At 61.7% G+C, this 57,671-nt stretch carries 55 protein-coding genes, 2 tRNA genes and 2 riboswitches (1 of these 59 running past the window's edge); of the genes, 14 read left to right on the top strand and 43 right to left on the bottom strand.

Features of this window, described 5'->3' with window-relative positions:
• The 4 genes from AC27E8_RS01735 to AC27E8_RS01720 form a co-directional block, all read right to left on the bottom strand.
• Nucleotides 1–93 carry the 5' end (the start) of an NAD-dependent malic enzyme gene (locus AC27E8_RS01735; protein WP_014465007.1) on the bottom strand. It extends 1,332 nt beyond the left edge of the window, so only the first 93 of its 1,425 coding nucleotides appear in the window; the start codon lies at nt 91–93; its stop codon lies beyond the left edge, outside the window.
• A 133-nt stretch (nt 94–226) separates the two neighbouring features.
• A complete protein-coding gene (gene mqo / locus AC27E8_RS01730) occupies nt 227–1,720 on the bottom strand; it encodes a malate dehydrogenase (quinone) (protein WP_041695334.1) in 1,494 nt (497 codons plus the stop codon).
• A gap of 246 nt (nt 1,721–1,966) precedes the next feature.
• Complete coding sequence (gene odhB / locus AC27E8_RS01725; RefSeq protein WP_487099527.1) at nt 1,967–3,238, bottom strand: 2-oxoglutarate dehydrogenase complex dihydrolipoyllysine-residue succinyltransferase; 1,272 nt, start codon at nt 3,236–3,238, stop codon at nt 1,967–1,969.
• A gap of 32 nt (nt 3,239–3,270) precedes the next feature.
• Complete coding sequence (locus tag AC27E8_RS01720; protein ID WP_487099528.1) at nt 3,271–6,096, bottom strand: 2-oxoglutarate dehydrogenase E1 component; 2,826 nt, start codon at nt 6,094–6,096, stop codon at nt 3,271–3,273.
• A gap of 217 nt (nt 6,097–6,313) precedes the next feature.
• Between AC27E8_RS01720 and AC27E8_RS01715 the strand changes: the two genes are divergently transcribed.
• From AC27E8_RS01715 to AC27E8_RS01700, 4 genes are read left to right on the top strand one after another with little or no spacing between them, the layout of a single operon-like run.
• Nucleotides 6,314–7,495, top strand: coding sequence for a mannosyltransferase family protein (locus AC27E8_RS01715; RefSeq protein ID WP_487099529.1), 1,182 nt, complete (start codon nt 6,314–6,316; stop codon nt 7,493–7,495).
• Between the two features lie 43 nt (nt 7,496–7,538).
• The gene (locus AC27E8_RS01710) at nt 7,539–8,522 is read left to right on the top strand and encodes an AAA family ATPase (RefSeq protein WP_487099530.1); all 984 of its coding nucleotides are present in this window, start codon (nt 7,539–7,541) and stop codon (nt 8,520–8,522) included.
• Complete coding sequence (locus AC27E8_RS01705; RefSeq protein ID WP_487099531.1) at nt 8,519–9,595, top strand: DUF58 domain-containing protein; 1,077 nt, start codon at nt 8,519–8,521, stop codon at nt 9,593–9,595. Before AC27E8_RS01710 ends, AC27E8_RS01705 begins: the two co-directional genes overlap by 4 nt.
• On the top strand, nt 9,582–10,766 hold the full coding sequence (locus AC27E8_RS01700; RefSeq protein ID WP_487099533.1) for a hypothetical protein: 1,185 nt from the start codon (nt 9,582–9,584) through the stop codon (nt 10,764–10,766). The genes AC27E8_RS01705 and AC27E8_RS01700 overlap by 14 nt, the downstream gene beginning before the upstream one ends.
• Here the strand turns inward: AC27E8_RS01700 and AC27E8_RS01695 are convergent.
• Together AC27E8_RS01695 and AC27E8_RS01690 are read right to left on the bottom strand one after the other, a co-directional pair.
• Nucleotides 10,745–11,734, bottom strand: coding sequence for a type I phosphomannose isomerase catalytic subunit (locus tag AC27E8_RS01695; RefSeq protein ID WP_487099534.1), 990 nt, complete (start codon nt 11,732–11,734; stop codon nt 10,745–10,747). The two genes, AC27E8_RS01700 and AC27E8_RS01695, sit on opposite strands and share 22 nt — an antisense overlap.
• Nucleotides 11,722–12,723 (bottom strand): 2-hydroxyacid dehydrogenase, encoded by a 1,002-nt coding sequence (locus AC27E8_RS01690; RefSeq protein WP_487099535.1) that lies wholly within the window; start codon nt 12,721–12,723, stop codon nt 11,722–11,724. Before AC27E8_RS01690 ends, AC27E8_RS01695 begins: the two co-directional genes overlap by 13 nt.
• Nucleotides 12,724–12,863: 140 nt before the next feature.
• Here AC27E8_RS01690 and AC27E8_RS01685 point away from each other — a divergent pair, with 140 nt between their 5' ends.
• Complete coding sequence (locus AC27E8_RS01685) at nt 12,864–13,343, top strand: anti-sigma factor family protein (protein ID WP_487099536.1); 480 nt, start codon at nt 12,864–12,866, stop codon at nt 13,341–13,343.
• Between the two features lie 105 nt (nt 13,344–13,448).
• Here the strand turns inward: AC27E8_RS01685 and AC27E8_RS01680 are convergent, their stop codons facing one another.
• The 7 genes from AC27E8_RS01680 to AC27E8_RS01650 all read right to left on the bottom strand — a co-directional run bounded on the left by AC27E8_RS01680 (nt 13,449) and on the right by AC27E8_RS01650 (nt 20,298).
• Complete coding sequence (locus AC27E8_RS01680; RefSeq protein WP_487099537.1) at nt 13,449–14,432, bottom strand: DMT family transporter; 984 nt, start codon at nt 14,430–14,432, stop codon at nt 13,449–13,451.
• A 203-nt stretch (nt 14,433–14,635) separates the two neighbouring features.
• Nucleotides 14,636–14,773: riboswitch (FMN riboswitch) on the bottom strand.
• Between the two features lie 54 nt (nt 14,774–14,827).
• Nucleotides 14,828–15,991, bottom strand: coding sequence for a Gfo/Idh/MocA family protein (locus AC27E8_RS01675; RefSeq protein ID WP_487099538.1), 1,164 nt, complete (start codon nt 15,989–15,991; stop codon nt 14,828–14,830).
• 21 nt (nt 15,992–16,012) lie between these two features.
• Nucleotides 16,013–17,056 (bottom strand): Gfo/Idh/MocA family protein, encoded by a 1,044-nt coding sequence (locus AC27E8_RS01670; RefSeq protein ID WP_487099539.1) that lies wholly within the window; start codon nt 17,054–17,056, stop codon nt 16,013–16,015.
• 15 nt (nt 17,057–17,071) lie between these two features.
• The gene (locus tag AC27E8_RS01665) at nt 17,072–18,040 is read right to left on the bottom strand and encodes a sugar phosphate isomerase/epimerase family protein (RefSeq protein WP_008337672.1); all 969 of its coding nucleotides are present in this window, start codon (nt 18,038–18,040) and stop codon (nt 17,072–17,074) included.
• 24 nt (nt 18,041–18,064) lie between these two features.
• Nucleotides 18,065–18,790: a sugar phosphate isomerase/epimerase family protein gene (locus tag AC27E8_RS01660; RefSeq protein ID WP_487099540.1), complete on the bottom strand. Its 726-nt coding sequence runs from the start codon at nt 18,788–18,790 to the stop codon at nt 18,065–18,067.
• Nucleotides 18,791–19,633, bottom strand: coding sequence for a sugar phosphate isomerase/epimerase family protein (locus tag AC27E8_RS01655; RefSeq protein WP_487099541.1), 843 nt, complete (start codon nt 19,631–19,633; stop codon nt 18,791–18,793).
• A 92-nt stretch (nt 19,634–19,725) separates the two neighbouring features.
• The gene (locus AC27E8_RS01650) at nt 19,726–20,298 is read right to left on the bottom strand and encodes a CBO0543 family protein (protein WP_487099542.1); all 573 of its coding nucleotides are present in this window, start codon (nt 20,296–20,298) and stop codon (nt 19,726–19,728) included.
• A gap of 177 nt (nt 20,299–20,475) precedes the next feature.
• On the opposite strand from AC27E8_RS01650, the gene AC27E8_RS01645 reads away from it, so the two are divergent.
• Nucleotides 20,476–20,769 (top strand): eukaryotic translation initiation factor eIF-2-beta/eIF-5 family protein, encoded by a 294-nt coding sequence (locus tag AC27E8_RS01645; RefSeq protein ID WP_041695850.1) that lies wholly within the window; start codon nt 20,476–20,478, stop codon nt 20,767–20,769.
• Between the two features lie 36 nt (nt 20,770–20,805).
• Here the strand turns inward: AC27E8_RS01645 and AC27E8_RS01640 are convergent, their stop codons facing one another.
• The 14 genes from AC27E8_RS01640 to infC form a co-directional block, all read right to left on the bottom strand.
• The gene (locus AC27E8_RS01640) at nt 20,806–21,561 is read right to left on the bottom strand and encodes a TrmH family RNA methyltransferase (protein WP_487111327.1); all 756 of its coding nucleotides are present in this window, start codon (nt 21,559–21,561) and stop codon (nt 20,806–20,808) included.
• 137 nt (nt 21,562–21,698) lie between these two features.
• A complete protein-coding gene (locus AC27E8_RS01635) occupies nt 21,699–22,679 on the bottom strand; it encodes a DMT family transporter (RefSeq protein WP_487099544.1) in 981 nt (326 codons plus the stop codon).
• A gap of 71 nt (nt 22,680–22,750) precedes the next feature.
• On the bottom strand, nt 22,751–22,897 hold the full coding sequence (locus AC27E8_RS01630; RefSeq protein WP_487099545.1) for a hypothetical protein: 147 nt from the start codon (nt 22,895–22,897) through the stop codon (nt 22,751–22,753).
• A 13-nt stretch (nt 22,898–22,910) separates the two neighbouring features.
• Nucleotides 22,911–23,090, bottom strand: a complete 180-nt coding sequence (locus AC27E8_RS01625) for a hypothetical protein (RefSeq protein ID WP_487111321.1) — start codon at nt 23,088–23,090, stop codon at nt 22,911–22,913.
• 22 nt (nt 23,091–23,112) lie between these two features.
• Entirely contained in the window at nt 23,113–24,000 is an 888-nt protein-coding gene (locus AC27E8_RS01620; RefSeq protein ID WP_487099549.1) for a proline iminopeptidase-family hydrolase, read from the bottom strand.
• Between the two features lie 18 nt (nt 24,001–24,018).
• The gene (locus AC27E8_RS01615) at nt 24,019–25,386 is read right to left on the bottom strand and encodes an APC family permease (protein ID WP_487099550.1); all 1,368 of its coding nucleotides are present in this window, start codon (nt 25,384–25,386) and stop codon (nt 24,019–24,021) included.
• A 154-nt stretch (nt 25,387–25,540) separates the two neighbouring features.
• On the bottom strand, nt 25,541–26,110 hold the full coding sequence (locus tag AC27E8_RS01610; protein WP_012811435.1) for a manganese catalase family protein: 570 nt from the start codon (nt 26,108–26,110) through the stop codon (nt 25,541–25,543).
• Between the two features lie 23 nt (nt 26,111–26,133).
• Nucleotides 26,134–26,409 (bottom strand): spore coat protein CotJB, encoded by a 276-nt coding sequence (locus AC27E8_RS01605; protein WP_014465032.1) that lies wholly within the window; start codon nt 26,407–26,409, stop codon nt 26,134–26,136.
• Nucleotides 26,410–26,424: 15 nt separating this feature from the next.
• On the bottom strand, nt 26,425–26,637 hold the full coding sequence (locus AC27E8_RS01600; RefSeq protein ID WP_374952852.1) for a spore coat associated protein CotJA: 213 nt from the start codon (nt 26,635–26,637) through the stop codon (nt 26,425–26,427).
• Between the two features lie 100 nt (nt 26,638–26,737).
• Nucleotides 26,738–27,337 carry a divergent PAP2 family protein gene (locus tag AC27E8_RS01595; RefSeq protein WP_487099551.1) on the bottom strand — a complete coding sequence of 200 codons (600 nt, stop codon included), beginning with the start codon at nt 27,335–27,337 and terminating at the stop codon, nt 26,738–26,740.
• 12 nt (nt 27,338–27,349) lie between these two features.
• The gene (locus AC27E8_RS01590; RefSeq protein ID WP_487099552.1) at nt 27,350–28,135 is read right to left on the bottom strand and encodes a TrmH family RNA methyltransferase; all 786 of its coding nucleotides are present in this window, start codon (nt 28,133–28,135) and stop codon (nt 27,350–27,352) included.
• A gap of 61 nt (nt 28,136–28,196) precedes the next feature.
• The gene (gene rplT / locus AC27E8_RS01585; protein WP_014465036.1) at nt 28,197–28,562 is read right to left on the bottom strand and encodes a 50S ribosomal protein L20; all 366 of its coding nucleotides are present in this window, start codon (nt 28,560–28,562) and stop codon (nt 28,197–28,199) included.
• Between the two features lie 75 nt (nt 28,563–28,637).
• The gene (rpmI, locus tag AC27E8_RS01580) at nt 28,638–28,841 is read right to left on the bottom strand and encodes a 50S ribosomal protein L35 (RefSeq protein ID WP_014465037.1); all 204 of its coding nucleotides are present in this window, start codon (nt 28,839–28,841) and stop codon (nt 28,638–28,640) included.
• A 71-nt stretch (nt 28,842–28,912) separates the two neighbouring features.
• Nucleotides 28,913–29,434 carry a translation initiation factor IF-3 gene (gene infC, locus AC27E8_RS01575; protein WP_081442640.1) on the bottom strand — a complete coding sequence of 174 codons (522 nt, stop codon included), beginning with the start codon at nt 29,432–29,434 and terminating at the stop codon, nt 28,913–28,915.
• Between the two features lie 313 nt (nt 29,435–29,747).
• Here infC and AC27E8_RS01570 point away from each other — a divergent pair, with 313 nt between their 5' ends.
• Nucleotides 29,748–30,977: a YeeE/YedE family protein gene (locus AC27E8_RS01570; RefSeq protein ID WP_487099553.1), complete on the top strand. Its 1,230-nt coding sequence runs from the start codon at nt 29,748–29,750 to the stop codon at nt 30,975–30,977.
• Nucleotides 30,978–31,073: 96 nt separating this feature from the next.
• Nucleotides 31,074–31,901, top strand: a complete 828-nt coding sequence (locus AC27E8_RS01565; protein WP_487099554.1) for a class I SAM-dependent methyltransferase — start codon at nt 31,074–31,076, stop codon at nt 31,899–31,901.
• Nucleotides 31,902–31,922: 21 nt separating this feature from the next.
• Here AC27E8_RS01565 and thrS read toward each other — a convergent pair whose 3' ends face one another.
• The 9 genes from thrS to AC27E8_RS01520 form a co-directional block, all read right to left on the bottom strand.
• The gene (gene thrS, locus AC27E8_RS01560) at nt 31,923–33,887 is read right to left on the bottom strand and encodes a threonine--tRNA ligase (RefSeq protein ID WP_041695341.1); all 1,965 of its coding nucleotides are present in this window, start codon (nt 33,885–33,887) and stop codon (nt 31,923–31,925) included.
• 338 nt (nt 33,888–34,225) lie between these two features.
• The gene (gene ytxC / locus AC27E8_RS01555; RefSeq protein WP_487099556.1) at nt 34,226–35,185 is read right to left on the bottom strand and encodes a sporulation protein YtxC; all 960 of its coding nucleotides are present in this window, start codon (nt 35,183–35,185) and stop codon (nt 34,226–34,228) included.
• Nucleotides 35,186–35,269: 84 nt separating this feature from the next.
• Entirely contained in the window at nt 35,270–37,087 is a 1,818-nt protein-coding gene (locus tag AC27E8_RS01550; protein ID WP_487099557.1) for a M3 family metallopeptidase, read from the bottom strand.
• 18 nt (nt 37,088–37,105) lie between these two features.
• Nucleotides 37,106–38,095: an aldose epimerase family protein gene (locus AC27E8_RS01545; RefSeq protein WP_487099558.1), complete on the bottom strand. Its 990-nt coding sequence runs from the start codon at nt 38,093–38,095 to the stop codon at nt 37,106–37,108.
• 204 nt (nt 38,096–38,299) lie between these two features.
• Entirely contained in the window at nt 38,300–39,832 is a 1,533-nt protein-coding gene (gene xylB, locus AC27E8_RS01540; RefSeq protein ID WP_487099559.1) for a xylulokinase, read from the bottom strand.
• Nucleotides 39,829–41,154, bottom strand: coding sequence for a xylose isomerase (gene xylA, locus AC27E8_RS01535; RefSeq protein WP_487099560.1), 1,326 nt, complete (start codon nt 41,152–41,154; stop codon nt 39,829–39,831). The genes xylB and xylA overlap by 4 nt, the downstream gene beginning before the upstream one ends.
• A 160-nt stretch (nt 41,155–41,314) precedes the next feature.
• Nucleotides 41,315–42,727 (bottom strand): MFS transporter, encoded by a 1,413-nt coding sequence (locus tag AC27E8_RS01530; protein WP_487099561.1) that lies wholly within the window; start codon nt 42,725–42,727, stop codon nt 41,315–41,317.
• A 27-nt stretch (nt 42,728–42,754) separates the two neighbouring features.
• A complete protein-coding gene (locus AC27E8_RS01525; protein ID WP_487099562.1) occupies nt 42,755–43,528 on the bottom strand; it encodes a metallophosphoesterase in 774 nt (257 codons plus the stop codon).
• Between the two features lie 259 nt (nt 43,529–43,787).
• A tRNA-Val gene (locus tag AC27E8_RS01520) sits at nt 43,788–43,859 on the bottom strand.
• 152 nt (nt 43,860–44,011) lie between these two features.
• Here AC27E8_RS01520 and AC27E8_RS01515 point away from each other — a divergent pair.
• Complete coding sequence (locus AC27E8_RS01515) at nt 44,012–44,737, top strand: iron-containing redox enzyme family protein (RefSeq protein WP_487099563.1); 726 nt, start codon at nt 44,012–44,014, stop codon at nt 44,735–44,737.
• Between the two features lie 64 nt (nt 44,738–44,801).
• Here the strand turns inward: AC27E8_RS01515 and AC27E8_RS01510 are convergent, their stop codons facing one another.
• The gene (locus AC27E8_RS01510) at nt 44,802–45,245 is read right to left on the bottom strand and encodes an acyl-CoA thioesterase (protein ID WP_487099564.1); all 444 of its coding nucleotides are present in this window, start codon (nt 45,243–45,245) and stop codon (nt 44,802–44,804) included.
• 64 nt (nt 45,246–45,309) lie between these two features.
• Nucleotides 45,310–45,672 carry a hypothetical protein gene (locus tag AC27E8_RS01505; protein WP_487099565.1) on the bottom strand — a complete coding sequence of 121 codons (363 nt, stop codon included), beginning with the start codon at nt 45,670–45,672 and terminating at the stop codon, nt 45,310–45,312.
• Nucleotides 45,673–45,835: 163 nt separating this feature from the next.
• On the opposite strand from AC27E8_RS01505, the gene AC27E8_RS01500 reads away from it, so the two are divergent.
• The gene (locus tag AC27E8_RS01500; RefSeq protein WP_487099566.1) at nt 45,836–46,561 is read left to right on the top strand and encodes a 3-ketoacyl-ACP reductase; all 726 of its coding nucleotides are present in this window, start codon (nt 45,836–45,838) and stop codon (nt 46,559–46,561) included.
• A gap of 56 nt (nt 46,562–46,617) precedes the next feature.
• Here the strand turns inward: AC27E8_RS01500 and AC27E8_RS01495 are convergent, their stop codons facing one another.
• Entirely contained in the window at nt 46,618–46,872 is a 255-nt protein-coding gene (locus tag AC27E8_RS01495) for a hypothetical protein (RefSeq protein WP_487099567.1), read from the bottom strand.
• 104 nt (nt 46,873–46,976) lie between these two features.
• On the opposite strand from AC27E8_RS01495, the gene AC27E8_RS01490 reads away from it, so the two are divergent.
• On the top strand, nt 46,977–48,140 hold the full coding sequence (locus tag AC27E8_RS01490; RefSeq protein ID WP_487099568.1) for a uracil-xanthine permease family protein: 1,164 nt from the start codon (nt 46,977–46,979) through the stop codon (nt 48,138–48,140).
• A 669-nt stretch (nt 48,141–48,809) separates the two neighbouring features.
• Here AC27E8_RS01490 and AC27E8_RS01485 read toward each other — a convergent pair.
• From AC27E8_RS01485 to AC27E8_RS01475, 3 genes are all read right to left on the bottom strand, one after another.
• Nucleotides 48,810–48,989, bottom strand: a complete 180-nt coding sequence (locus tag AC27E8_RS01485; RefSeq protein ID WP_487099570.1) for a hypothetical protein — start codon at nt 48,987–48,989, stop codon at nt 48,810–48,812.
• A 13-nt stretch (nt 48,990–49,002) separates the two neighbouring features.
• The gene (locus AC27E8_RS01480) at nt 49,003–50,349 is read right to left on the bottom strand and encodes an NRAMP family divalent metal transporter (protein ID WP_487099571.1); all 1,347 of its coding nucleotides are present in this window, start codon (nt 50,347–50,349) and stop codon (nt 49,003–49,005) included.
• A gap of 209 nt (nt 50,350–50,558) precedes the next feature.
• Nucleotides 50,559–50,722: riboswitch (M-box (ykoK) riboswitch) on the bottom strand.
• Between the two features lie 202 nt (nt 50,723–50,924).
• A complete protein-coding gene (locus AC27E8_RS01475) occupies nt 50,925–52,187 on the bottom strand; it encodes an NRAMP family divalent metal transporter (RefSeq protein WP_487099573.1) in 1,263 nt (420 codons plus the stop codon).
• Between the two features lie 241 nt (nt 52,188–52,428).
• Between AC27E8_RS01475 and AC27E8_RS01470 the strand changes: the two genes are divergently transcribed.
• Complete coding sequence (locus AC27E8_RS01470; protein WP_487099574.1) at nt 52,429–53,085, top strand: helix-turn-helix domain-containing protein; 657 nt, start codon at nt 52,429–52,431, stop codon at nt 53,083–53,085.
• Nucleotides 53,086–53,186: 101 nt separating this feature from the next.
• Here AC27E8_RS01470 and AC27E8_RS01465 read toward each other — a convergent pair.
• Nucleotides 53,187–53,270 (bottom strand) — tRNA-Leu (locus tag AC27E8_RS01465).
• A gap of 135 nt (nt 53,271–53,405) precedes the next feature.
• Here AC27E8_RS01465 and AC27E8_RS01460 point away from each other — a divergent pair.
• Nucleotides 53,406–54,317: a tyrosine-type recombinase/integrase gene (locus tag AC27E8_RS01460; RefSeq protein WP_487099575.1), complete on the top strand. Its 912-nt coding sequence runs from the start codon at nt 53,406–53,408 to the stop codon at nt 54,315–54,317.
• A gap of 366 nt (nt 54,318–54,683) precedes the next feature.
• Nucleotides 54,684–57,635 carry a DEAD/DEAH box helicase family protein gene (locus AC27E8_RS01455; protein WP_487099576.1) on the top strand — a complete coding sequence of 984 codons (2,952 nt, stop codon included), beginning with the start codon at nt 54,684–54,686 and terminating at the stop codon, nt 57,633–57,635.
• Nucleotides 57,636–57,671 lie beyond the last annotated feature (36 nt).

The raw sequence follows: 57,671 nt of genomic DNA, 5'->3' as shown, positions 1-57,671 counted from the left end.
CCCGACCAAGCTCGCCACCTTCGCAAACGTGTTGCCTTTGTTGGCGATTTCCAGTCGGTAAATCAGACTAATGCCACTCCGCTGAAACTCCATGCGCGACCTCCTCTTCGCCGTCTCGGCTGGATACGCCTAGTGTAACAGACGCTTGATTTTCAAGACAACACGCCTTCCCGCCCGATCACAAAGGACGCGCCAGACATGCTGGCGCGCCCTCCTTGAGCATGGATCACGCGTCCGTCCGAGCCTCCATCTGATGGAGCCCCAGGACCTCGGCCGTTTCGGCCTGGATGGAGCGCATCAAATCGGGCCTGTCGCGCAGCGTGACGCCGTACGACGGGATCATTTCGCGGATTTTGTTCTCCCACTCCGGCAGCCGGTCCGGGAAACACTTGCGAATGACCTCCAACATAATCGACACGACGACGGAAGCGCCCGGCGACGCGCCGAGCAGCGCTGCGATGGACCCGTCCTTCGCGCTCACGACCTCGGTGCCGAACTGAAGCTCGCCGCGCGGATGGCGCTTGATGACCTGAACGCGCTGCCCCGCGACGACGAGGCGCCAATCCTCATCGCGCGCCGTGGGCACGAACTCGCGCAGCTCGTCCATGCGCTGCTTTTTCGTCAGCATAAGCTGTCGGATGAGATACAGCGTCAGCGAAGCGTTCTTCGCGCCCGCGGCGAGCAGCGTCGACAAATTGTGAAGCTTGACCGACTTGAACAGGTCGAGCATGGAGCCCGTCTTCAAGAAGCGCGGCGAAAACCCGGCAAACGGTCCAAACAACACGTACTCCCGACCGCCGATGACGCGAGAGTCCAGATGTGGCACGGACATGGGGGGCGCGCCCACAGGAGCCTTGCCATACACCTTGGCGCGATGCTGGCGGACAATCTCGGGATTCTCGCAGACCATGAAAAGGCCGCTCACTGGGAAACCACCGATGCCCTTCCCCTCTTCAATTCCGGATTTCTGCAGAAGCAGTAGACTCCATCCCCCGGCCCCGACGAAGACGAACTTCGACACGTGCTCATAGGTGGTGCCGGTCTTGACATCGCGCACGCGGAGCTGCCACATGCCATCGCGCGTGCGCTTCAGGTCCTGGACCTCTTTCCCGCACTGCACGTCTACGCCTTCGCGCTCCAGGTAGTGGAACAGCATTCGGGTGAGCGCGCCGAAGTTCACGTCCGTTCCGGACGCAATCCACGTAGCGGCAATCGGGCGGTCCAGCTTCCGATCCTTCATCATCAGCGGAATCCATTCCCGGAGCCGCTCGGGATCCTCGGAGTATTCCATCCCCTGGAAAAGCGGGTGCTGAGACAACAACTGATGCCGTTTCTTCAAAAACGCCACGTTGGTCTCGCCCTGCACGAAGCTCATGTGCGGCACAGGCACGATAAAATCTCTCGGATGTTCGATGATGCCCTGTCGCACGAGGAACGACCAAAATTGGCGAGAAACGAGGAACTGCTCGTTCACCTGAATGGCCTTGGAGATGTCGATGCTTCCATCTGGCTTTTCGACGGTGTAGTTCAGCTCGCAGAGCGCAGAGTGGCCTGTACCCGCGTTGTTCCACTCGTTGGAACTTTCCACAGCCACCTCGTCCAGGCGTTCGAACACGGTGATGGTCCATTCAGGCGCAAGCTGTCGAAACAAGGTACCCAGCGTGGCACTCATGATGCCGCCACCAATCAGAGCGACATCCGATCTCGTCTTTCCGTCCATGTCGATCCCATCCTTATGCTGATGCGAGCGCGCCATGACGCGCCGCGCAAACCAAACTGTCCGACCTTCGGCGCTGCGACACCTCCGCGCCGAAATCAAGCGGTTTCCGCGCCATTCAACGGATTTCGACAATCCGTATAGAGTATAAATCATCGGCGCGCGATTCGCGAATGCGCGGCATCCTTGGAGGCGCCATAGAAACGGCGGGGTGCGGCCTGAGCCGCCCCCGCCGTCCAGGTTGGCATGTCAGCCTTCGAGCAACAGGGACTCGGGATCCTCGATCAGCCGCTTCACGGTCACCAAGAAGCTCACAGCCTCGGCCCCGTCGACAATGCGGTGATCGTACGAAAGCGCGATATACATCATCGGGCGGATCTCCACCTGCCCATTCACCGCCACCGGGCGCTCTACGATGTTGTGCATCCCAAGGATGCCGACCTGGGGCGCGTTCAGAATCGGCGTCGAGAACAGCGAGCCAAACGTGCCGCCGTTCGTGATGGTGAAGGTCCCACCCTGCAACTCCTCGAGCGTCAGCTTGTTCGCGCGAGCGCGCGCGGCGAGATCGGCAATCTGCTGCTCGATCTCGGCAAACGTCAGGCGATCCGCGTTCCGAACCACCGGCACGACGAGGCCGCCCTCCGTCGCCACCGCGATGCCAATGTCGTAGTGGTGTTTCACAATCATGTCCTCGCCCTGAATCTCCGCGTTCAGGAGCGGGAACTGCTTCAGCGCGCCCACGACCGCCTTCGTGAAGAACGACATGTAGCCAAGCCCCACGCCGTACTTCTCCCGGAACGCGTCCTTGCGCCGCTTGCGGATTTCGATGACCCGGCTCATGTCCACTTCGTTGAACGTCGTCAGCATGGCCGCGGTGTGCTGCGCCTCCACCAGGCGCTTCGCGATAGTCGCGCGGCGACGCGACATCCTGATCCGTTCCTCATCCGGGCGCAGCGCCGACGGTGTCGCGGGCTGAGCGCTCGGAGCGGAAGGCACCTGAGGCGCCGCAGGGGCCGATGGTTGGGCGCCCAGGCCCAAAGCGCCGGCCTGCACCTGGCGGAGATCAATCCCCTGCGCGGCCGCAGCCCGCCGCAGCGACGGCGTCGGGCGCACCAGAAGTTCGCCCGGCACGGAGACCTGAGGCTGCGCCGAGACCTGCGGCGAGGATGGCGCAGATGACGCGGACGGCGCCTGTGGTTGCACCTGCGGAGCGCTCGGCGCCGACGGCTTGACCTCCTGCGCCTGCGCTGCCGGAGCCGACTCCGAGGCAGGCGCAGACGGCGCCTGGCCCTCCGCAATCACAGCAATGACATCCCCTATCGCCACGGTATCCCCGACCTGCTTGAGGATCTGCGCCAGGACACCCGACTCCTCCGCAATGACCTCCACGTTGACCTTGTCCGTCTCCAGTTCCGCGATAGCCTCGCCCGACTCAACCGCATCCCCTTCGCGCTTGAGCCACTGTCCAATCGTCGCTTCCACAATCGACTCGCCTAGCGATGGAACCTTGACCTCTGCCACAATGGCTTCCTCCCCGTATTCGGCATGCGCCCTTAGTGGATATCGTTTGCCAACGCCTGCGCCAAAATTTCAGCTTGTACGCGGTTGTGCACGTCCGGCGATCCTTCCGCCACGAAGCCCTGCTCGGGACGGCCGATATAACGGAGTTTCACCGACGCCGGAAGAAGTTCCTGCAACCTCGGCCGCATGAAGTTCCACGGCCCCTGGTTCTCGGGCTCCTCCTGGAGCCACACCACCTCTTGCAGGTTGGGATACGACGCGATCACGTCCTTCACGCGATCCGCCGGGAACGGGTACAACTGCTCAACGCGCGCGGTAGCCACGTGCGCGCACGCCTCCTCGCCCCGCTTGGACATCTCCGCGGCGAGATCGACGCCCACCTTGCCACTCGAGAGAATCAGGCGGCGAACCGCCTGCGCGCCCTCCCCGGTCTTGGCGAAGTGCAGAACCGGCTGGAACCGGCCATTGGTCAGATCTTCCGGCTTCGAGGCCGCAAGCGGGTTCCTGAGCAAGCTCTTCGGCGTCATGATGACGAGCGGACGCGGGTTTTTGAGCCGTGCCGCCTGGCGCCGCAGCAGATGGAAGTACTGCGCGGAGGTCGTCACGTTCGCCACGACGATGTTGTTGCGAGCGGCGAGCTGCAGGAAGCGCTCCACGCGGCCACTCGAATGCTCGTGCGCTTGCCCCTCGAACCCGTGCGGCAAAAGCAGCACCAGCCCAGAGGTCTCCCCCCACTTCGACCGCGCGGCCACGATGAAGTTGTCAAAGAGGGGCTGACCGACGTTGGCGAAGTCGCCGTACTGCGCTTCCCACAACACGAGCGCGTCCTTGGCTTCCACCGAATAGCCGTATTCGAATCCGATCACGGCCGTCTCCGAGAGCGGACTGTTGTACACGACGAAGCTCGCCTTGGCTCCCGGCAGATGCTGGAGCGGAGCGTAGCGAGCATTGGTGTTCGCGTCGTGGAGCACGAGGTGGCGCTGACCAAACGTTCCGCGCTCCGAATCCTGGCCGGACATGCGGATGGGCGTGCCGGATCGCAGGATGGTTCCAAACGCCAAGGCTTCGGCGTGCGCCCAGTCGATGTCGCCTCCGTCGAGCGCGTCTCGGCGCCGCTCCAGGATGCGCTTCAGCTTCGGGTACACGGTAAAGTCGGGCGGCGTCTCCAGGAGAGCCCGGTTGATCTCCTTCAGTTCCTCCAGAGGTACGGGACTTGCGTCCTCCGTGGGCTCCGAGAAGTCCGTGATGGCCGCAGGCGTGTGGATCTCCGGGTATTTCTTGTAGGCCTGCAGCAATTCCTCGTCGATGGCCTGGTCGATTTTCTGTAGATCCGCTGCCGTGAACGCGCCCCGCGAGACGAGATCGTTTGCGTAGATTTCCATCACAGTCGGATGGGACGCGATTTTCGCGTACATCACCGGCTGCGTCATCGCGGGATCGTCCGACTCGTTGTGGCCCCAACGGCGATACCCGACGAGGTCAATGACGATGTCCTTCTGGAACGTCTCGCGATACAGGAAGGCGAGGCGTACCGCACGCAGGCAGGCTTCCGGATTGTCCGCGGAGACGTGAACCACCGGCAGATCGTAGCCTTTGGCGATGTCGCTCGCGTAACGCGTCGACCGGCCCTGCTCCGGGTCCGCGGTGAAACCGAGGTGGTTATTGGCGATGATGTGAACCGTTCCGCCGGTGTAATAGCCGGGGATCTTCGAGAAGTTGAGCGTCTCAGCCACGACACCCTCGCCAGTGAACGCGGCGTCCCCGTGAACCAGGATGGGAAACGCCTTGTGCACGTCCTGGATGGGCTGCCCGGGACGCGTGCGGTCGTCCTGCGCCGCGCGCGTCATGCCTTCGACGACGGGATCGACGAATTCCAGGTGGCTTGGATTGTTCGACAACACATACCGCGCCTTTCGGCCGTTCGCAGTCTCGAAAGTGCGCGTCCAGCCCATGTGGTACTTCACATCGCCGCCCCAGCCGAGCATGTACTCCGCGAGTTCCTCGTCCGAAGCCATGCCATTGCCGGCATGGAACTCGGAGAAGATGCGCTCGTAGGGCTTCTTCAGCACGTGAGCGAGGACGTTCAATCGGCCGCGGTGTGCCATGCCGATGAAGACGTGATCGAAACCGGCGTCTACTGCCATCTTCGCAAGCGCATCCACCATGGGAACGAGCGCGTCGACACCTTCGACCGAGAACCGCTTCTGGCCTACGAAGCGCTTGTGCATGAACCGCTCGAAGAGCTGCGTGCGCGCCAGCAACTCGTAAAGCGCCTTCGCTTCGTCCAGCGTGAGCGGCTGATGGAAACGCCGATTTTCAATCTGATCCTCGAACCACGCCCGTTCTTCGCGGCTCGAAAGATGGGCAAACTCGTAGCCGAGGTCACTGCAATACGCCTTCCGCAACGCCTCGATGGCCGCGAGTGCGTTAGGCGCGGTTTGCGCGATGGGGCCTCCCACCACTGAAGCGGGTAGAGAGGCGAGATCGGCTTCCACAAGGCCGTACGTCGACGGCTCCAGTTCGGGAGAACCTTCGGGAGCAAACAGCGGATCCGTATCCGCCGCAAGATGGCCGTTCGCGCGGATGGCTTGCGCCAGCTGGTAGGCCTTTGCCGCGGCCTCCAGCGTGCGAGGCGACAAAGCGGAAACCTGAGGTCCGAACACCGGTTGTGTCTCTATCGGTGAAGCAGATACCGCCTGAGCCGGATCCCCGTATTGCGCGAATAAGCTGCGCACGTCCTCCGGCACGGCGTTGGGATCCGCGAGATACTGCTCATACTGCTCAAGCAGGTAGGCCAAGTTCGGCCCTGAGAACTGATGCCAGAACGTCTGCAATGATCCAGGTTGTTCGTTCGCCATTGTGAACCCCTCTTCCACGCGCACTGGGCATGACGGAGCACCCGCTTGGGGCGCCTTGGGACACCCGGGGATCCCAAGCAGGAATTCCGGCCTGGTGTCAGAGAATGAATAGACGGGTAGGACAAACCCTATCCTTTTCCGATTTCTATGTATACCACAGTCGGAATTCCCGCGCAAAACTTCGCGCGCAAAGCACACAGACGGGAGCGAAGTTTCATTGAACGTTCAAGAGCGGCTCTCTCGCGTCCCCCTCGTCCGGCAGGTCCTCACCGCTTGGGCGACGCACTGGATTATTGTGCTCATTGGGCTCCTCGGCCCGATTGGCGACGCGCCGGCCAGGCTCGCCGTCACTGGCACGTGGCTCGACAACTTCGTCCAGTGGGACAGCCAGTGGTTCGTGGACATCGGCCGCTACGGGTACGTGTTTCCCTTGACCGTGCAGAAGACGTTCATCCCGACGGGGAACTCCGTGCCCTTCGTCCCCTACGACAAAGCGGCCGCCTTCCTGCCCGGGCTGCCCATCCTCGTTCACGCGCTCGGCATCGAAGGCGCGTGGGTGCTCACCAATCTGCTGTTTCTTCTGGATCTCGTGCTCGCCTACACCATCGCGGAGCAAGAATGGAAGGGCGCGGGGTTTCCAGCGGCCATGCTGCTCGCCGCCAACCCGTGCGCCATCATCTTCAGTTCGCTTTATACCGAGACGTACACGTTGACGGCATTTCTTGTCATCCTCTGGGGCCTTCAGCGCCCACGGGACAGGCGGCGCCTGGCCGCGGCCTGCCTCGGCGCCTTCCTCGCCCCATCCTTTCACGATCTCGGCGCATTCGCCATTCTGTTTGTCCTGAGACTGGTCAGATTCCGCCGCTTCCTCGCGGCCATGGGCTTCACGGCCTCCTTCTGCATCACGCCCGCAGCCTATGCGCTCTATATGTGGCACCGATTTGGCACGCCATTCGCAATCTTCGCAGCCGAATCGAGCTGGCACCGCCATTGGACTTGGCCATTTGTCAACGTGCGGGACGCCCTGGCCGAGCGCGCGTTCACCTCGGTGGGCCTCGTCACCGTATTCGTCGTAGGACTCCTCTGCGTGCAAGGCGGACTGGCCATCTGGCGAGATCGCTTTCTTTTGGCGCCCCAAGATGGCAGAATCATCGATAGTCTGGAAAGCGGTCTGTGGATGTGGGGCTTGGCAGTCATCGATCTTTGCGCCAACATGCCGCACAATCCGCTCGAGAGCACGCTCCGCTTCGCTGCCGTCGCGTATCCCGCGACCGCCGGCATCGCCCGCAGCTTCGTCCAGCGCCCCACTGCGCCGCTCTATTGGATGGTGTTTTCGGCGTTCGCCACGGTGGGGACGCTCGGCGCAGGGTTGTTCAGTCACGGATGGTTCTTCCAGTGAGCGTGGCAGGCGCCATCGAAGGATACAGAAAGGAAGGAATGACATGCCCGAGACGTTGACGTCGGAATCGGTCGCGCAGGCAAAGCCGGACCTCGACGCCGTCATCCGCGCAGTGTGCCATTGCGTCGTGGGCCAAGATCAGGCCGTGAAGTTGCTCGTCGCCGCGTGCCTTGCCGGAGGCCACGCGCTCCTTGAAGACGTACCCGGAACAGGCAAGACAAAACTCGCCTCCTCCCTCGCTGCTGCGCTCGGGCTGTCGTTCGCCCGGGTGCAGGGTACGCCGGATCTCCTCCCCGCGGACGTCATCGGAACCACGGTGTACCATCCGCGCGAGGAGGCGTTCCGGTTCCACCCGGGTCCCATCTTCACGCAAGTCCTGTTGTTTGACGAGATCAACCGGGCCACTCCCCGTACGCAGTCGGCGCTTCTTCAGGCGATGGCCGAACGCGCGGTGACCGTCGACGGCGAAGTGAGACCCCTGCCGCGGCCGTTCTTTGTCCTCGCGACCGCGAATCCCGTCGAGTCGCAGGGCGTCTTCCCCCTGCCCGAGGCGGAACTCGACCGGTTCCTCGTGCAGGTATCCCTCGGGTATCTGCCGGAATCCCTCGAGATTGAGATGGTCAAGCGCGTCATGGCCGAAGGAGCGGACGGCCCTGCCCCGGCCCCCGTCCTTGGCGCCGACCGGCTTGTCAAGCTGCAACACATGGCCCAGAGGGTCTTCGTGCACGACGACGTGGTGCGCTACGCCGTATCGCTCGCCAGGCGCACGCGCGATCACGACCAAATCTCCCTCGGTGCAAGCCCTCGGTCGGCCGTGTGGCTCGTGCGGCTCTCGCAGGCGCTCGCCCTCCTCGCGGGGCGGCACTTCGTCACGCCCGACGACGTTCAAGAGGCGTTTGTTCCTGTGATGCGCCACCGACTCGTGTATGACATCGCGTGGGCGGATCGCGGGGAGCGAGATCGACTCCTCGAATCCATCCTCGGCGACACGCCGGTGCCGCACGAACGCGAAGTGAGCTCGCCGTGACCTGGCTGTGGCTTCCCTTGCTCATCGTGATGGCCCTTTGGCTTTGGCCGCGCGCATTTGCTCGCGCAGTCTCGGGGCGCGTCGAGGGCTTCCTGACCGCCAGCCGCGCGGAGATGAACCCCGGTGATGAAGTGAGTCTCTGCGTGACGCTCGTCAATCGGTCCTTTATGCCCATCCCCTTGGCCGAGGTCGAGATCGAGCTGCCGCCACAACTGTCCTTTCATCGCGAACAAGCGTCACGCCTTGGGCGTGTGGCGCTCTCCGTCCTCCCACGTCGCCAAGCAGACATCGAGTTTCGCGCGTACGCTTGGCGTCGGGGCCCCGCCCACCCCGTTCAGGCGCGCGCGGCACTCAGCGAGGGATTAGGCCTCCTCGACACCCACATCGCCCTGGACAATCGGGTGTCCCTCGCGGTGCGGCCCCGCCAACTACGCGTGGGACCACGCTTCCCATTCGCCCCTTCCGGGTGGATGACCCGCGAATCCCGCGCGTTTCCCGACGAGACCGCGCTGCGCAGCGTGCGACCCTACGTCATGGGCGATCCGGTCCGGCACATCCACTGGCGCGCATCGGCGCGGCTCGGTCAACTGATGGTCAAGGAATTTTTCACCACCGAGGCGCCGGACTGGGCCATCGTCCTGAGCGCCCAGGCGACCGATCCTTATTGGGCAGGCGCGCTCCATCCCGACACGTTTGACGCCATGTGCGAGCAGGCGCTCGCCATCGCGCAGTGGCTCACACGCGGCGGCGGGCGCGTGGATTTCGCCACCAACGCCGCCTGTGGGAATCGGCAGCGGGCGACCATCGCGTGGCTCTCTGCAGAGGGCGTCGCATCCCTGCTCGCGCACGCCCAGCCCATCGCGACGTGCGATCTCGACGCGCTGGCGACCGCATTGTCGCGATCCCCTTCGTCGCCGCGGCACTGGATTGTCCTGAGCCCACGCGCAGAGGGCGCCGCAAAAAGCTGGACGTCCCGTTTTGGGGTTCAGGTCACATGGATTTCGGCCCGTCCATCCGCGGAAGAAGATCGTCAAGACGCAACCGTGGAGGCTTCACACGATGCGAACAGGTAATCGCGGCACCGTTCAATCAGGGAGGCGGTCGTACATCGGCCTCGCGGACGCGCCTCTCACCTTTCGCGCGTTGATGAGTGGATCTCAAGGGATGATGGCCGCGTGGGCCATCGCGAGCTTGTTCTGGAGTCGCTCGGGTGACTTCGGGGACCTCATCTGGCTCACCGTTTCGGCATGGGCGTCGAGCGCCTGTGCGGCCGCCGCGGCGCGGCGCCCCGCTCCACAGGCCGCTGCCCTTGGCGCCGCCGCAGGAGCGGTGTGCAGCGCAGCGGGCTTTGTTCCCCTGCACCGGCCGAGCTGGCTCGCCGCAGGCATCGCTGCGTCCATCCTCGCCGCAGCACTGTGGCTCCCCTTCGCGACCTACGGCGACATCGCCCTCGCGAGTCGCGGCTTAGTTCGCGCCGCGACCGGGATCGTCGTGACGGGCTGGGTGACCTACCTCGTCTTCGTACGACCGCTGGCCGCGCCGACCCCTGCAGGGCAAGCCGTGGCCACAGCCTATCCGTGCCTCACCATGCTCGCAGCCGTGGCGACGGCGCGGGCCGCGCATCGGCTGACTTACGGCTCGCGCTTGGAAGGCGCATGGTTTGCGCCCATCGCGCTCGCCGTGGCCTTCCGCGACGTGCCTGTCCGGTTGCTCAAGGCGGTCGTCCGCCTGTCCATCACAACGGCCGGCCTGGTCGCAGCGGGTGCGGTGCTCGTGGCCATTTTGCCCCGAATCGCTCGACCACGCGCCGTGACAGGCAGGCCGACCGCGGCGAACCACCCGCCGCTCGGGCTCCGGCAGCCCGCGGCCGCGGCGCACACGGCCGTCCCCTTGCCGCTCGTGTTGACCGCAGCCGCCGTCGCCGTGGCCCTGCTCGTGGCGCTAGGGTGGATGGCGCGCGGGCTCGTTCGAAACCGCGAGCTTTCGCGCGCCCCAGAGGCTGTTCCTTCGCGCATCACCCAGAGGCGAATTGAAGATGGGTTTCGGCTAGTGCCCACATCCGAGCCCGTGCGCGTCCGCATGCAGCAGCGCTTGCGCGCCTGGCACCGCACAGGGCACACCCTCGCACGAGCCGAGACCATCCGCTCGTTGGTCGGCCGCCTGCCCGACGAACTTCGGGATCCGGGCGATCCGGCCCTACTCCGCGCGTATGAGCAGATCCGTTACGGCCCGGACGAGCCGTAGAACGCGCGGATGACCGTGAGCGCCTCGTCCGCCTCCCACGCGTACCGAGGCACGTCCGCCGGGATGACGAGCGCATCCCCCGCCTTCACGGGCAGGCGCATCTCCTCGCCCTCCGCGACACAGCGAAGGTACCCCGATCCTTCCACCACCATCGCGCAGTCCGGATTCCCCCGCACGCCCTGTTCCATCTCGGCGGCTCGTTGCGCCACGCGGACGCGATCGATCGTGAAATACGGGCACGACACCAGTCGCACCATTTCAAACCCGGGTTCGTCCACCACCGCCATCGGCTTCGGCTCGGGCGGCTCTGTGCCATAGGCGATCACGTCCGCCGCCTTTTCGATGTGCAGCTCGCGCGGTTTGCCGTTGGCATCGACCCGATCCCAGTCGTACACGCGGTACGTCACGTCGGAGGTCTGCTGAACCTCGAGCACCTTGGTGCCCCGGAGCAACGCGTGCAGCGTGCGGGACGGCACAAAGACGAGATCGCCCTTCCGAATGGGGCGATAGGTCAAGTAATCGCGCACCCGGCCCTCCCGCACGGCGCGAAGGTAGGTCTCCCGGTCGGGGAACGAGTGGCCGAGAATCACCCGCCCGTCCGGCGGAGCGTCGAGCACGTACCAGGCCTCCGTCTTGCCGGCGTCGCCCTCGTGGGCTTCGGCGTAGGCGTCGTCCGGATGGACCTGAACCGACAGATCATCGTGGGCTTCGATGAACTTGACGAGCAGCGGAAACCGCTTCTGGGGCGAGTGCTGGCCGAGATAGGCTTCCGGATAGATCTCGACCAACTCCTGCAGCGTCTTGCCATCGAGCGGACCGCCATCCACCACGCTCATGCCGTTCGGATGTGCGGAGATCACCCAGTATTCGCCGATGGGGCGATCCGTCGTTACCCCAAACATCGGCTTCAACTCATCGCCGCCCCAGATCCGCTCCATGGCGACCGGCTTACATTTTACGGGCCACATGTCGATCCCTCCTCTTCCAGGTCTTTCAGTTCCGGCACGATATACGCATCCTTCGGCCGGCCCTCTAGCACGGCAATCAAGTTGTCGATGGCGAGATCGAGCATGGCGGTTCTCGTCGCTTGCGTCGCCGAGCCGATGTGAGGCACGCAGACCACGTTGGGCAAGGACAGAAGGGGGTGGTGAGGCGGAATGGGCTCCTGGCGATACACGTCGAGCCCAGCGCCGCGGATCCAACCTTCGCGCAAGGCTTGAACCAATGCGTCCTCATCCACCGTCTTTCCACGAGAAAGGTTGATGAAGATGGCGCTTGGTTTCATCAACCTGAATCTATCCTGGTTCATGAGGTTCTCGGTCTCCGGTGTGAGTGGCGTCAGCAAGACCACGAAGTCTGAAGCCTGAAGGAGATCCGGCAGGTCCGCGTAGCGCGCGCCGAACGCCTGCTCCACGTCGTCGTGGCGGGATCGCGCGTGGTATAGGATGTTCATGGAGAATCCGAACTTCGCGCGTTTGGCGAGCGCGCGGCCGATGCGGCCCATGCCCACGATGCCGAGCGTCCGGTGATGAACGTCGACGCCGTAGAGGACCTCTTCGTCGCCCTTCTTCCAGTCGCCTCTGCGGACGTAGGCGTCCAACTCGACAATGCGGCGGGCCACTGCGAGCATGAGCGCCATGCCGAGATCGGCGACGGTGTCGTCGAGCACATGCGGCGTATGTGCGCCGAGGATGCGCCGCCTCCGCATGGCGGCGAGGTCGAAATGATCATAGCCCACGGAGGCCGTGGATGCCACCTTGAGATGCGGCGCCTGTTCGAGGAGCGTCTCGTCGACGCGCGTGCCGAATGTGATGAGCCCCACGGCGTCGTGAAGCGCAGAGAACAGTTCGGCCTGCGAGAACCGCTGACCTTCCTGCGGGCAAGCCACGTCGCCGAAGCGGGACAGCTTCTCGCGTTGCGCCGCGCTGAGCGGCTTGGTGGAAACAATGCTTGCCATATGCGCCCTCCCTTTGAATGCCGTTGCCAGTTTCACTGTACCTTGAACGGCGACTCGAAGAAAGGGCTTCTCAATCGCGCTGGATCGTGGTTTACTGAAAAACGATGGGGTATGGATTCCGTCAAGAGGGTGAGAACCATTTGGACAACCCGTCCATCTGTTCCTATTGCGTCGATTACGCGCTGAACGAACTGAAAGACGAGCTGGTGAAGAAGCGATTCGAACGCCACCTCGCCACGTGCCCAGCGTGTCGCCGCGATGTCGCGGAGTTTCGCGAGCTCATCACCATGTTTCAACCTAAGGACGCGACTGATGACAGCCCAGCCTCGACACATCCGCCTGTGAGGAGCGCGCAGATTATTGCCTTTCCCGCGCAGCCCAAGGAGGACTTGCAGCCTATCTCGGCCAAGCGGTATGTGCGGCGCAAACGGCTCACCGCCCTCAGCCTGAGTTTCGCGCTCCTCCTCATGAGCTTCGTGAGCCTCGCGGGCGATCACGGCCGATACTCGAAGGCGCTTGGCACCGCGGCGTGGCACAGAATTTCGCACGTGTCTCGGGCCATCGTGCATCGAGGCGAGGAAATCACGGACAAGTGGCATTGGAAGAAGGGCCTGTTGTAGTCAGCGGCGGCGGATCTCCTCAAGGGAGAACCGCCGCCTTTTCTCTCGATACTCGCCCTTCCTCGATGGAACGTGCATGGACCGGCGGACGATGACATCTTCCGCTCAGGCCGCCGTGCCCGCCGACGCCTCCCGAACGCTCCGCTCACCGAGATCCGAGCTATCCGCCATGCGCGAGAGCGCGTACACCGCCATCCACACGAGCGCAAAGCCCACCCACTGGGCCGCATGCACCGTCTGATGCAAGAATAGCGCGTTCACCGCGAGTCCCGTGGCCGGAAACGCGAGCTCCGCCAACGTGGCGTACGAAGCCTTGACGCCTCCAAGCCCCCGATAGTACACCAACAGGCTGAGCAGGCTCGGCACCACCGTCTGGTAGATCAGGTTGCCCATCACAGCCCAGTGCCCCAAGCCGTCTGCCACCCGGGACCAGTTCGGGTGACCGAAGAGGGTGAGCGCCACGAGAAGCGGCAGCGCGGATCCGAAGCGAAGGGCCGTCATCGTGGGAAACGAAACCTTGCGCATCACGCGCTTGCCCATGACGGTGGATCCGCCCCACAGAAACGCCGCCCCGAGCGCACACAAGCCGGCCCGCGCGCTCGCATGGGTCAAGGAGGGCCATGTCAAGCCGAAGGTCAGGATGTACGCGCCTATGAGAGCCACCGCGAACCACGGCCAATACGCGCGCCGGACCCGCTCGCCCAGCACGATGGCGGCCAACAACAGCGCGAACACCGGCTGAAGCTTCTGCAAAAGCAGGACCTCATTCACGGCGTCGGATCGGATGCCCACGGCGAGCCCGACGTTGAACAGGATGGAGGCCACGGCCGAGCCGCCCCATGCGACAAACAGGACGGCGAGCCAATCCGCGGCGCCGAGCTCCAGCCATTCCCGCCGCCTGCGGACGAGCACCGGAATCGCGTAAAGCGCGAGCAACACGTGCTCGAAGCAGACGATTTCAATCGACGTGAACCAGTGCTGAAGCGCGAGAATGAAAAGCGCGTCGAGCCCCCACAGCGCGGCTCCGCACGCGATGAGCCAGAGCGAACCGTGGTTGCTCGCACGAGACGAAGTGGATAAGTCCTTCACAGGGCGTCCCTCCGCGTTCTATCGTTTCTCCGGAGGAACCCTGGGAGCACATGGAGAACTGGGTGCCGCAAACGCGCGAAGCCCCGAGGAACCTTCGTCCCCCGGGGCTGTTGGACCGCAACAAGACACGGCGCACGCCACGAGCGCACACCGCAAGGCTGTCTCTCACAGCCATGACGGCGCACCTGCGCGCTGCGACCACCGCGAACCTTCTCCCATCCGGACTTTTACCGTCGGCTTTGGAATCTCACCAAATCCGTCGCCACAACGTGGCGAGTCGCGGGCTTAGGCCAAAGGCCATCACCGCCGGTCGGGAATTTCACCCTGCCCCGAAGGTTCCTGTTCACTTGTCGCCATTGTACTGCAAATTCGTAAGTCCGTGCAAGGCCGTCCGCTCAGCGGTACTCCACGTTTTCCCACGACCTCGACGCCGCGGCCTTCTCGACTGCCTCCAACACACATTGATTGCGAACGCCGTCCTCGAAGTCGGGCTTCACAGGCTGGTCTTCGACCAAGCCCTTGAAAAACGCGCCAAACAGGTTCAAAAACGTGTGCTCGTAGCCGATGATGTGCCCCGCGGGCCAGTACCGCTCCGCGTACGGGTGCAAGGGTTCCGTGCAGTTGATGCGGCGGAACCCTTGCAATCCCGGCTCGTCGCTGTGGAAGTAGACCTCGAGCCAGTTCATGTCCTCGAGGTTCCAGCGAAGAGATCCCTTCTCGCCGTTAATCTCGAACTGATTGCCGTTTCGATGCCCGCCCGCAAACCGCGTGGCCTCGAACACGCCCATCGCCCCGTTGTCGAAGCGGGCGAGGAAGGCCACGGCGTCGTCCACGTCGACGCGCCCCGTGCCGCCAGACGCTCTCGCCTCAAGCCCGCCGGCCATCTCGCCCAGGGGCCGCTCCTTGATAAACGTCTCCATGCAAGCCGCGACTTCGCGGATTTCGCCGACCAAAAACCGGGCGAGATCCAGAATGTGCGCCGCGATGTCGCCGAGCGCTCCCGATCCCGTCACGTCCTTGCGCAGGCGCCACACGAGCGGAAAGTCGGGGTCCATGATCCAGTCCTGCAGATACTGCGCCCGCACGTGGTAGATCCGCCCCAGGCGCCCGTCGTCGATCAGCCGCTTCGCGAACTGTACAGCCGGCGCGTACCGGTAATTGTGGCACACGAGGTGACGGACACCTGCCGCCTGCACCGCGTTGCGCATGCGGACCGCCTCGTCCACCGTCATGGCGAGCGGTTTCTCGCAGATCACGTGCTTGCCGTGCTCCGCCGCGGCGATGGCGATCTCGGCATGCGCGTTGTTCGGCGTCACGATGTCGATCACGTCGATGTCGTCGCGCTCCACCAACCGCCGCCAGTCCGTCTCGTACGACGCGAAGCCGTACGCCTCGGCCGCCCGCCGAAGCGGCTCCTCACTCCGCCCGGCGATGGCCTGCAGCACCGGCGTGACGGGGAGCTCGTCGAAAAAGAAGTCCAGGTCTCGATACGCGTGGCTGTGGGCTTTGCCCATGAATTGATAGCCCACCATGCCGATTCGAATCGAACGCTTCGGCATCCCGATTCCTCCTATCCCGGCCTACAGCTTCACGGGTTCGCCCCGCTCCGCGGATTCGTAGAGGCCGTTCAAGATGCGCTGCAGCTTGACCCCCTGCTCGGCCGTGGACAGCGGCGGCTCGCCCGTCAGGCACGCGTCAACCCAGCGGCGGATCTCGCGCTCATAGGGCGAGATTTCCGGCAAGTACGCAGGCGTGACGTCGATGAGCGCGCCGTGCTTCTCCTGGTAGATTTCGAGCGGGAAGACGTTGGCGCCGCCGAGATCGCCCATCAGCTTCACATTCATGACGTCGCGCTCTTTCACGTTCGCCGCGAACGCCGACTCGATGACGAGCGTCGCCCCATTCGCGAATTGAATCATGCCGCGCGCCATGTCTTCCACGGTGAAGTGTTCCCAATCCCAGTCGCCGAGAAGCCCGACGCCCTTGCGCGTGCCGAGCTTTTGATACGTTGCCCCCCACACCATCGTCGGCTCGGGGTAGCCCATGAGGTACAGCGCCGTGTCGAGCATGTGGCAGCCGATGTCGATGAGCGGCCCGCCGCCCTGCAGCTCCTTGTTCGTGAACACGCCCCAGCCCGGGATGCCGCGGCGCCGCACGGCGATGGCCGTGCCGGCGTAGATCTCGCCGAGCTCCCCCGCGTCGATGAACCGCTTCAGGCAGTCCACCTCGCTCGTGTGCCGATAGTGGAACCCGTACGACAGGTGTCTCCCGCTCTTCTTCGCCGCTTCCGCCATCGCCTGCGCCTCTTCCACCGTCATGGCCGGCGGCTTCTCGCACAGCACGTGACAGCCCGCCTCGAGCGCCTTTACTGTCGCATCCTTGTGGAATTTGTTGGGCGTGCAGACGCTCACCACGTCGAGCTCTGCCTTTTCCAGCATCTCATCCACGGTCTTGAAAAAGTGCGGAATGCCCCACCGCTTGGCCGCCTCTTCCGCGCGATCGACCGCCACATCGCAGACGGCCACGATTTCCACCTGTTCGCCGCACTTCTTGTAGTTGGGGATATGCACCTGCTGGGCAATGCCGCCCGCCCCCACGATACCGACGCGAATCTTGTCTGCCACTTCGATGTCCTCCTCTTAGGCCCACCACATCTGCTGAAGTTTTTCGCGGATCACGAGCGGCCGCAAAAACGCGACGGCCTTCTGGAATCCCTCTTCGATGGACATGAGGCTGTCCTCGTGCTCGATGGAGATGACGCCGTCGTACCCGTTCATCTGCAGGGCGCTCAAGAGATCCGCCCAGGTCTGCTGATCGTGTCCGTAGCCTACCGTGCGGAAGATCCAGGCCCGCTTCAGCTCCTCGCGGTACGGCTTCGTGTCGAGCACGCCGTCGCGCGCCACGTTGTGCTTGTTGAATCCTGTGTCCTTCGCGTGCACGTGGAAGATGCACCGGTGCGGCGCGAGGGCATGCACAGCCTCGACGGGATCAATCCCCTGCCAGAACATGTGGCTCGGATCGAAGTTGATGCCGATTTGCTCGCCGCACGCGTCGCGCAGGCGCAGGAGCGTCTCTCCGTTATACACCACGAACCCGGGGTGCGCCTCGATGGCGATGCGCACGCCGTGATCGGCCGCGAACCGGTTCATCTCCGTCCAGTACGGGATGACTTTCTCCTTCCACTGCCACTCGAGCACGCGCGAATACTCCTCCGGCCACGGGCAGGTGACCCAGACGGGATTCTCCGAGCGCTCCGATTCGCCCGGGCAGCCGGAGAACGTGACGACCGTCTTCACGCCGAGTTCCGCGGCCAACCGGATGGTCTCGCGCAGCTCCTGATCCGCCTTCTGGCGCACCTCCGCGTTCGGATGGAGCGGATTGTTGTGGCACGAGAGCGCCGAGATCTCGAGCCCGCGCGAGGTGATGGCGTTGAGGAATGCGGACCGCTTCTCCGCAGAGGCGAGGAGCGCTTCCCGATCGCAGTGCGCGTTTCCGGGGTAACCGCCTGTGCCGATCTCGACCGCGTCCACGCCTGCCGCGGCGACGTGATCGAGCATCTCTTCGAACGGCATTTGGCTGAAGAGCACGGTGAAAATGCCGAGTTTCATGCAACAGCCTCCCTTCGTGTTGCGTCACAGACGCGACTGCAAAAATTGGAGCGAGGTGGCGATGGCCTCGAACGGATCGCCCGGACAGACGTCCTGTTCGACGATCACGTACCGCACCCCTGCTTCCGCGGACGCCTGGAAGATGGCATCCCAGGGGAGCACGCCCGTCCCTACCGCCGCGAAGTGCCCATCCGGCGTGGCGTCTTTCGCGTGCAGGAGATCCAGGCGGCCGCGATAGCGCCGGATGATCTCGACGGGATCGAACCCTGCGTGATGCGCCCAGTACACGTCGAGCTCGAGGCCCGCGCCGGGCACGCGCCCAAGCAGCCAGTCGAGCGCCGTCTGCCCCTCGTACGGCACGAATTCGAAATCGTGGTTGTGATACGAGAAGCCAAGCCCTGCCGCGCGCAGGCGCTCCGACGCGCGGGCGAGCACGTCGGCCAAGGCCGCGTAATCTTCGCGGCGCTCGGCGGGAAGCCACGGACACACGACGTACTCGAGGCCAAGCGCCCGCGCTTCTTCGAGCACGCCATCCATCTCGGACTCCAGGCGAGCCAACGGGACATGGGCGGAAATCGCGCGAAGCCCCAACTCGTCGAGGCGGCGACGCAAATCCCCCGCGGTATAAGGCCCGTAGTGGTGAAGCTCAATCAGGCGGAAACCGATTTCGGCCACGCGGCGGAGCGTCCCGTCGAAATCGTCCTCCAGCGGTTTGCGCAGCGTGTACATCTGCAGCGCGATGTCGGGCATTCAGTTCTCTCCCTTCGCCAACGCGATGAACTGTTCCAGGCGCTCTCGGACGAGGCGCGCCCGCGACTCCCCTGTGCCGTCAAGCGGCGCCTCGTGCAACACCTCGGCCGCCACCGGCCCGCGGTAGCCGGCGCGATACAGCCCGCGCAAAAAAGGCACGAGCGGAATTCGGCCATCGCCCGGCAGGAGGCGCCTGCCGTCGTGCGCGTCCTCCGGCGCGTCCTGGGTGTCGTTGATATGCACGTAGACCACCTTTTCCGGCGGGAGCTCGGCGAGATCGTCCTCGTGCTCTCCCGCGGTGTACCAGTGGTAGCTGTCGACGAGCGCGCCGACGTTGGGCGCGCCGATGGCTTCCCAAAACGTTTTCAGGTCCGCGAGCGACTGCACGAACGGATACCTCCGGTGGCGCAAGTGGTGCGGGCCGACGTACTCCAGGCCCACGCGCATGCCGAGCGGCAAGAGCTCCACGGCCACCTGGCGGATGCGGCGCGCGAGCTGAGAAATGTAGCGCACCGGCTCCTCGTCCATCGAAGGCCACAGAAACGCCGTCACGCTGCGCGCGCCAAGCCTCAGGCACAGACGGGCCCGATCCGGCAGAAGCGAGAGATCGCGCAGGAACGCCGGTTCTGCGTCGTACAGATTGAGCGGGAGGCCGAGGTTGGCGAGCACGAGGTCGCGCTTTTGAAACATGGCTTCCACCGCCGCGTCGCCGCGCCGCTCCGCCTCGGCTTCCAACCAGTGAAACGGGACGTCGACGTAACGGTAACCGGTTTCACGCGCGAGGTCAAGATACGGGACGAGCGAGGTCTCGTCGACGAGGGTCGGATGCAGACAGGGTTCCATGTGGGAATGGGCTCACCTCTTTGTCTGGGGGTCAAAGTCCAATCCCATTGAACCACAACGTGGCCTCGAGGGCCATCACCAATGTGGTCACGTTATTTCGGATCTGGCTGCGACCTTCGCAGCCGATGGCGCTGCTCCGATGCCGTCAAGGCGTCCAACATGAACTTCGCGGCTGACGCGAGCGCTAGATAGATGGGGATGGAATAGAGGAGATTCCAGCGATATGAGACGTAGATGTCGAAGCAGTGAAAAACGGGTTCCATCAGGGCGTCCAGGATGCTGAAAACGAGCGCGACCGGCGCGAACGTCCACCAGCGCCTGCACGCCTGGTAGATGAGCGCGAACGTGACCGGAATGATGGTCATGTCCGTACAGAGCAGCGTCGGATACACAAACCAGAGAAGGCGGACCTTGTAGCCCCAGAGCATCAGATCGGAGCCGATGAGGTCGAGCACGGAACTCACCAGGCCTACCACCAGCGCGTAGAGGAGCACCTCGGTCAGCCGGGCGCGATCGACAAATCGGACAAACACCAACCATGGTACGATGGCGAGGCTGACAAAGAGCCACCACTGCCAGGTACCCAAATTGTGCTCCAGCCAGTACACGCGCGTCATGTCCGTCAATTCGCGCCTCAGGCTCTCCATCAGGTCGAAACTCGTCACGAAGGGCCCTCTTCCTCTCCCGCGGGATTCGCGCGTCTCGTTTGGGATCACCCGGGTTCTTCGCACGCGACGCACCCTGCTTCGATCAACTTGCGCAGTTTGGGAGGAATTATGTCTTGGCGCCGCGAAGATCGGGGTGAGCGCCCCATGTCGATGGGCGCCGGAGGGGAGAAGATCATGGGGTTTTTTGATATGTTGCGCCGCGCAGCTGAAGGCCTCGGCCAGGACGGCCAGTATCACCACGACCATCTCTGCGTTCGCTGCCAGGTGCCCATGCAGTACCACGGGGCGCACGCGCTTCGCACGGGCGGCCTGAGTCGCGGTGCAGGTCTCTTGACCGACCTGTTCCTCGGCGAGCGCGACGAGGAGTTGCTCAACACCGCTTTGGAGCGAAACGTCGCCGTGCACGTCTTTGTGTGTCCCGAATGCGGATCCATCGACTTCATCAATGATCCGCGCCACGGCTTCTGACCAATCGAAACGGCCCGGGCCTCTCGCGGCCCGGGCCTAGACACGCGCCCCATCCGGTTCGCTTTCGCTGAAGTCCCTGGTATCCTCGTCGAATAGGTCCTCGTCGAGCGCAAATCCGCTCGCCGCCAGCCTGCGGCGCGCCTCTTCACGGGTGGCGCCATGAAGAGAACGAAGGCACCACATCACATACAGCTTGTGGCGCTCATCTGCGCCGAGCGCGTACCGGTCGCCGGCCGCCTCCCGAGCCCTTCGCGTCAGCTCGTACAGGGCGATGGCCGCAGCCACCGACACGTTGAAGCTCTGAACGAACCCTGCCATCGGGATATAAAATCGCCCGTCGGCCCGCTCGCGCGCCTCCGCCGACACGCCGTCCTTCTCGTTGCCGAACAGGATGGCCGTCGGGCGGGCGAGATCGACCGCGTCAAGAGGCTGTGCGCCCTCGCCGAGATCCGTGGCGTACACCTGGAATCCGCGCGCGTGCAGCAAGTCAATGGCGCGGCCAATGTCCGGCATGCGGTGAAGGGTCAGCCACTTGTGCGCGCCCTGCGTCACGCCCTTCGACGGCTGAAATGGCTGCTTTCCCTCGATCACGGCTACATGTTGCACGCCAAACGCCTCTGCGCTCCGCAGGATAGCGGCTTGATTGTGCCCGTCGTCCACCGCTTCCAATGCGATGGCAAGATATCCCGTTCGCCGCAAGAGCACGTCGCGCAGCCGAAGCAGCCGCTCCGGGCGAAGCCAATCGGCGAGCCAGAGCTCACGTTCGGAAAGCAAGCCCTCGGCCAGGAGCATCTGTTGGATGTCGGAATGCACGTGTTGATGCACCTCCCGCTCCTCGTCTTCGGTCGCGGGCTTGGACCCGTCTCCCCATCATAGCCGATTGTCCCGTAAAATGCAGCGTTCTGGGGACGAGTGCGGGGTAGGTGCTCTCACTCCCCGCCGTCGGATGAAACATGCCGCGCCGCCATGGCCAGCCCGTGAATCACCAAGCCGAGGACGACAGTCGCCACGCCCAGGGCGCCAAGCAGTCCGACGCGATCGCCCGGGAGCACAGCGAGTTCGAGGATCAGCGCGAACACCACTTCGCCAGCCTGCGTCGCCTCGACCGCGGCCAACGCTCGCGGGGACTCGCGCGCCATGTCCGTCGCCCGAAAGAAGAGCGCTGTGGCGATCACGCCCGAACACACGGCGACCAGGAGCGCACCGGCGATCTGCCGCGGTGTGGGCCACCCGACCGCTGCGGCGCTCACCGAAGACCACAGAATCCAAAACGGCAGGCTTCCGAGGGTCATGCCGAGCATCCGCTCCAGCGCGTCGAACTCCCCCGCGTAGGCGCGCATGGCCATCCGGTTGCCGGCAGGATATGCCGTGGCCGCTATCAAAATATTGGCCGCACAAAGCGCCGCCCGCCCCCACGACATCTGGGAAGCGTCCGCCATCTCCATGAGCATGGCACCAGCCACGATGCCGAGCGAAGTCACGAGCTCCCGGACGGGAATAGGGGCGTGGCGCCCGTCGGGCCTGCGCGCGCTCAGCCAAGGCGTGAGCAATACGCCGCACACGATGGTGATTTGCCAGACGCCCGCCACGAGCCACGCAGGCCCGTACGCGTTCGCGAGGCAAAGCGGGGCGTAAAACAAGCCGAATCCGAGTGTTCCGAAGGCCACCCAGCGCCAGAAATCGCGCCGAAGGGACTTGAAGAGCGCGCCCAAGCGCCCCTTCCAGACGACGTAGGTGAACAGAATCGGCAGTGTAAGAAAGTATCGCAGCGGCGCATTCCAGGCCCACGATCCGCCCGTGCGGCTCACCACCTCGTTCGCCACAAACGTCACCGCGAAAAACAAAGAGGCCATAAGCCCCAGGAACCATGGTCGCCATCGTGCAGTTCTAAAGGTGGCCAGCCAAGTCATCCGGAGTTCCCCCTCGATCTACCGCCCGGCCCTAGCGGCGCACATCTGTCGATCTCGCCACGCAGTGCGCCTCACTTCGCCCGCTCGCAAAGCTCCTCGACGTCCGACCAACGGTACACGACTTCCGGCAGGGCCACGCCATCGACTTCGAACGTCTTTTCCCCGACGATCCTCCAAGCGATTCGGGCCACCGCTTGCAAATCCGACGACGTCCTCACCCGCAAGCGCCACCTAGAAAGCCTGCTTCGGATCTGACAGGCGCTTTCGAAATCGTTCGGCACTCATAGTTGGATCCATGCGAGCGAGAAACGAGGATGGCACGACACCGCGATACGCCTGACGCCACGTCTCCACGTGCACACGCCCCACGCCTTCGAGGTCCGCCGGGCGGGCGGCTCGAAAGGTGATCACGTCCATCTCCCAAGAGGACACCTCAGATCCGCCCCTCCTCTACGTCGCGAACGAAGTCCACGATGGCGCCGAAATACGCGTCGCTGTCGTCCCACATCGACATGTGGCTTCCGTTGGGACAGATGGCTGAACGCGCACGCGGGATCCGACGAGCCATCTCCTCGATGTCGGCAGGGTCCATCGTGTCGTAGCGAGCGCCAATGACGAGGGTCGGCACGCTGACCTGGCCGAGATGGGCCCAGCGGTCCCAGTCCTTGAAGTTGCCGGTCACCACAAATTCATTGGGTCCCTGCATGGTGTGGTATACCTGCTGGTTCATGTGCGCGAACGTCCGCACCACGGCGTCCGGCCACGGATCCAGGCGGCACAGGTGCTTTTTGTACAGGTGTTCAATCAGAAGCTCTTGGTAAGCCTCGGATTCGTAGTCTCCGCGCTGTTCGTGCTTCAGCAGCTGTTCTTGAATCTCCTTCGGAAGCTGTTGGCGCAACCACTGGATATATCGCACATACGAAGGAATGCTCGCCGTCATGTTCGAAATGATGAGCCCCTTCAACCCGTGCGGATGGGCGAGCGCGTATTCGAGTGCCAGCATGCCACCCCAGGACTGTCCCAACAGGTAGAAGTCCCCCAAACCGAGCGCACGTCGCACTTCTTCCACTTCACGGCGGAAGCGGTCGAGCGTCCATAGGGACGGATCGTCAGGCTGATCTGAAAAATACGAGCCTAGTTGGTCGTAGAAGTATAGCTCGATCCCGGCCTTCGTGAGATATGGCTCGAAGATCTCGAAGTACTCGTGGCTCGCACCGGGCCCGCCGTGTAACAGAAGCATTCGAATGGGGCTCGTCCCCACTCTGCGCGTCCACACGTGGTGTCCCGTGGACAGCGTGATGATTCGCGTCTGCGCCTCCATGTTTTCTCCTCCGCTTCGTCACATGTCCTTCAAAACGGGCGGAACCTCCCGATAGCCTTTCGATTTGACGGCCCCAATCAGGATCCCGAGCGCCATCCAGCTCAAGCCGAAGATGAACGTGGTCCGATCAAATCCGAGCCACACATAACCGATGACCACAAAACCGCAGAGAGGAAACAACAAATACCTGAACACGTGCCGAAAACCCCGCTGCCGAATGGAAAAGTACACGAACACGGTTGCGTTCAACATGAGAAAAGCAGTCAGTGCGCCAAAGTTGACCAGCGTCGTGATGGTCTCTTGAGGCACGAGGCTTGCCACCAACAGCGAAATCACCGCGACCAACAGCGTCGCATTGACCGGCGTTTGGAATCTCGGACTTACACGGGAGAAGAACTTCGAAAAGGGCAGCAGATTGTCGCGGCCCATGGAATACAGAATTCGTGAGATGGCCGACTGCGCGGCCAGTGCATTCGCAATGCCTGACGCCACCGCGTTGACTAACAGGAGGACGACGTAGAGGAACGTGCCTCCCGCTTCTTTCGCAATTTGGAAGAACGCCATGTTCGGATTCAGGTCCGCGTAGTTCGGATGGACGAGCGCCGCCATGTACGTCTGTACAACAAACAGGAGGCCGATGATGACAAGCGACGCGATGGTGGCATTCCCCACCGTCTTCTCCGGTCGTTCCGTTTCCTCTGCCAAGGTGCTAATGGCGTCGAAGCCGAGGAAGCTTAACACCGCGATAGAAGCGGCGTTTTCGATGAACTTCAAGTTGAAGTGACCGGGTTGGTCAAACGGCTGAAACGAAAGATGCCCCGCTCCGTGACCCAGAACAAACACAAACCGCACGGAAGCGACGAGAAAGATGAGGAGACAGACGAGCTCAATCGCCAGAAGAATGAAGTTGGTTTTCGCCTGCAGCGTGATGCCCAGGACGTTGACTACGGTGTTGAAAAGGACGAAGAAAAGAAGCCATACGAAGGTAGGAACGCTCGGCACGAGCCCGTGAAGCCAACCCGCCGAGAACGCGTACAACAGGGACGGTGCGAGGAGGTAGTCCGCGAGGATCATCCATCCGGCGACGAAGCCGACGTGCGGATTCAGGCCTCGTTGCACGTAAGAATACACGGATCCTGCGATGGGAAATTGGGTACTCATCTGCTTGTAACTGAGCGCGGTGAAGACCATGGCGACAATCCCGATGATGTACACGAGGGGAACCATGCCAAAGCTCTGTTGCGCCACATAGCCATAAATCGCCATAGGCGCAATGGGAACCATGAAAATCATGCCGTAGACAATGAGATCCCGCAAGTGAAGGGATCGCTTCAATTCCTGCCGATAGCCGAACGTTGAGGGGTCCCGATGTCCTGAAGCTTCCATGCGCCACGCTCCTCTCCTGGATGTCAACGAGGCTATTATCCTGAAACTCCTCGAGCAACGTCAATGAAATAAGAAATCGCCCTCAGCCAGCGGCCGAGGGCCAAGGAGAAGGGGACAATCGCCTGAGCGTCGTGGCATCGGGTCAAGCTGCGCTTCAGAACACCTTCTTGCTGCCCTGATACTCTTTGAGAATCTCAACCGCCTCGCGAAACCGAAGCGAGTGAATCACCTCCCGCTCGCGCAGGAACCGAAGGCTGTCCTTGATGTCCGGATCGTCCGTGTTGTCGATAATCCACTGGTAGGTAGCTCGCGCCTTTTCCTCCGCTGCGATGTCCTCATACAGGTCGGCAATAGGATCGCCTTTCGAGGCGATGTACGCCGCCGTCCAAGGATTCCCCGCCGCGTCGTGGTAAAACAGCGAGTAGCCGTGATTGACGTAGTGATCGCCGAGCCCCGCCTCCCGGAGCTGCTCGGGCGTCGCATCCTTCGTCAACTTGTAGACCATCGTCGCAATCATCTCGAGATGTGCGAATTCCTCGGTGCCGATATCGGTCAACAGGCCAATGACCTTGTCTGGGATCGAGTACCGCTGGTTCAAGTACCTGAGTGCGGCGGACAGCTCCCCGTCGGCTCCGCCGTACTGCTCGATGAGCATCTTGGCGAGCCTGGGATCGCACTTGCTCACGCGAACCGGATACTGGAGCTTTTTCTCATAGATCCAGATGGCCGCCTACCTCCCACTCCGAGCTAGACCTGCCACGGCCACGGCGTCTCGGACCAAGCCCAAGACGCCCCCGTGGCGGGGCTCAAGCCGTACTGATGCAGAGGACCGAACGCGGACTCGAACTGGGTCATGAGGTTGTGCTTCCGTTTCTGAAACTGCTTGAATTGGGCGAGCGCCTGCTCGTCGTCCGGGTGCGTGTCCAGATACAGCGTCAAATCGACCAGCACGAAGTCGATTGCCTGAAGCTCCTGAAGATACTGATAGTAAGCCTTGGGAAGAGGCTCTGCCGTCTCGCTCACGCCATCACGTCCTCCTCACGCCGGCGGATATGGGCTGTCGTATTCCGGCCACAAGGTGCCCTTCCGAAGCGCTTCCTGTGGTGCGAACTGCTTGCGCGCGCTCTTCTGCACCGGATGCATCACTTCAGGCGGGACGTCGAACCATTTCACCCGCGGGGAGCACGGGTCAAATGGGCTGCGATAGTTCACATACGAGCGCCACTCGGGCGAAGTTCCATCCACCGTCACCCCATCCCTCCTTCAGCACGATTCGAGAACATCTATATGCGCCGCTGCACCGTTTCAGACGTTTGGACAATCGGGAAATTCCGGGGAACTCGCCGCCGCTTCAATGGTTCAACGCAAGCGCCACGAGGATGCCGACCATCGCGCCGCCCGCAATCTCGCTTGGCTTGTGGCCCACTTGTTCGTTCAGCACAGGCCAATCGACGAGCCACCATGGCCCCTTGGCGACGCGAAGCGGCTCCACAGCGCGCGATGGACCTTCGGGCGGGATGGCCGAACGGGAGGCCGCACGCAGCGAAGCCTGCGCTTCTTCCGCTGCACCTTCGGACGACCCTTCGGAGGACGCCGCCTCTTCCTGGGGTTGCATCAGCAAGTGTTGACCGCGCAGGTCGTGCAGCAGGCGATTGAGGACCGCGGCCTGCCGTCCGGTCTGCCAGCGGACGCCAGCTGCGTCGTACATCACGACGGCCGCGAGGAACAGGCCAATGGCGACGACCGGATCCGAGCCACCCAGATGCAGCCACAGCTGCACGGCGAGCGCGACCACCGCCGCCGTGTGCGAGCTCGGCATGCCACCCGAGTTTTTGACCTGGCTCCAGTCCCACGATCGCATCTGAATCATGACGAAGATGGGCTTCAGCCCTTGGGCGACCACCATGGCGAGGAGCGGTGCCGCCCACAAACTCGACACGATGTGAAGCAACGCGCCCCCTCCTCAGATCGCGCCGTTCGAAGCCTGTCGATAGGCTTCGTACAGAAGGATGGTTCCGGCCATCGCCGCGTTCAAGCTCTCGGCCTTGCCCGCCATGGGGATGGCCACGCACCGCTGTGCCCATTGGCGCACAGCGTCGCTCACGCCGCGGGCCTCGTTGCCAATGACCACCGCGACTTCGCCCGCCATTGGCGCCTCGTCGCACCGCTCCCGCGCATCCGCAGCCGTCGCCACGACGACCCCATCGGGATGGCGATCACGCCACGCCCTGAGATAAGCCTTCGCATCGCCCGCAACGGCATTGACGCGAAACAGCCCTCCCATGGAGGCTCGGACGACCTTCGGTGCGTACGGATCGACCGTTCCCGTGCCAAATACGATTTCCCCAAAGCCGAACGCTTCAGCGCTGCGCACCAGGGTGCCCACGTTCCCCGGATCCTGGATGGCATCGAGGACGAGGACGCGAGGACCGTATCGTGGCGCAGCTTGCGGAATCGCCGCCACTGCCATCACGCCCTGGGGCGTCTCGGTGTCGGCCACGGCCGCAAAAGCCTGAGGCGACAACTCGTACCGACGGCCGTCCGCCTTCGGATGGCGCCACAGGGGCCCTGGAGGCTCGTCCGATGCGACGTTCCACAGGAGCGCCTCAAGGCGAAGAGGACTGTGCAGCAGTTCCGCCACGAGGCGCTCGCCCTCCACGAGGAACAGGCCCATCCGTTCGCGACCTCGACGCGTCTTGAGCCGCGCCCATGCCCGAACACGGTCGTTGTGGGCAGATTCGATGTACACGATGACAACCTCCGAGGACGAGATCGACAAAAAAGCCCGGTCATACGACCGGGTGTGTCTGTCACGCGTGGGCGTTCAGGCGCTCGCGAGCAACGGAGACCAACTGCGAGAACGCCTCCTTGTCCGTCACGGCGAGATCCGCGAGCATCTTGCGGTTCACTTCGACGCCCGCCAGCTTCAAGCCGTGCATGAAGCGGCTATACGACAGCCCGTGGGGCCGAACCGCTGCGTTGATGCGCTGGATCCACAGCCGGCGAAAGTCGCGCTTGCGCTGCTTGCGGTCCCGATACGCATACATCAGCGACTTCATGACCTGCTGCTTCGCCGTGCGGTACAGCGTGTGCTTCGAACCGAAATAACCCCTTGCCAGCTTCAAAATCTTTTTATGACGACGGCGTGTTACCACGCCACCCTTGACGCGAGCCATGTCCAACAGCCTCCTCGAATGGTGTTCCCGTCACGGTGCCGCACCGCGCATCACCGGGTGCGAAAGACCAGTTCGTCACTTATAGGCGACGAGCTGCTTAATCCGCTTCAAATCGCTGCGCGACACAAGCGTCATGCCGCGCAGGCGGCGCTTGCGCGCGGGCGACTTGTGCTCTGCCTTGTGGTAGGCAAACGCCTGGGTACGCTTGAGAAGCCCAGTTCCCGTGCGCTTGACGCGCTTCTTCAGACCGCTGTGTGTCTTCATTTTCGTCTTGGCCATCTCTTGTGTCCTCCTGTCTCCAATCGCCGTTCCCGCAGTCGACGACAGCCAACCGCACCAGGTCACGAGGTTCACGCACTCGGCTGTTTCGGCGCTAAGATCATCACCATGTGACGACCTTCGAGCTTCGGCGCCCGTTCGACAATCGCGTGCTCCTCCGCAGACTTCGCCAGCCGTTCAAGCAATTCCTGACCGATGTTCTGGTGGGTGATCTCTCGTCCGCGAAAGCGCACAGACACTTTCACCTTAGAACCTTCGCTCAGGAATTTCAGGACGTTCTTGAGCTTGACGTTGAGATCATGTTCATCGATATTGGGCGTCATCCGAACTTCCTTGAGCAGAACGACCTTCTGGTGCTTGCGCGATTCCCGCTCGCGCTTGCTCTGCTCATACTTGAACTTGCCGTAATCCATGATGCGGCACACTGGCGGCTTCGCGTTGGGCGCAACGTTAACCAAATCGAGATTGCGCTCCTCGGCCAATCGCAGCGCTTCGCGCAAGGGCATGATGCCCAACTGCTGGTTGTCCGCGTCCACGACGCGCACTTCTCTGGCGCGAATGCCCTCGTTGACCTGATACCCTTCTTTGCTTATGGGGTGTCACCTCCACCGATCTGCCCCACCACACCAATACGCAAAAAAGCGCAGGCAACGCCTGCGCTCAATTCGCCTTCGCCCAGCCTTGGTTTGACCGTCCGGCAACCACACGCTGGATTCGGGACCCGTCAGCTTTCGCCGACCAGGTGAGAAGCGGCAGGCTTCTGCTTGGTGTGCAACGGAACGTTTTCATGGTAGCGACACAGCGTGGAAATGTCAAGGGATGAGGACGATGCACAAAAACGTTGTATTCCGATATGTTTTATACTAAAATCATTTTTCGATCGCGACATTCTCTGGAGGTGATTCCATGGCCAGTTCCGAGGTTCGCATCCTCGATCTCGAAGCGCGCACGCGCGCACGCCAACCCGAGCAGGCGCAACGAGCGTGGACGGCGGCCGCACTCATCGTGTTCGTTCTCGGCTTCGTCTATCTATGGAATTCCGTTTCGCCGACCCACGCCGTCCTGTTCCTCGTGACGGGCGTGCTCGGCGTCGCGCTCTATCACGCCCACTTCGGATTCACGACCTCGTTTCGCCACGTCATCGTGAGCGGAAGAACGGTGGGATTGCGAGCACAGATGATCATGTTTGCGCTCGCGAACGTCTTGTTCCTGCCCCTTCTGGTCCGAGGCCACGCCTTCGATCACGCCATCAAGGCGAGCGTCTACCCGGTGGGCCTGTCGGTCCTCGTGGGCTCGTTCCTTTTCGGCGTCGGCATGCAGCTTGGCGACGGGTGCGCCTCAGGCACCTTGTACCATACCGGCGGCGGCGATGCCCGCGGCATCCTGACCCTCGTCGGGTTTATTGTTGGGTCGTTCATCGGGTCCATTCACTATGCGTGGTGGATGAACACGCCGAGCCTCGGCAAAATTTCGCTCATTCAGTCCTTCGGTCCGGTCGGAGGCCTCGCTGTGAACTTCGCCATCATGGCGTTCATTTTCGCCGTCGCACTTTGGCTGGAGAGACGGCGCAACGGCGACGTGGAGCCTCTCTTCAGCCGTCAGCCGTGGAATCTGAGCCGGGTGGTCAAGGGCCCTTGGTCGTGGGTGGCAGGCGGCGTCGTCCTCGCCGTGGGCAACTTCGCCGTGCTGGCGCTCTCCGGCAAACCTTGGGGCATCACCTCGGCGTTCGCGCTGTGGGCCGCGAAGCTGAGCGCCCTCGTGGGTTATCCTGTGCAGTCGCTGCCGTACTGGCAGACGCCGCAGAACGCAGCCGCCCTGCATCACAGCGTGCTGCAAAACCTCGAGACCACGGATGACATCGCCATTATGCTCGGGGCACTCCTCGCCGCAAGCCTCGCGGGTGCGCTGCCCAGGCGGTACCTGCGCCCCATGCCGTGGCAGATGATCATCGGCGTGCTGGCCGGAGGCATCCTGATGGGCTACGGCGCGCGCATCGCCTTTGGCTGCAACATCGGCGCCTACTTCTCCGGTGTCGCTTCGTTCAGCCTGCACGGTTGGGAATGGTTCCTCGGCGCGCTGCTCGGCAGCCTTCTCGGAGTGCGTCTGCGACCCGTGTGCCGCCTGCAGAATCGTTGACACGCACCTCTCGCAAGTCCGGCGCCTCTGGACCTTGAGGTCCCCGGGGCGCCTTTGTTGTAGAATGAAAGCAATGCCATCGCGAGGGGGATGCCTGTGGACGACGTGGTGCGCAACAACATCGAGCGGTTTTCGGGTTTCGCCAGCCTCTATGATACCTACCGGCCCGAAGCGCCGGAAACGGTGCGCGCGCTGCTCATCGCCTATCTCGGGCACGAGCCCGACACTGTAATCGATCTCGGCAGCGGCACAGGTCTCTCGACCTTCCCTTGGCGGCACGAAGCCCGGCGCGTGATCGGCGTCGAGCCGAACGACGACATGCGCGCTCGGGCCGAGCGCCGCGCGAAGGACCTTGGCGCCGACAACGTCACTTTCCTCCAGGGCATATCCACCGCCATTCCCTGTACCGACGCATCCGCCGATCTCGTCACGTGCTCCCAGTCCTTTCACTGGATGGAGCCCCAGTCCACGCTCTGCGAAGTGACACGCGTACTTCGGCCAGGCGGCGTATTCGCCGCGTACGATTGCGACTGGCCGCCCTCCTGCTGTCTGGAGACCGACGTGGCCTACGACGCACTTTTGCGGTGCGCGGAGGCGTCCATCGAGCGGCACGTACCGAAGCAAGATCAGGCGCGCAAGTGGCCGAAGGAGCAACACCTCGACCAAATCCGCGCCTCAGGGGTCTTTTCATTCGCCAAAGAAGTGGTCTTCCACGTGGAAACGCGCCTTGGGGCCGACGCGTTCATCGGCATCGCGCTCAGCCAGGGGCAGGTGCAAACGGCGCTGCGGCGCCGCCTCCCGGACATCGAGCAGGAGCTGTTGGCATTTGAAACGCGCGTCCGCGCCGCCTTCAGAGATGGTGAGAAGCCCGTCTGGTTCTCCTACCGCCTTCGCCTCGGGGTGAAGGCCGCCGCCTCGACGTGACGGCGGCCGAGCTTGATCCACTCACGCCTCCACAAGTTTCGCCTTCCGCGCGATCTCGTCCTGGATCTGCCGCACGAACTGATCGAGGGGCATCGCGCCGAGATCGCCCGCGTGATACTTGCGGACGGAGACCGAGCCCTCTTCGCGCTCGCGCGCGCCGACGACGAGGGTGTACGGGATTTTGTGCGTCTGCGCCTGGCGAATTTTGTACCCGATCTTGTTGTCGCTCACGTCCGCTTCGGCGCGGATCCCTAGCTCGCGCAGTTTGGCTGCGACTTCTTCCGCGTATCCCGCGAATTCATCGGCGACGGAGGCCACCACCACCTGCGTCGGCGCGAGCCACGTCGGGAACGCGCCCTTGTACTGCTCGATAAGAAACGCCACGAACCGCTCCATCGTGCCCACGACGCCCCGGTGAATGACGACTGGCCGATGCCGTTCGCCGTCCTCCCCCACGTACTCGAGGTGAAACCGGTTCGGGAGATGAAAGTCGAGCTGAATTGTGGACAAGGTCTCGTCCTTCCCGAGCGCCGTGCGCACCTGCACGTCGAGCTTCGGCCCGTAAAACGCCGCTTCGCCCTCCGCTTCGACGAACTCGAGGCCGAGATCGAGCATGACCTTGCGCAACGTGCTCTGCGCGAGCTCCCACATCTCGTCGTTCTGGACGTATTTCTCCGTGTTCTTCGGGTCGCGGTAGCTCAGGCGATGATAGTAGTCGTCGATCCCGAAGTCCTTGTACACGCGCTGGATCAGGCGGACGACGCCGGTGAACTCTTGCTCGATCTGATCCGGGCGGCAGAAGATGTGCGCGTCGTTCAGGGTCATGGCGCGCACGCGCTGCAGGCCGGCGAGCGCTCCGGACATCTCGTACCGATGCATGGTGCCGAGTTCCGCAATGCGAATGGGCAGTTCGCGATAGCTGTGCAGGCGATGCTTGTACACCATCATATGGTGGGGGCAGTTCATCGGCCGCAGGACCAGTTCCTCGTTGTCAATTTTCATCGGCGGATACATATCGTCCTTGTAGTGCTCCCAATGCCCGGAGATCTTGTACAGCTCGACATTCGCCAGATGCGGCGTGTACACGTGCTGATAGCCGAGCGACTCCTCAAGATCGACGATGTAGCGCTCGATGATACGGCGGATCTTGGCCCCGTTCGGCAACCAGAGCGGCAGGCCCTGGCCCACCTCGGGCGACAGCGTGAAGATCTCGAGCTCCTTGCCCAGCCGCCGATGATCCCGCTCGCGAGCTTCCTGCTGGAGGCGGTTGTACTCGTCGAGATCGGACTTCTTCGCGAAGGCGACGCCGTACACGCGCGTGAGCATTTCGCGCTTCGAATCGCCGCGCCAGTACGCGCCCGCGAAGTTCTGCAACTGGAACACCTTGATGCGGCCGGTCGACGGCAGATGTGGTCCGCGGCACAGATCGACGAACTCGCCCTGTCGGTACAGCGTGAGCGTCACGTCCTCCGGGAGATCTTCAATGATTTCAACCTTGAACCGGTCGCCGCGATCGCGGAAAAACCGAAGTGCCTCCTCGCGCGAGATGACCTCCCGTTGAATGGGCAGGTCCTCGGCGACAATCCGCCTCATCTCTTCCTCGATGCGCGGGAGATCCTCGGGATGGAAGTCGTGATCGGCAAAATCGTAATAGAACCCGTTTTCGATGACGGGCCCGATGGCGCATTTGGTGCCTGGGAACAGGCGTTGCACGGCCTGCGCCATGACGTGCGCACACGTGTGGCGCATGACGTATAGCCCCTCGGGATCCTGCAAGGTGAGCAGCTCGACCTGCGCGCCGTCCTCCACTTCGCGGCTGAGATCGACGAGAACCCCGTTCACGCGGGCGACGACGGCTTCCTTGCCGAGCCGAGGACTGATGGACTGCGCGAGTTCCGCATAGGTCGATCCGGCCGGCACCTGCCGCTCGGATCCATCTTTCAACCGCACGGTGATCGCTTGTGACACGGAACATCCCCTCCACATCGTGGTTCTTGGGCATACAAAAAACGCCACCGCCCCAATGGGACGACGGCGCTCGCCTCGTGGTTCCACCCATCTTCCCCGCGCTCCATCAACGACAAAGCGCGGGCTCAACGCCTTAACGCGGCGGACACGGTTCGCGTTGTGACCCGCGAACGGCTTGGGAAGTGGTGTCTTTTGCGCCATCGCGGAGGTGCTTTCAGCCACGGCATCCTCTCTCTGGGCGCGACGTGACCGCAAAAGCGCGTCTTCCCGCATCGCCTGAGCTTTGTTCCATGTGACGGGCCCGCCGACGCCGGCGCGCCTTCCCTTATGAAACTACACAACGATTCGGGACGATGTCAAGCGAGCGAACCACCCTGACCTTCCCCCAGTTCGCTGTCCACCGGGGCGTCCGAAGTCCGCTCCGCTTCGGGCGTCAGGCGTCGCCGCACGGCGCGCGGCGACCCATGGTCGGACGCAAATCCTTCGCGACACGCGGTAGGTGACCGATTCGGACGACAGGTGGGGCAACCGGGGCACGGGACGGCGCGATGGCCGAAGACGCGGGTCACCGTCTCGGAGAAACGGGGCCATGGCGCATCCGGATATGCGTCGTGCACGACAATCCGCCACGGCGACCTGGTGATGAGAAGGGTCATCGCGAGATCTTCACTCGTCACATCGTCATCCTGCAGCGCCACCAGTTCAATCTGTTCATCCGTGACGATCCCGCCCTCCGCATCGGTAATCCAAACGCCGTCCGGCGTGACGTACACATGCATCTCGGCTTCGCAGAGCGGATGTTCGTCCAGCATGTACCGCAGCATGGAGAGCGACTCCTCATACTCGTCCTCGAGCGCAGAGGCCACCATGCGATCCCGCACGCGATGCGCCAAATCCACTACCACCCGATGCAGGCGGAAGCGGACAAACGGTTCCAATGCAACGCAGACGGATCGCCGGAAATGGCTCACGAGCGCACGAGCGAGACTCGCCTGCCACTCGTCAAGCGTATGACCCGCCACCGGGCGGCTCTTCAGGCGCGACTCGCAGATCTCAACGAGCGCATGAAACTGGACTTCTTCCGCGGGCCAAAGCGGCTCCATGCGGCACACGCGCTCGACCACGCGCGCCTGAAGCCACTCTCGGGTCAGGACACCCGCGACGAGCTGCGCCACGCGCGAATGAAGCGCGGGCCCGCACTCGCAGACGACGCTCGGGCCAGGGCTCGACACCACGTAGCTTGCCGCACCGCATTCGGTCAAGCGCCCCGCGAGACCCAGACTGTCCATATCGGCTGTCAATTCGAAGATGAGCAACGCTCCCGCCCCCGGACAACGGATTCCCATTTACATCCATTGTTCCTTCGGGTCGGGAGCTCTATACGCCGGGTACGTCTCCGCTCAGGAGAACGCCCGCTCCAACTCGTCGACGATTTCGCCCACTTTGCGAATGGCTTCGCGGTACGGCTCGGGTTGTCCCATATCGAGGCCGACGTGCGCGAACAGCTCAAGCGGCGTCTTGCCGCCTCCCACGCGCAACACCTCGATCCAGCGCGCCAGGACCTCGTCGTCCCCCGCGAGGATTCGATCGGCGAGCAGGGTGGACGCCGCGAGCCCCACCGCGTACGTATACGGATATAAACCCATGTAGTAGTGCGGCTGGCGCATCCAGTAGAGATCCGCCCCTTCGTCGAGATCGACCGCGTCCTGCCAGAAGTCGGTCAGCACCTCGCGCGAGACGCGGCGAAAGACGTCGGTCGACAGCGGCTCCCCTCGATCCGCGATGGTGTAGAGCCGCCGCAGAATCTCGGCCTCCGTCTGGTGCGTGACGAAGTCGTGGTGGAACGTGAACATCTGCATCATGCGCACCTTGGCGCGGGCGGCGTCGTCCTCCGCACGCCGGATAAGCGCGTTGGCCACCATGTGCTCCATGAGCGTGGACGGCGTCTCGATGAACAGGTTCGAGAACGACAGGTTGGAGGGGCGCGCGTTCTGACACGCGAGGTGGAGGTGAACGGCGTGGCCGAGCTCGTGCGCCATCACGAAGACGCCATACATGCCGCCTTCAAACGGCGAAAACACGTACGGATGGACGCTCGACTCCCCGCAAAACGCGCCGTTCCAGTTGCCGCGGTTGCGCGCCCAGTAAATCCACCGTTCCTCAAACGCACGCCGCAGAATGTCGCCGTATGTGTCCCCAAGCGGGCGGGATGCCTCCAAGATCAACGACCGCGCATCGTCAAACGTGAGTTCTGCGTCCGTCAGGCGCACGAACGGAGCCTTCGTGTCGCACAACTTCACCTTCTCGAGGCCCATCACCCTTTTGCGAAGGTGCGCCAGGCGGCGCATGTGAGGAGCGAGTTCCTTCATCATGACGTCCTGGACCATGAAGTAGTGCTCCGGAGGCACCTGATTGGCCGCCATCGTGCCGCCGAGCCTCGTGCTCTGCAACATCTCGAACACGCTCGAGAAGCCGCGCAATCGCGCCGCCACCACGTCGTTTTGGATCTTCGCCCCAAGCGACCGCGCGAGCGTATGCTGATACGGCCGGAGCCCATTCACCACGCTGTCGTACGCTCGATGGCGGAGCACCGTATCGTGAGACGTCTCGATGTGCATGAGAAGCGCGGATGGCGTCACGCCCACTTCCCGCCCGTCGCTGTCCAGGACCGGCTCAAACCGCATATCCGCGCCCGTCGCCGCTTCGTAAATGCCGGAAGGCAGCGAAAAGGCCGACGAATTGGCGGCAAGCACCTTCTCTGCTTCATCGGCGAGCCGATGTCTGCGCTCGCGGTCGATCTCGCCAAAATACGGGGCATACGGCCGCAAGGCTTCGTCCTCCCGCCAAGCGGCGAGGCGGTCCTCAGGAACTCGGCATAGCGCTGCCACCAGCGATTCCGCCGCTTCTCCTGCGCGATCCAGCGCGAGCTGGGCCATCGACATCAGCCGCTGCGCCCCTTGGTCGGTGGCGTCCTCCGCGAACTTGCTCATGGCGTACCGCTCCACGTCGGTGCCGATGCGCAGTATGTCGTCGTGCAGCGCCAACGCGCGAGCCACGTCCGCCGGGCCACCGAATGACTTCGAGGCCAATTCGACAAGATCATCCGCCAACTGGCGCACGCGCCGGACCGCCGCTTCCCACGCCTCAAGGCTAGCGAAAAGGGGCGTCAAATCCCACGTCTCATAATCCGGAACTTCACTTCGCGACCTCAGCGCCATATTCGCTTTCCGCTCCCTTCAGTGGCTGACCTCTTCCACGTACATGCGGCTTCGCGCCGAGAACGATTCCCCCGGCGCAAGAACAATAAGGCCGGTCACATCCTGTGGCAGATCCATGTTCGGCGCGTTCACCATGTTCGTCTGCGGCTCCGGGCAGAAAAACGTGCCGCAGCAGTTGTTGTTCCACACCATCCAGTGCCGGTACTTCAGATCCACGTCGTACACGAACGCGAGCCCGAGACGCGCGTCCGTCAGGACCATGCGGTTGTGCCCGTCTCGCGGGCGCGCGGTGTAATGGTTGTCCATCGGCTCATAGAACGGATCTGCGCCGCCTGTCGGCATCTTTTGTTCGTTCTCGTTCAGTGGCTGAAACCGCCCCGTCGGCAGCTTGCGCTCGTCGAGTTCCCAGCGCTCGCCGATGGTCAGCTGAATGGAGCAGGCGTCGGCCGACGACGCTGCGGAGAACGGCACATTCACCGCGGTGTGGAAGCCAAGCATCACCGGCATCGGCTCGCCGCCGCGGTTGTCAATGTGGACGCGCTGCACGAGGCCCGCGCCCGACAGCTCGTAGCGGATGGCGAACCGGAACGTGTGCGGCCAGTGCGCATACACTGGATGGCCTTCTCCCACCTCGTGGGCCATCTCGACGTACGCGCCCCCTTCGTCTTCGCCCATGTCGACGACAGGCCATTCAATCCGCATGAAGAAGCCGTGCAGGTGATTGTGCGTGGCCTCCTCATTCACCGGGAGGTGATACGCCCTGCCTGCGATGGTGAATTCGCCGTCCCGATATCGGTTTGGCGGGTACAGCACAGGAATGCCATATCGGCCAGGCGCCTTGCGAAACTCGTCCATCTCCGCCTCCGGCTCGCGCAAAAAGCGAAAGCCGCGCGCGGTGTCGCGCAGCGCCACGAGATTGCCCCACCCCGGCAACAGGTAGGCCTCATATGGGCCGTGCGTCAGGCGGATTGCGCGCTCACCGCCATACGTCGTCTCGACTGCGGGCATGTTCGCCACCCTTTCTCATGATGTTCCCTTCGTAGCTATACGCTTTCAAGTCGCGAGATCCTTCTTCTCCGCGTGCCATCTTGCCCGCTCATGCGCGCCCGCTAGAACAAAGACGACGCCCACGCGAACCCCGGAGGGCCGGGGCGCCATGGGCGTGATCGCCAAACCCTATTCTGCTCCGAATCCATCAATCGACGTCATCGTTCAGGCCCGGTACAGGGACCGTACAGCCGGATACAACGCCCGGTACAGCCGATATGCGCGCTGGTAGGCGGCCTCGTCCTCGACGACCGGGGGCGTGGTGGACTCGACGCGCACCCACGCGTCCACCGCGGTCACCACGTCGTCGAAAAAGCCCGAGGCGACGCTCGCCAGGATGGCCGCGCCAAAGGCGGGCCCCTCGTTCGCCTCGATCACGGCGACAGGACGGCCGAACACGCCCGCCTGAATCTCGCGCCAAACCTCGCTCTTGGCGCCCCCGCCGGAGACCCGGATTTCTTCCACCGGGAGCCGAAGAGCCTGCATGAGCGAGAGCCCGTCAAGCAGGCTGAAGGCCACCCCCTCCATGATGGCGCGGACGAAGTGCGCGCGCGTGTGGCGCGGCGTGATGCCAAAAAAGACGCCTTTCGCCTGAGGGTCGAGGTGCGGCGTGCGCTCGCCCATCAGGTACGGGAGAAACACGAGCCCCTCGCTACCGGCTGGAACTCGCCAAGCCTCCTCGCTCATGAGGTCATACACATCTCTCCCGGTTTGTGCCGCCACCGCGCGTTCCGCGTCCGCAAACTGGTTGCGGAACCACTGGAGCGAGCCCCCGGCAGACTGCGTCACGGCCATCACGTGCCACTTGCCGGGCACGGCGTGGCAAAACGTGTGCAACCGCCCCTTCTCGTCGCGGACGATCTCGTCGGCATGTGCGAACACCACGCCCGACGTGCCGATGGTACTCGACACAACGCCTTTGCGCACAATGCCGTTGCCGACCGCACCCGCGGCTTGATCGCCGCCGCCTGCCGCGACAGGTGTACCTGGGCGGAGTCCCGTCCGCGCCGCGGCCCCCTCGCTCACCCGCCCCGAAACCTCGGGCGACTCATACACCTCGGGCAGCCAGGACCGCGGCACTTCGAGCGCCGCCAACATCTCGTCGGACCATCCGCGCCGCTTGACGTCAAACCACAGCGTTCCAGACGCGTCCGACACATCCGACGCAAATTCGCCCGTGAGCCGGTATCGGATGTAGTCCTTCGGGAGAAGCACGTGGCGAATGCGCGCGTAGTGCTCTGGCTCGCGCTTTCGAACCCACAGGAGCTTCGTCGCCGTGAAATTCGTGAGTGCCGGATTCGCCACCCACTCGATGGTCTGCTCGAATCCGACGGTCTGATGAATCTCCTCGCACTCCTCCTCCGTGCGCTGGTCCGACCAGAGAATCGCCGGCCGGATGACCTGCCCCGCCTCGTCGAGCAGGACCAGGCTGTGCATCTGGCCCGTCAGGCCGACGCCCGCGATGTCCTCGCCGCGCCGGTCGCTTCGCGCGAGCGCGAGCTGGATGGCCGCACACGTCGCCTCCCACCAATCCTCCGGGTTCTGCTCCGCCCAGAGCGGCTGCGGCTGTGACAACTCGTAGCCCACGGTGGCCTGGCCGAGCGTACGGCCCTCGCGGTCAATCACGACCACCTTCACGCCGGACGTCCCGACATCGATGCCAAGGAGCGCCTTGCGGTCTGTCGCCATCGCCATCATTCCGTTTCCAGCAGATACTGATTCAATTTCGCCAAAAGGACCTCCTGGCGGCCGGATCGCGTCGCCGTCACGCGCTTATCCAGCACGTAAGACTCAAGGGTTTGCAGGGTCGCGCGCCCTTCCACAATGTCTTTCCCGATGCCGGTCCGATAGCTCTCGTATCGCTCCTCAATTTCCCGCTCGAACACGCGGTCCTCAAGCAGTTTAGCCGCCACCTTGAGCCCGCGCGCGAAGCTGTCCATTCCGGCGATGTGGCCATAGAACAGATCGATGGGCGTCATCGACGCGCGGCGAACCTTGGCGTCGAAGTTGAGGCCGCCCGGCGCCAGTCCGCCGTTCAGGAGAATCTCGTACATCGCGAGCGTCGTCTCGTACAGGTTGGTCGGAAACTCGTCCGTGTCCCAGCCGAGCAGCGGATCGCCCTGGTTCGCGTCGACAGACCCAAGAAGGCCGTGGATCCGGGCGAAGCGAAGTTCGTGTTGGAACGTGTGGCCCGCGAGCGTGGCGTGATTCGCCTCGATGTTGAACTTGAAGCGGTCCTTGAGCCCGTAATGATAGAGGAACGCGAGCCCCGACTGAACGTCGAAGTCATACTGGTGCTTCGTGGGCTCCTTCGGCTTCGGCTCAATCAGGAATTGCCCGGTGAAGCCGATCTCGTCGGCGTAGTCCACCGCCATCTGCAGGAGGCGCGCATAGTTGTCGAGCTCAAGCTTGAGATCCGTGTTGAGGATCGTCTCGTAGCCCTCGCGGCCGCCCCAGAACACGTAGTTTTCCGCCCCGAGCTCCTTCGCAATTTCCAGGCTCTTCTTCACCTGCGCGGCAGCGTACGCGAATACGTCCGCGTCCGGAGCCGTTGCGGCGCCATGCGCAAACCTTGGATTCGAGAACAGGTTCTGCGTATTCCACAGGAGCTTGATGCCCGTCGACTGCATGTATTCCTTGATGAGCGCCACGATCTCGTCCAGATTGCGATTGGTCTCGCGCAAGGTGTCACCCTCGGGTGCAATGTCGCGATCGTGGAAACAGAAGTACTCGACGCCGAGCTTGGTCATGAACTCGAACGCCGCCTCCACGCGGCGCTTGGCCAGATCCATCCCCGTCGCCCCGTCCCACGGCCGGATCATGTTCGGCAATCCGAACGGATCCGCGCCGGACAGCGTGAACGTGTGCCAGTAGGCCACCGAGAAGCGGAGATGTTCCTTCATCGGCTTTCCCAACACCGTCTCTTCGGGGTTGTAGTACTTGAAGGAGAGCGGATTGTCGGATCCCTTGCCTTCGTATGCGATGCGCGTCACTTCGGGAAAATACGTCGCCACGTCCATCACCTTCGCTCCAAATTCGTTTGACCAACAAACATATTCTGATCCTAGCAGAGCCCTGTTGGCTTTGCAAGGGGTTTCAAGACACCCTCGCATGGCGAGCACAAAGCCCGAGAATGAAGAAAAGGCGCGGAACGACCGCGCCTGGCACGGACTAGCTTACTCAGTGACGCGACAGCCTGGGCCGAACCCGTTTGAGCGGCAGGACGCTCGAGGCGTATTCCAACTGCAATTGGGCGGTCTCCCGCCCAAACGCCACAAACGGAGCCGTAAACGCGACCAGCACAACCGCAATCCCCAGAAACACGACGCGATCGCCCCCCACGGAGAGCACGAACGGGATGAAATAGGTGGTGACGATGCCGCTCATCCCGCGCGCGATCATCTCGGCCAGATACACGCCTCGTCCACGCACCTCGGTCGGATACTGTTCCGCGACGGACAGCTTGGACACGGGGAAAATCCCAAGCCCAAAGAAGGCGGTGAGGAATCCAGCCACGAGCGTCGCCTCTCGCGTCTGCACCCATGCGAAGAGTAGGCAACCGAGCGTGGCGAGCGCAGCGTAGGCGGCGAGCACCCGCTTGCGCCCAAATCGATCCGACAGATACCCCTGGCACACCGAGCCGAACCCCGCGAGGAGCATCATGAGGCCGGTGTCCAGGATGGAGTTGGAGAGGCCGAGACCCCGCTTCGCCAAGAGTGCAGGCCCGAAGACCTGTAAGATGTAGAACAGGATCAGCGCGGCCGTGAGATGAAGCATCACCATGGCGCTGCGCCCCAACAGTGGCGGCCGAAAAATCGCTCGAAGCGTCCTCAACATGTCGTGCGGCGTCTCGTCCAGCGTCTCGGCAATCACTTCGTCATACAGCGATTCATCGTGCGGCAACGCCGCCTCTTGCTCCAGGGTCTCCACGAGGCGAGCCACCGGGCCTTGACGCCCCTTGTCGAGCAGATATCGCGGTGACTCCGGGAGCCAAAGGGCAATCGGAACGAGCATGAGGAGGGGCACCCCGCCGAGCAGGAACGGGACGCGCCACGCCACGTCCTGTGCATAGTGGTGAAGGGCCCAGACGGACACGAGACTGGGGACGACGTACGCGGCCGTCAGGATCCCGTTGGCGTACCCCACGCTGACGGCGCGCCGACGGTGATTGGTGAATTCGGACAGGATGAGATACGGCATCGGCAACACGGCGCCTTCACCGATGCCCGCCACCAGCCGCACGAGAAACAGATCCGCCACGTTCCGCGTGAGCGCACCGAGCATCGTGACCACCGAAAACCACGCGATGCCCATCAGGATGACGCGCCGTCTCCCAAAGCGGTCCGCCATCATGCCGGCGGGGATCATCCCAATCACAATTCCGATGGTCGAGGCGATGGCCAAAAGCCCCGTCTGCCACGTGGCAAGGTGCCACGCCTTTTCGAGCGTCGTCAGCACAGGCCCCACAATGCCGATATCAAACGCCTCCGCAAGCCACACGAGCGAGAGGAGCGCGATGATCCCCACCACGCGCGGCGTGATCGGCAAGCGATCCAGCCTGGTCAGGAGATTCACGTCACGAAAATTCGCCATGCTTGTCCCTCCTTGGCAGCGCCGTCATCAGAACCGGTGGACCGTCACTTCGCTCCGCACGAAAAAGCGCAGATTGATGCCTGACTGACCTACACCTTTCGAGATATAATAAGGCCCGGCCTCCGCACGATGCATCCCGGCGTAAATGCCGCGTTTGGCCAGCGGTCCCATCGGTTTCAGATAGTAAAAAAACGGAAGTTGAAACTGTTTGCCGTGCAGATGCCCAGCCATCAGGGCGTCGAACCGCCGCTTGGCCGTCAAGACAAAGGTCGGATCGTGCGTCATCACGATGACGGGCAGTTCCTTCTTCACACGCCGGTACGCCGCCCGTTCATCGCTGTTTCGCGTCTGATAGTCGTCGATGCCAACCAGGTTAAACCCGTCGAGCACCACCGATTCATTGCGCAACACCACTACGCCGTGTGCCTGAAGACAGTCGATCAGGGCACCAATCCGGTTGCGGAGCTTGTAATCGTGGTTGCCAAGCACAGCGTACATGGGCACCCCCGCCGTCTGCAGAGCACAGAGATACGGCAAGAGACGCGCGATAGCCCGCTCCGAATCGACGTAGTCTCCGGTCAGGCAGATATAGTCCGGTCGCTCGGAACGGCAAAGGGCAGCCAATCGCTGCGGCGAGACGCGGTTCCGTTCCACGTGAAGGTCACTCACCTGGAGAATGGTGCGCTGCAGCCCGAGTTGCCAGTTCACCCGCTCCACCTTGAGCCACTGCGTCGGAAGCACGGTGCTCGCATAACCCAAGCCGCCAAGTCCCGCAAGACCTGCGGCCGCCCACGTCCACATCGGAAGCGTCCCTCCAGCACGAGGAAAAGTCTGTCTTTGCCCAGTGTATACGCCTCCGATGCCAAGCGCTACTCGCGCCCCAGCGGATGGCGCCGCTGTGTTCCGCTTCACGCCTCCACCGAATTCGACGCGCGCTGCCGCTCTCCCTCTATTGATCTCAAAGAAAGTTCAAAAGCCGCTTGAATTCTGCCCACAAGGGTCGTGGAGATGCGCAGATAGCAAAAGCCGCCAGACCCAACGCCCGGCGGCTTTCAATTAATGCGGCTGACAGGAATCGAACCTGTGACCCCTACCGTGTCAAGGTAGTGCTCTCCCTCTGAGCTACAGCCGCGCACAGCGCTCCCATTGTAACAATCGGAAGATCGGGTGTCAATTCAAAAAGACGTTGATCGCCTTTGCGGGATTCTCGTATGCTATCGACGCGACTCGGATGCTGCCATGGGGCTGGCACATCGGACCGCGACAGCGAAAAGGAGGATCCTTGTGACGACACGCCACAGCTTTTCTTGTTACGCCGACGTGGAGCAGGCGATGCTCGAACTCGTTCAGCGTCATTTCTTTGAGGGGCGCTTTCTCCAGACCCTTTGCAGCGGCGGATACAGGGAACCGCAAATTCGATATTTCGCGCTCCAATACGGGTACTACAGCCGCCATTTTCCGCGCGTACTGGGCGCTGCCATCGCAGCGATGCCGCCCATTGACACGTGGTGGGTTCCCATCGCCGACAACTTGTGGGACGAGGCCGGCCGAGGTCAGCCGGGCCGAGCACACGAGAAGCTTTACCTCACTTTTCTTCGCACCGTCGCCCCGGACGCACGACTGGATGAGCACGGCATTCCCGACGTTCCTATGTCGAGAGCCGTGGAAACCGCGATTGATACATTCATTCAATTTTTCCGGCAAGCCACGCCGCTCCAGGCCATGGCCGCAGTCGGTCTCGGATCCGAGCTGTTCGCCGGTCAGGTGATGGCGCGAATCGGCGAAGGTTTTCGCCATCCCCAGTATCAGCGGTGCGGCCCGGTCAACACCTTGTTCTGGGACGTCCATGCGGACGAGCACGAGCCACGCCATTATCAACTTTGCAAGCAGATCTTGGAGACCTTCACTTCGCCGCGCGATCTCGACGACATGTACGAGACCGGTCGATACATCGCGCTCTCCGAAGCCCGAATGTATGAAGAACTGCACGAGGAAATGATGTCCCTGTAAGAAAACCTTCGCAAAGAAGGGGCGCGCGAATCCGCTCACGGATGCCGCGCCCCTTGTCTTGGGATCACGCCGTCGAATCCCCCGACGTGACCGGCAGGTCCGCTAAGCGACCCCAGAGTTCCGGCGCAAACTTCGCGAGATTCACCGGACGCAAGGTGTCTCGATCGACAAACGCGTGCCGAGTCTCTCCCCACGCGCACAAATCGCCCGCCCCATCTGTGACCTCGTAGCGGAAAGCGAGCCGCGCTCGGCTCATCTCCACAAGCCTCGCGGTCACGTGCGCTGTGTCCTCAGCGCGCAACGCCTTTTGATAGTGGCACGCGACATCCGTCACGACGACCGTGACCCCGCGATCGTGAAAGTCGTTCATGTAGTGGATGCCGTTTTTCTTTAAAAAGTGCATGCGAGCGATGGAGAACCAGTCAATGTACGACGGGTGATACACGATCCCAGCCGGATCGCACTCTCCCCAGCGGACTTCGAGGGTGGTGACGACGCGCTCTGGCATTACGCATTCCTCCAGGCCTATCGATGCCCTTCGATTCTACCAGACGCGCGTCGCAGGCTCTACGTCACGCCTCCGGAGGACGCGCGAACCCATCGGACGCCTGTTGCGGCGACTGGACAGGACTGGAGCCCTCCGTCCCGGCTCCCGCCACCAAACCGGCCGACGAAGCTCCGGATCCACCCCCGGCTGCGCTGCCGCTCGACGGCGAGGCAGGCGGCCCAGACGTCGCTTTATTGTGCGTCATGAAGATCGCGATCACGGTGACGACCGATGCCACCGCGTTGGCGATGGCGTTGATCTCAGGATCCGTGATGAAAGGAAGGCCGAGTGCGTCCGTGATGAGCTTGGCCGACGCCAATAAGCCGATGATGAGCGTGCTCAGCCGTTTGGTCTGAGCCAGTTGGACCAACGTGTTCCAAACTCTCATCGCGCTTCACCCCCTTTGCCATGTTCTCGTGTATGTCACATGCGCTTTCGGGGTGCAGGCGTTGACACGAGGCGCCGGCACATCTTGCGCTCTCTTTTTGAAAGTGGCTTACGCATCTTCTATAATGAGGTCGCACCGAGATATACAGGGGAGGGAATCAGACATGGCACAATCGCTCAAGGGATGGAGCGCCATCGTCACGGGCGCTGGCAAAGGCATTGGCAAGGCCATCGCGGAGCACCTCGCGAAAGAGGGCGTGCACCTCGGGCTTATCGCCCGAACAGAAAGCGACTTGAACCGCGTGGCGGATGCCATTCGCAGCGCCTATGGGGTTTCCGTCTACACGCAAGCCGCCGACATCGCTGACCGCGTATCCATCGAATTGGCCATCGGCCGCCTCAAAGAACAATTGGGATCGGTCGACGTCCTGGTCAACAACGCGGGTACAGCGAGCTTTGGCACTGTCGTGGACATGCCTGTGGAGGAATGGGAGCGCATCATTCGCGTCAACCTGCTGGGGACGTATTACGCGACGCGCGCCGTGTTGCCGCACATGATGGAGCGCAATCGCGGCCACATCGTCAACATCAGCTCGACGGCAGGCGAAAAGGGCTCTGCCACGACGTCGGCGTACTCGGCATCCAAATTTGGCCTGCTTGGTTTCACGGAATCGCTGATGTATGAGGTGCGAAAGCACAACATTCGCGTCATCGCCCTGTTGCCGAGCACCGTGAACACGGATTTGGCCCGCAATGTGGGCCTCAAACTGGGGGACGAAGATCATCAGATGCAACCGGAGGATGTCGCCGAACTCGTGGTCGACGCGCTCCGCTTGCCGAACCGCGTGCTGCTGAAATCGGCGACGCTCATCATGACCAACCCACAGTAAAGCGAACCCCCGCCTCAAACCTGAGCGTTTGAGCGGGGGCTCTGCGTCTTTTTAGCCTAACCGCGCGACGTGCCGCTATCGCTTGTAGGTTGATGCTGACTTCCTCCCAGCGCGTTGCCTGTCTCTGCACTGTTGCTTCCCAATGCCCGATTGCCGAGATCGGTCCGATTGGTGCCGGAAGCGGCCTCGGAACCGTTCACGGATTGGTTGGTGCTCTCGCCAATGAAGTTCCCGCCGTGCTCGCTGACGGTGTCACACCCGGCGAGGGCGACGGCCACAAACAGCGATAGCCCCGCAACTGCCCAGCGCACGCCATCACACTCCTTTGAGTTTTGGCGAGATCGTGGTTATACTTGCCACGGATTGCTCCGCACATGCGGATTCCGCGCCATTCATCACACAGGAGGTCATCCCATTGAGCGCTGTCCTGCGAAAGCTTCCGTTGTCTCTGCAGCACGTCTTCGCCATGTTTGGCGCAACGGTGCTCGTGCCGATTTTGACGGGATTGAGCCCTGGTGCAACTCTCGTGGCGAGCGGCCTGGGGACGCTCGTGTTCCACGCCATCACACGCGGCAAGGTGCCTGCGTACCTGGGATCTTCCTTCGCCTTCATTGCGCCTCTCACGCTCTACGTCACGCGGCACCACGCACCTGGGCAGGCGGTCACGGGACTTGTGAGCGTGTCCGTCGTGTACTTCCTCTTTGCCCTCATCGTTCGCCTGGTGGGTTTCGATCGCGTCCGCCGCGCCATCCCGTCCGTCGTCGTGGGCCCTGTCGTGTCGATTATCGGCCTGTCGCTGGCGACGACAGCCGTCACAGTGGATGCGTCGACCCACTGGGACGTCGCCATCGTGACGCTGGCCGCGGCCGTGGCGTGCGCCATTGCGGGGCCGCGCGCCTTGCGCATCATTCCCATTCTCGTCGGCATCGTCATCGGATACCTGTACGCCCTGGCCCGCGGATTGGTTCACCTCGGACAAGCCGCCGCGCAAACGAAGTGGATTGAGTTCCCCACCTTCCACGTCCCAGAGTGGAGCCTGGCCGCGATTGCCAGCATGGCGCCCATCGCGCTTGTGACCATGGTGGAGGATCTCGGCCACATGTTCGTCCTGAACGAGATCATTGAGCGAGACGTCACGCGCGATCCGGGGTTCGGCTCCATCTTGTTTGGCAACGGACTCGCGACCCTGATTTCCGCGCTTCTCAGCGGACCTGCCGAGACGACATACGCGGAGAATCTGGGCGTCCTGGCCATGACAAGGAACTTCTCAAGCCGCATCATTCAGGGCGCAGCCGTGATCGCCATCCTTCTCGGCCTTGTCGGCAAGGTAAGCGCGGTGATTCAGTCCATCCCGCCAGCGGTTGTCGGAGGTGTCGGCATCCTGCTGTACGGCATGATCGCGGCGATGGGCATCCGGCACATGATTGAGGCCAAGGTAGACTTGACGAAGACCAAGAACCTCATCGTGGTGGCGGTCATCTTCATCATCGGGATTGGCGCGCCTCAAAACGGAATTGCGATGGCAACGGTCGCCGGCCTGTTGATCTACTGGCTGCTGCCCGACCGCACAGCATTCTGAGAAAAGAAAAACCGCCGTATTGCCACGGCGGCCACAATGAAACCCAGGGGGAATGGAAGGGTTCAATATGTAGCATACGCATTTTCGCTTGAAAGTCCATTGAAATTTTGCGACGTCGCACGACAGGGCAGGACAAGTACGCACGAATGCGCCAGGCATATCGGGAAAAAAGTTGCCACCGCGCGTGCGGTGGCCAAGGATCTTCAGGGGGTTTCAGGGGGGTTCCGCACTTTGACGATATCACCTTCAGCTTGAAGAACGCTCGAAATCCGATTGGGTATCCCGAGATGGTTGCAGCCAACGCCAATCGCCACGCAGACACCCTTCACCTTTTGCACGCATACCCTACAACAGAGTTTTGCCTTGAGGAAACGAAGTGTCCTCCAGGAAACTCATGGACATCACGGGCATCTCAGCGAGGGGGTCCTAGCGATGAAATGGATCTTAGGCGCAGCTGCCGTCGGTGCCGTACTCGCAGCCCGCTCCGCAATCCTGCATGCCACAGGGCCTAGAGTCCGCGTCAGCGGCCGTCGTCGAGAATCCATGCGCCACAAAGGCCTGTGAAATACAAGAGGCCTGCTTCCCACTCCCACGCGAGTTGGAGAAGCAGGCCTATGAACTGTGAGGCTGCATTCGTGGCTTCACTCCCTCGATGAATCCAGCGACGCCTCAGAAGCTTCCTTTCGCCAGACCGATGACGACCAGGACAAGCATGATGGCGATGTACACCCGGAGTCCCCAGAAGACCGCCTTGACCCACCCTTTCACCTGAGCGCGCGGCAGTGGCTCTGTGGGCGAGATCGGCGCTCGAGAGGTGAAATCCATCATCACGTTTTCCTTCCGGTTCATGATTCACACCCCCTCAGAACAAGTGCGGAAAGATCACCGTCAGGCCATACAGACCGTTCAACACGACCAGAAGGCCAATGATGATGAAGCCAGAGACGTTCTGCCACGTGCGGTTGACGTGTTGGCCCATCACCTCGCGGTCATTCAGCAGAAGCATCAGGAACATGAGCGCCGCCGGCATGAAGATGGACGCGATGACCTGCACAATCATGTTCAAGAAGCCAAGGGGCGCGTGTGGAATGAGGATAATCGCGGCCGCAATCACAGCGCTCGCGATGCCGGGCACATAAAATTTCCAGGCCAGGCGCGCCGGCATATTGATGCTCTTCGGCCAGTGGAAGGCCTCTCCCATTGCCCAAGACGTGCTTGCCGTCAATGCGATGGCGGCGATGAGCCCCGCTTCGACCAGCCCGAGCGCAAACAGGCGTTCTCCGACTGGACCAATCTTGGCGCCAAGCAGATTCAAAATGCCGGCGATGTCCAAGTTCATGCCGTGCGAGCCGTGCATGACCGTGCCAGTGAGGACCATGATGGCGCAGGCCACCACAATCATCGCCAGTGTGCCGAGCGCCGTGTCCAGCTGACCGTGCCGAATGTCCCGCTCGGTGAGCCCTTTGTCGACCACGGACGACTGCTGGAAGAACAGCATCCACGGCGCAATGGTAGTGCCGAAGTTAGCCAACACAATGAACAAAAACGAAGCCGTGAATCCACCGGGTATGTTCCAGTTGACAAAAGCATCAGCCACAGCCGACCAGTGCGGCTTTGCCATAAACATGAGCGGGATGAAGATGAGGTTCCCCGCGGCAATCCACAGCGCGATACGCTCCCACGTGTAGTACCGCAAGACGAGCAGCGCGAACACATCGATGGCAAGCGCAATGGATTCGCTGAGCCAGCCCGGTACGCCAAACACGCCCATCCCGATTTTGATCCCGATGAACTCGGTCACGAGCGTGAGCACGTTCGCCACGACGAGATCGATCAGGGAAAACCAGCCCCAGAAGGCCCCGTACCGCCCCCAGATCATCTCCGCATGGCCGCGGCGCGTCACGGCGCCCAACCGGACCGTCATCTCCTGAACGACGTAGGCGATAAACCCTGCGATGATCAGCGACGGGATGAAGAAGCCAATGCCATACGTGGCCCCCGTCTGCGCGTAGGTAATGACGCCGCCAGCGTCGTTGTCGGCGATCATCGTCAACACGCCCGGGCCTATCAGCACCAACAAAAGACGAAGTCGCGCCCAAAAGCCGCGCTTGCTGTAGAGGCGGGCGACTCGGGCCATATCCTTTGCCCGGAGCTCGCGCTCCAGTTCATGCAAATCCTGAGTTGCGTACACATTTGCGTTGCGAGCCATGACAATCCCCCCTGGACGGGCGATGGGCAGGAAGTCCCCACGCCCAAATATGATGCAATCCATAGAAACCCACACTACCGCCTGTTTCCGGCACTGCGAACATGGGGCGACTACTCGACGGACTGTCCATACCCATCACCTCCTCCAAGGTTTTGATCATGGCCCAATGAAAAACCCCCTGGCGAACCAGGGGGCACACGCAGCCGTATGCACATCCCCCTGGTTGAGCTTTGGCACTATACGACGTAGGGATCACCCAGCCACGTTAGGTAAAGCCTTAAGCCGGCCATACCTGTTCTACCCATTGGCGTGTCTCCACGTTTCCGGGCAGTGGCTTGTGTTCGTATAGTAGCCTCGCCTAACGAGGAACGCATCTTCACGATTTAGCGTATGTTTCACGCGGTGCGCTGCCTGGACGAACGTCCATCACCGACAACCGCAATTCCTCTGCCTTTGTATCATTCGCCGTCCCATCTGTCAAGATTTCAGCGTGTCAAGAAAGCGTTCTCCCGAAAAAATTCTTTAGGAAACGCTTCGGTAGCACGAACCGAGTCCGTGAAGACAAGACGACGCCATCACGCCTGAAGAGCCGTCTGAACGAGCGTGGCCAGCGTGAGTGCGACGAGCAACCCTACCATCGCCCATCCCCAGATGCGCCCCCACCATTTCGTGCGATACGGCCCCATCAGATCCCTATCACTGGTCATCAGGACCAGAAAGATGAGGAGCGGCGTCATCAGCACACCACCCATGACCTGCGTGACGATGGAAATCAGATTGAGGGGCAGGTGCGGAAACAAAATGGCAAGTGCGGCGATCACCAAACTTCCTGCGTAGATGGCATAGAATCTGGGCGCTTGCCGTACTTTGTCATTGAGGCTCTTGGACCAGCCAAACAGTTCCGCGATGCTCCAGGACGACGAGAGCGACACCGTGATCGAAGCTAAAAATCCCGCGTCAAACAACCCAATTCCAAAGAGCGTTGCACCCACACGCCCCACCGTATGCGTCAGACCGCCGATAATGTCCGAAGGTCCAAGGCTCGTGACATGCTGCAGATGGCCGTACAGAGACGCACCACAGACAATGATGGCAGCGGCAATCACGGCCTGCATGATACAACCGAACGCCGTGTCGATCCGGCCCAACCTGAGCTCGCGGGCGCTGACCCCTTTGTCGATAGCCCCGCTGCCCTGGAAGAAAATCATCCAAGGCGCGATGGCGTTCCCCACCGTCGCAATCACAAACCAGGTCACATCCCCCTTGAAGGAACCAGGGACGTTCCAAGTCGCAAACGCCCTCCCTATCGCCTCAAGACTTGGATGCGTCATCCCCGCTACCACAAGAAAGACGACGTTCAACGCGCCAATGACGAGGGCGATGCGCTCTTTCGTGAAGTAGCCGGTGAACACCACGAACGAGATCACGAAGATCAAGCACAGGAGGTCGGCAATCCACATGGGAATTCCAAGCATCTCAAGCCCCGCGGACATGCCGATGAATTCGGTGATGAGCGTCAACAAATTTTCCAACGCGAGGGTCGTCACGTGATAATATCCCCAAAACTTTCCATACCTTCGTTGTGCGAGTCGCGAGATGCCTTCCTGGGTCACCGCGCTGAGGCGCATACTCATCTCCTGAACGGTGAACGTAAGGACCGCAAGACACAACACCAGGGGCACAAACAGCCCGATGCCAAACTGGACACCTGTGGCCGTGTAGGAGATGACGCCACCTGCGTCGTTGTCCGCCAATGCGGCTAGAAATCCAGGGCCCAAAAGGATCCAGAACGACCACAGATACCGCCGTACCCCCTTTTTCGGACTCGCTGAGGACATCTGCTGGCGTCTGGACGCGGCATCCGATCGCACCTCGGCTCGCGATGTTGCAGAGCTTATCTCCATACTTGCCAACCCCCTGCTGTTCGCTCCACGTCCACTGGATTGCGTGGTCCATTGAACGGTCTGCCGACGTATCCTATGCACAGGAGAAACATCGCGTGATCCTTCCGTTGCGAAATTCGAAACAAGCGAAACAAGAAGGACCCATCTTCTCTGACATGGTGGATGAAGGTGAAACATGATGACATCCCTGGAAGAGGCCGTGAAGACCTTGCTGAGACGCCGCTCGATGTCCATGCGCCAGTTGGCCGCCGCTACGGGGATCAGCGTCAGCACGATTTCGAAGATGATCACCGGGAAACAGAGAGTGAACTTGGACTACCTGCGGCGCATCGCAGAGGCACTCGGCGTGCCACCGCTCTCCCTGGCGGAAGCCGCTGGGCTCCCCCTCATCACGGAGCCAATGGCGCCAGCCGATGGCGATGGCCAGGCCTTGATGAACGCGCTTCTCGAGTACCTAGGTCTTGGGAATCTGAATGTTCTGCGGACAGAAATCGAACGGGAGCTTGAAAAATATGAAGCATACGCGCAGACGGAGGAGGGGCAACAATTCATTGCAGAAAAATACCATGCCAAACGAGGTCAAATTCAAGGCATCGGGCACTTTCTCCGCGATCTCGACGACATCTACGATCGATTTTCTCGGCCGGACACACCTGAGGATGAAAGGCGAATCTTGGCGAGCGGCATTCTATACTTCTTGCTCGCCACAGACGCCATTCCGGATTATCTGTTTCCTGCGGGATATTTAGATGACGCGATCGCCATGCAAATGGTGCGCGAACGACTTGTGCGCCGCCGGGAAATGAAGAGCCAGGGCTCAGACGGATCCTGAAGAGGTTGTCACGAAATGAAAGAAGTTTGAAAGAAAGCCGGCGCTTCACAGAAGCAAACGCGAGTTCCCAGACAGCCTGGAAACCCGCGCCACACAAGGAATGCCGGGAGCGGGACTCGAACCCGCACGGGGATACCCCCAGCAGATTTTAAGTCTGCTGCGTCTGCCTGTTCCGCCATCCCGACGCAAAAACCGCGTCATCATGCGGTATTTCGATTATCTACGCCCCACGAAATGTAGTCAAGATTTTGTGCAGTCTGTTGTGGCTAAAGTCTCCCCCACCTACCCCAGAAGACTTCAACCTGGGGAGGCAGAAATGGATGCACATTACATGGCAGATGGCACTCAAAGAATTCATGTTCACGAAGGAGGCTGAGGGCACCGCTCCATCCACGCTCCGTGGCTACCGTTATCACATCACCTCGTTCTTTGCTAAGCACGGGGAGGAATGGCCTGACATCCCCAAGCTGAAGCGCGCCGTCATCGCTCATTTCGCTTCATTACGTGCGTCTTCCCCCGCCCATTACAACCTGCGTCGTGCTTATCTCAAGGCCTTCTGCGCGTGGTGTGTGCAGGAAGGTTACCTTGACCAGAACCCTGTCCAAATCCCGAAACGAAAGGATGAGGGCGCGTGCCGGAACATTGACGCCGAAACGCTGGAACGTCTGCTCGCGCTCCCAAATCAGCAGACCTACGCAGGCCGACGCGATTATGCCTTGATGCTGCTCCAACTCGACACGGGCATTCGCCCGGGAGAAGCGTTGCAACTCACCCCCGCGGACATCCGTTGGGACGCACTCGAAATCCATGTCCCGTCCACTGTCGCAAAGACGCGGACAAGCCGTGTCGTGGTCATGTCTCCACAGACCTCAAAAGCGTTGCGGCGTCTCATGGCATTACGTCCCGATGATTGGGGCGATGACGTACCGCTCTTTGCGAGTGCAAACGGACGCCCGCTGCCGTCCAACGAGTGGTCGCACAAGCTTGCCGAGTACAGCCGCAAGCTTGGCGTCAAGGTGACGCCCTACATGCTGCGCCATACAAGCGCCATCATGTTTCTGCGCGGGGGAGGCAATGTGTTTGCCCTTCAGCGTCAGTTAGGTCACAGCTCCCTCGTCATGACCAAACGCTATGTTCACCTTGCCGACGAAGACCTGCACAAACAGCATGCAGTCGCCTCACCTGTGGCGCAGCTCCTGCCCAATCGAACGAGGGCGAGGAAAGCACGATGACGCAGGATTGGCTCTGCGAATCGGAGGTTGACCGCCGTGACCATCATTGAGCGCCTCTTGGACCAACGCTACGAGACATCGCCATCCCCAGGGTCGAACATCGAATCCGCCCTGGAGCCGTTTCGCAACCTAGAGGAGTATCTTCGCCTTGAGGAGCGTGTCGCTGAATGTGTTGACCGTGCCGAGCGAGTTGCATATCTGCAAGGGCTCCGTGATGGAATACAGCTTATATTCGAGCTCTGGACACCATACTGGCGTTGAGGCGGGGGATATCCCGCCCTTCTTGTTATCTGGACTGGGCAGGAAAAACGTTCGATTGCGCAGAAACAACAACGAGTGGAATCAGGGTCTAGATTGGGTGATGTTATGACGACGTTTAGCGACCAATATGAACTCTTGGAACAACAAGCTTCTACTCCCCAAGAACGGGGACGCCTCTTTGAGCAATTCCTGCTCTCATTTTTACGAGATGGCCATTACCCGGGCGGTCAGTTCCAATGGGTGAAAACCTATCAGGACTGGATTTTGGAGACCCAACCAGGTAGGTCGCAACAAGATGAAGGCATTGACTTAGTGGCGAAGGACGTCGAGGACAACCTCTGGGCCATTCAGTCAAAGGACCATCGCACTCCCGTTGACTGGAGAGACCTTGCCACATTCGTGGCGTCAGCCACATCGCCCCAGTTTAGATTCACGAAACTCTTAGTGGTCGCCGTAGGAGGTTTGACCCACAAAGCAGAAGAACGCTGTCGCGAGCGCGGGATTGCCGTTTGGACCGGCGACGATTTCGAGCAGTCGGACATCGATTGGGAACGATTCACGTGGCAAGCGTCCAATGTCCTTACGCGCACTCCCACGGCCATCTTGCGGCCATATCAGGAGCAGGCCATTGAAGCGATTGTGACAGGTTGGCAATCGAACAACCGTGGGAAATGTATCATGCCTCCCGGAACCGGGAAGACGCTAGTAGCTTTGCGTACCGTTGAACGGATAGCAAAGCCCGGAGACCTCGTGCTCTTCTGCGCGCCTTCTATTGCTCTCGTAAATCAGACTATCCGGGCCTGGAAACGCGACACGAATATATCTTTGCGGTTTATCGCTGTCACGTCTGACCATGGAGTTGGACGGGACGAGCAAACGGGTGCCATAGCAGTAGTTGTCCCTCCGACGACCAACGCAGAGCAATTGCACCATGCTGCTCAGCCGGTTTCGGACGCCGTCACGGTGGTTGTGAGTACATATCAATCGCTTCAGGTTGTGGCAGATGCGCAGATGCGAGGATTACCAGCCTTTCGTATCGCAATTGCCGACGAAGCACATCGAACAACAGGAGTTGCACGCGACGAAAAGAACCCTTCCGCGTTTCTTATGTTTCACGATAATGAGAAAATCCGTGCTGAACGCCGTCTATATCTTACTGCTACCCCGCGTATCTTTACCGAGACCCTCCGTAACCAGCTTGAACGTGAGGGCGTTCGCACCTACAGCATGGACGATGTTGAGACTTTTGGACCTGAATTCTTTCGGTATAGCTTTCGAAGAGGCGTCGAAGAAGGATATCTTGCGGATTACCGCATTCGCGTTGTGTTCTTCAGTGAACAGCGTGTACAACAAATGTTTGTCGACTGGTTACAGGAAACCGATGCACCCAAGGTGCCTGACTTGGTGAGAGTCTACGCGCTTTCCAAGTCGCTTATGGATGAAACCCTCCAGCCACCCATGCAGCGACTCATCGCATTTGTGAATTCACGCAAACAGTCCCAATCCATCGTTGAGACCTGGGAGAAATTCAAAGACCGTTTTGGTGAATCCAATGCCACGTTTGTTGCCCATATGGATGGGACCATGTCCATGCGAGAGCGAGCTAGATTGCTCCGTTGCCTGGAAACATTGACCGACCTAGAGGGGCATGCGGTGGAGCATGTTCTCATCACGAACGCCAAAGTGCTGACGGAGGGCATTGATGTCCCAGACTTGGATGCCGTGGTGTTCTTGCAGCCAAGAAAGAGCCAAATCGACGTCATCCAAGCTGTCGGACGGGTGGTTCGTAAACCATCACATCGTCCAAATAAGATAGGTACCATCCTCGTTCCTATCATTCTAGATGTTAGCAATGTAGAAGGGACCATGATTCGGGAAGACCAACTCGAAGAGCTCATGTTACCGCAGGAGGAGAAGTTCAAAACGCTGGTTCAGATAATCAATGCCTTGCGTTCGTTGGACGACGCGGTAGATGTGCGTATCCGTGAGCTCTTGCAGCCGCATGACAGTGCCGCAGTGCGCGAACCGTCAGAAGGCGTTCAGTTAGTCTTAGACCTCGGTCTACCAGATGAGCTTGAGGCGAGAATCCGCGAAACTATTACCACCCGAATCGTGCGGCCTGCGAACGATAAGTCATATTTCGGCATCTTTGCGGACACGATTGAAGAGGTCGCCCGACGATTGCGCACTCAACTAGATACGGTGTTGGGCGGACTGTCGGTGATGCATTTCCAAGAGGCCCAGAATGCCTTCACGCATTACGTCGAGGCTTTGAGAGAAGTGCTTCATCCGTCTATTGCTATTGACGATGCCAAAGACTTCCTCGTGCAACATTGGGTTTTAGCTCCTGTGTTCGCTGCTCTGTTTCCCGGAGACGATATTATCGAGGCTCCTGTTGCGGAAGCGTTTGAGCGTATTACCAAGGCTTTTGCCGCATTCCTGGAACGCGAGAGAAACGCATTGGAGGACTTTTATTATAGCGTCCGTATACGGGCACAAGGCATCTTCACACACGAGCAACGCCAGGAATTTCTGCGGCTTCTGTTTGAAATGCTATTCAAGGCGGTCTTTCCACAAGCGGCAAACCGCTTAGGCATCGTGTACACGCCAGTACAACTCGTGAACTTCCTTCTTAACAGCGTGGACGTGCTACTCCACAAACATTTTGGAAAGAGCATGGCTGATTCGGGTGTGACCATCATTGACCCATTCGCCGGTACAGGGACCTTCCCTGCTTTGATGTTGCAACGGTGGAATAGGGACACTGTGCTGCGGAAACTACACGAGCGTGAGTTTTGGGCTAATGACGTCCAGTTGTTCGCCTACTACATGCTAATGACCAACCTGCGGTGGACCATTCGCGAAATAACCGGCGAAGACCCTGGATGGAATTTGCCCGTCTTGTGGGTCGACTCGTTCCAACTTCAAGAAGAGCACGGAACGTGGAATACTGGTATTGAGTCAATACAATGGACACATCAAAACCGAGAATGTACAAGATTTCCTGCCCGATGCGCTGCCTGGGCCGTGCTTGACATGGAGCCTCCGCGGGCATGATGTCGCGTTTGACCGCAGCCGAGCCACGCTCGCCCT

The organism is Alicyclobacillus sp. CIJ1, assembly GCF_057538885.1.
This window is presented reverse-complemented; position numbering and strand designations above follow the sequence as displayed.

Excerpts from the sequence above, each read along its gene's own strand:
- mqo (WP_041695334.1), bottom strand. The coding sequence starts at position 1,720 with ATGGACGGAAAGACGAGATCGGATGTCGCTCTGATTGGTGGCGGCATC.
- AC27E8_RS01720 (WP_487099528.1), bottom strand. The coding sequence starts at position 6,096 with ATGGCGAACGAACAACCTGGATCATTGCAGACGTTCTGGCATCAGTTC.
- AC27E8_RS01710 (WP_487099530.1), top strand. The coding sequence starts at position 7,539 with ATGCCCGAGACGTTGACGTCGGAATCGGTCGCGCAGGCAAAGCCGGAC.
- AC27E8_RS01700 (WP_487099533.1), top strand. The coding sequence starts at position 9,582 with ATGCGAACAGGTAATCGCGGCACCGTTCAATCAGGGAGGCGGTCGTAC.
- AC27E8_RS01695 (WP_487099534.1), bottom strand. The coding sequence starts at position 11,734 with ATGTGGCCCGTAAAATGTAAGCCGGTCGCCATGGAGCGGATCTGGGGC.
- AC27E8_RS01690 (WP_487099535.1), bottom strand. The coding sequence starts at position 12,723 with ATGGCAAGCATTGTTTCCACCAAGCCGCTCAGCGCGGCGCAACGCGAG.
- AC27E8_RS01675 (WP_487099538.1), bottom strand. The coding sequence starts at position 15,991 with ATGCCGAAGCGTTCGATTCGAATCGGCATGGTGGGCTATCAATTCATG.
- AC27E8_RS01665 (WP_008337672.1), bottom strand. The coding sequence starts at position 18,040 with ATGAAACTCGGCATTTTCACCGTGCTCTTCAGCCAAATGCCGTTCGAA.
- AC27E8_RS01660 (WP_487099540.1), bottom strand. The coding sequence starts at position 18,790 with ATGCCCGACATCGCGCTGCAGATGTACACGCTGCGCAAACCGCTGGAG.
- AC27E8_RS01655 (WP_487099541.1), bottom strand. The coding sequence starts at position 19,633 with ATGGAACCCTGTCTGCATCCGACCCTCGTCGACGAGACCTCGCTCGTC.
- AC27E8_RS01645 (WP_041695850.1), top strand. The coding sequence starts at position 20,476 with ATGGGGTTTTTTGATATGTTGCGCCGCGCAGCTGAAGGCCTCGGCCAG.
- AC27E8_RS01640 (WP_487111327.1), bottom strand. The coding sequence starts at position 21,561 with ATGCTCCTGGCCGAGGGCTTGCTTTCCGAACGTGAGCTCTGGCTCGCC.
- AC27E8_RS01635 (WP_487099544.1), bottom strand. The coding sequence starts at position 22,679 with ATGACTTGGCTGGCCACCTTTAGAACTGCACGATGGCGACCATGGTTC.
- AC27E8_RS01620 (WP_487099549.1), bottom strand. The coding sequence starts at position 24,000 with ATGGAGGCGCAGACGCGAATCATCACGCTGTCCACGGGACACCACGTG.
- AC27E8_RS01615 (WP_487099550.1), bottom strand. The coding sequence starts at position 25,386 with ATGGAAGCTTCAGGACATCGGGACCCCTCAACGTTCGGCTATCGGCAG.
- rplT (WP_014465036.1), bottom strand. The coding sequence starts at position 28,562 with ATGGCTCGCGTCAAGGGTGGCGTGGTAACACGCCGTCGTCATAAAAAG.
- rpmI (WP_014465037.1), bottom strand. The coding sequence starts at position 28,841 with ATGGCCAAGACGAAAATGAAGACACACAGCGGTCTGAAGAAGCGCGTC.
- AC27E8_RS01570 (WP_487099553.1), top strand. The coding sequence starts at position 29,748 with ATGGCCAGTTCCGAGGTTCGCATCCTCGATCTCGAAGCGCGCACGCGC.
- thrS (WP_041695341.1), bottom strand. The coding sequence starts at position 33,887 with ATGTGGAGGGGATGTTCCGTGTCACAAGCGATCACCGTGCGGTTGAAA.
- AC27E8_RS01550 (WP_487099557.1), bottom strand. The coding sequence starts at position 37,087 with ATGGCGCTGAGGTCGCGAAGTGAAGTTCCGGATTATGAGACGTGGGAT.
- AC27E8_RS01545 (WP_487099558.1), bottom strand. The coding sequence starts at position 38,095 with ATGCCCGCAGTCGAGACGACGTATGGCGGTGAGCGCGCAATCCGCCTG.
- xylB (WP_487099559.1), bottom strand. The coding sequence starts at position 39,832 with ATGATGGCGATGGCGACAGACCGCAAGGCGCTCCTTGGCATCGATGTC.
- xylA (WP_487099560.1), bottom strand. The coding sequence starts at position 41,154 with ATGGACGTGGCGACGTATTTTCCCGAAGTGACGCGCATCGCATACGAA.
- AC27E8_RS01530 (WP_487099561.1), bottom strand. The coding sequence starts at position 42,727 with ATGGCGAATTTTCGTGACGTGAATCTCCTGACCAGGCTGGATCGCTTG.
- AC27E8_RS01525 (WP_487099562.1), bottom strand. The coding sequence starts at position 43,528 with ATGTGGACGTGGGCGGCCGCAGGTCTTGCGGGACTTGGCGGCTTGGGT.
- AC27E8_RS01510 (WP_487099564.1), bottom strand. The coding sequence starts at position 45,245 with ATGCCAGAGCGCGTCGTCACCACCCTCGAAGTCCGCTGGGGAGAGTGC.
- AC27E8_RS01505 (WP_487099565.1), bottom strand. The coding sequence starts at position 45,672 with ATGAGAGTTTGGAACACGTTGGTCCAACTGGCTCAGACCAAACGGCTG.
- AC27E8_RS01500 (WP_487099566.1), top strand. The coding sequence starts at position 45,836 with ATGGCACAATCGCTCAAGGGATGGAGCGCCATCGTCACGGGCGCTGGC.
- AC27E8_RS01485 (WP_487099570.1), bottom strand. The coding sequence starts at position 48,989 with ATGAACCGGAAGGAAAACGTGATGATGGATTTCACCTCTCGAGCGCCG.
- AC27E8_RS01480 (WP_487099571.1), bottom strand. The coding sequence starts at position 50,349 with ATGGCTCGCAACGCAAATGTGTACGCAACTCAGGATTTGCATGAACTG.
- AC27E8_RS01475 (WP_487099573.1), bottom strand. The coding sequence starts at position 52,187 with ATGTCCTCAGCGAGTCCGAAAAAGGGGGTACGGCGGTATCTGTGGTCG.
- AC27E8_RS01470 (WP_487099574.1), top strand. The coding sequence starts at position 52,429 with ATGATGACATCCCTGGAAGAGGCCGTGAAGACCTTGCTGAGACGCCGC.
- AC27E8_RS01460 (WP_487099575.1), top strand. The coding sequence starts at position 53,406 with ATGCACATTACATGGCAGATGGCACTCAAAGAATTCATGTTCACGAAG.
- AC27E8_RS01455 (WP_487099576.1), top strand. The coding sequence starts at position 54,684 with ATGACGACGTTTAGCGACCAATATGAACTCTTGGAACAACAAGCTTCT.